Here is a 57390-nt window from a genome sequence, read left to right on the forward strand (position 1 = left end):
ATGTAGGGGACCAAGTCCTTGCGGCTCAGCCCCATCTGGTCCATGCGGAATTCGATCGCGTCGATGGGGTCCGGCGGGTCGATGGGGAAGTGCTTGGTCTCGAAGTCCTCGATCAGCAGGGCGAGCACGTCGATCTCGACGGATTCGGGGCTGTCGGCGGGTGGGTTCTGCTCCATGAGGTCGCTGAGGCGCGCGAGGGCTTGCTGGTGCTCGGCCTCGTCTTGGATGATTTTCAGTTGAGTCATCATCGCGTTCACCTCAAAAGCGCTGTCTGTCGTACTGGGCGTGGGTGCCGACCCACTCGATGAGGACGATGCCGTTCTGGTAGCGCACCTTGACGACCAAGCGGTAACGGTTCCCCCTGATGTTGAAAATCACGCGGTTATCGGCCAGGAAGCTGGCGCTGCGGTAGCGGTCCTTGATGTCCTGGGGGGTGGCCCAGGTTGCCTCCTTCGCTTCGTCGAACCAGGTCTCGAGCGCGCCCTTGGCTGCCGCATGCCTTGTCCAGAACGCCACGAGCTTGTCGCGTCCGAGGATCTTCATAACGGCCCCGATCTATCCCAAAATGGGAAAAGTTTCCGATATTTCCAAGGAGGGATGCGCGGCATTCGGGAGGTCCCTTGCCTGTCGGTCGGGGCGGCAGCCAGGAGCGCGTCGAAGAAGTCCGGCTGGTTCCTGCGCAGGTGGTCAGCGCGCTCCTTGCGTGTGCGCAGCGGGGTCTCGAAGGCGAGGTGACAGAGCAGGTCGAGGGGATCGGCGTCGGACCGACCAGTTGCCGCCGCCAACTCCTTAGAATGCGATGCCGCGTTCTTGCAGTTCCAGGATCACCTCCTCGCGCTGCAACGGGTCGGCCCAGGGAGTCTGACTCCATGGCCCGGATGGCTTCATCGCGCTCGTCGAGCGGCAGAAGCAGTGCCGCCAAGATCTGCTTGCGCCGGTTCGTTGGCAGGCTTGCGGACACCTGCGCCACCTCCAGCGCTTCCGGGTCGAGCTCGGCGAGCGTGAGACCATTCGCGATGGGCTAGGGAGGTGCAGGGAGGTGCTTGAGGAGTCGTGTCGGGCATCGGTTGTTGCTCCAGGGTCGGCGGGATGTTCGGGGCGTAGAAACAAAGTTCAGCGGCGAGCCGGGCTTCGGATGGTCTGCGGTTTGAGTGCTTCATGAGCGCTGTGAGTCAGAGGGGACGGCTAGACCTCGGCGGCTTCCGCGAGGATCACCGTTTCGATGTAGCCGCGGAACGCGCCGACGTCGGTGAAGCACCGAAAGCCCGCCTGGCTCGCCATCGCGATGGTGGCTGCCTCCTCGTTCAGGAGCACCGCCACCGGCTGGCTCAGTTCCTCCTGGAGTCCGTCCGGCCAGGCGAGATCCAGCACCGCCAGCTGGGCACCGGTCTGCGGATCCGCCAGGTCGTAGGCGAGGGTGCCGCGTGGCAGGTCGTGCGCGGCGACCCAGTCGTTGAGCACTTCGAGCTGCGCTTCTTCCTGCTCGCTGCTGATGCCGCCCACCACCTCAGTGGGTTGGGGCGCCGGTTGTGCGCCACCCTGCGGTGCGGGCACCGCCGCCCCGGCGAGCCAGCGCTCGTCCCCGTGCAGCAGCTCTGCCATGCGCCGGTTCAGCTCGGTGGCCAGCAGCGCCTTGCGGGCTTCCAGGAAGTCAGGGAAGCGCTCGATGCGCCACAGGTCCGGGTCCTGCGGAATCCACTGGGAGGCCAGTGCTCCCGGGTGGTTCTGTTCCACCTCCGGAAAATACTGCGCCGGTGGCGTTGCGCTGATGTCCAGGTTGGTGTGCTTGGTCAGGAAGCAGAAATTGGCCAGCGCGTTGACCTGCGGGCGGCTGTAGCCATGGTCGTAGAGCTGCTTCTTCGGGAAGATGTGATGAACCTCCAGCCGGCTCATCCTGCCGAGCAGGTGGGCCTTCAGCGGCAGCCCCGTGCCCCAGTCCTTGGCCTCGCCCATGCGCGTGAGCAGGTACAGCACCGGGTAGAAGCGCGCGCCCAGGCTCCAGCCGGTGAAGTGCCCGGGCTCCGCGGCCAGCGCGCCATGCCACAGCCGCAACTGCTCCAGCAGCTTGTCCAGCGCCCCGTCGCCGGCTTCCAGCGCCTCCAGATCCTTGTCGATGTAGGTCTCGGTGGAGCCCGAGAAGCGCCCCCACATGGCCGCCTGCACATACCAGAAGAGCAGCTTGTCTCGCTCCTGCTCGCTCATCGGGCCATGGGAGTGGGCGGCGCGCTGATCCAGCCAGCGCGCCATCACCGGCACCGCGAAGCGCCCGAAGAACACCTGGTCGTGGTCCAGCCCGAGCCGCCCTGCGATCAGGTTCAGGCAGGTGTCGATGTGCCTGGTGGCCCGCTTCAGGGCGTCCTTTACATCGTCGGCCGTCTTCTCGTGCAGGTATTGGAACCTGGCTTCGCCGGTGAGCACCGTGTTCAGGGAGCGCAGGAGCCAGTCCAGGTTGAAGTGATAGCCGTCCTGCTCCCAGCGCTTCAGCTCCGCCTTCATGGCATCGCGCCCGTCCGGCCAGTCGGCGCAGATCTTCGCGAGCGCCAGGTCGCCCTTGGAGAGCTTGGTGCCGCCGCTGTTGACCCGGTTGAAGATGTCCACCACGACATCGAGCGTCTTGTCGGCGCCGGTGACCTCTTCGACGTGCAGGTGGAGATCTTCATGTGCGTCGGTTCCTCTTCCTTTTTGTTCCGGCGTTGGCCCGCTGTTCAGCAGGCAGCGGGTGTGGTCCGCCGCCGGAGTGTCAACATACGAAAGGTTGTGCAGGCTGCGCGGGAAGCATCGCTCGATATCGGCACGAGGTGCAGCGCGTGTACTGGGGTGCGCCAAGGCGGCGACCGATGCCTGCCGCCCGCGATTGTTCAGGCGCCGTCGTCCGCGCTCTCCAGCCGATCGACCACATCGAGCCCCGCGACGCGCCGAAACCCGTTGAGATTGTTGGTCACGAGGGTCGCGCCCGCCGCGAGGGCGTGGGCGGCAATGCGGAGGTCCATGGCCTCGCGCAGGCGTTGGCGCGTCTTCGCGGGCAGCGCGAGCAGCGCCTTGCGGGCGCGGAGCAGGGCCTCGCGCCGGGCGAGCAGCAGGCTGCGGAAGTGCTGCAGGTCCACGGCGGGTGCCGTCAGCGCAGGAAGGGACCGTCGTGGCCGATCTTGCCGGGGCCGTTCAGCACCCAGATGCCGGCGGAGTTGGCCTTGACCTGGAAGGACAGGTGGCCGTCGCAGTGGATCTCGCCGCCGGTGACGGCGTCGCGGTAGACACCCGGGCGGACATCGCCGATGTCGATGGCCTGGTCCGAGCCGATGGCCAATCCGACGACGGCGCAGCTGCCCTGGCTGGCCAGATCGCGCACGAAGTGCATGCCGCTGCCCCATTCGCCCACGTGGGACATGGCGGCTTTTTGCAGGGCCGGCACGTTGCGGCGGATCAGGTTCAGCCGCTGGATGTGCCGGTAGAGCGGATGGGACTGGGTCGCGCCGATGCGCTCGTCCGTCAGGTGGTCGCCGAAGTAGGCGCGGCCGGTGCTCTCCAGGGTGTCCTTCTCGCCCTCCACATCCTGCGGGGCGCCCTTCATGAACTCGATCTCCTCGCCGAAGTACAGGCAGGGGATGCCGCGGGCGGTCCAGATGAGGTTGTAGGCGGCGGCGGCCATCCAGGTCTCGCCCTTGAAGCGGTATTTGAAGTCGTTGTCGGGGCCGACGTCGTGGTTCTGCAGAAAGGTCACCAGCTGGGTCACGTCACCGTAGATCCAGTCCATGGAGAGAATCTGCCCCGTGCCCTCGAAGGTGCCGCGGGAGAGCGTGTCGCGGAAGGTGCTGAAGAGCCCGAAGTCGAGCTGCGGGAAGCCGGAGTCGCCGCCCGAGTGCGGGTCCTGCGGGTCTGAGCCCAGGCGGGTGTACCACCAGGGCCGAATCTGGCTCGGGCCGTTGTCGCCGCCGCCGAGGTCGCCCCAGCCGTAGCCCTTCACCAGGTTCTCGCCGAAGACGAAGAGCCCCGGCTTGTGCGCCTTCCAGGCGTTGACGTACTCCAGCAGATTGTCGCGCTCGACGTGCTTGACGGTGTCGATGCGCAGGGCGTCCACGCCCATGTCCAGATACCGGTTGATGCTGGCGATGATGTAGTCCTTGACGTTGTCGCGCTCGGTGGCGAGGTCGATGCAGTCGCCGGCGAGGTGGCGCTGCTGCAGCGGGTGCGGGCTCTCCCAGTCGCCGCCGCAGATGAAGCCGTCCTGGTGGTACCAGTCCGGGTCCAGACCCTGGGCGTCGATGCCGAAGAAGCGCCCGGGGTCGTAGCCGGGCTTGGGCACGCTCTCGCCGGTCTTGGGGTCGGTGAGCGGCTCGGTGCCGTTCGGGTCGCGCGCGTGCCGCGCCTGCCACCAGTCCGGCGCCGCGGGGTTGTCGATGTCGTCGCGGTGCGGCCAGGCATAGTTGCCGAGGTTGCCCTGGTAGGGGCCGTGGTCCACCCGGCCCTGCTCGCTGCCCTGGGGCACGTAGTACTTGGTGGGCAGGTGGTCGATGTGCACCTTGCCCCGGATGCCGTATTGGCAGGAGTGATTCACCACCACGTCCTGGATGATCTTGATGCCCTTCTCATGCGCCGCGTCGATCAGGTCCTGGTAGCTGGCGTCCGGGGATTCGAGCCGCGGGTCGATGCGGGTCCAGTCGTAGGGATGGTAGCCGTGGTAGTCGAGGCCGGAGCGGTTCTCCACCGGCGGCGTGATCCAGATGGCGGTGAAGCCTAAGTCCCGGATGTAATCCAGGCGCTGGATCAGCCCTTTGAAGTCGCCGCGCCAGTGCGGGTCCACGGCATTGCCCTGCTCGTCGAAGCGGATGCGGTCGCGGCAGAAGAAGTTGTTGGACGGGTCGCCGTCATTGAAGCGGGCGGTGAGCAGGAAGTAGATGGTCTCTTCGCGGAAGTCCGTGCGCTCGGCGAGCGGGCGGGGCTCGGCATTGACGATGGCGGGCGCCGCCGGCGGAGACGGCGGCTCGTCGGCCGCCGCGGGGCGCTGTCCGTCCGGCGCGCCCGCAGCCGGCGGCGTGTCCCGCCAATGGGTGTCGAAGCTGAACCAGCCGTCGCGCTCCCGCGCCAGGTCGGCGCTCTGGTGGCCCGCCCCGTCGTTGAGCACCAGCCGCACCCGCGTGGTGTCCTCGAAGGTGAAGACATGCCAGCCGGGATGCGCCGGGTCGGGCGTCATGGGCAGGCCCGGCCAGTCGCTGCCGTCGCCCGCGGGCTGGCGGTCCCACCAGTGGATGAGCACCGGCTCGGCCCAGTCGGCGGGCTTGCGGAAGTGGACGGTGATGTCGGGCATCGGGGACTCCGGCGGGGGCTGCTGTACGTGCCTGCCATTGTGCAGCAGCGGGCCGGTGGTGCCGATGCGTGGAGCCCCATCTGGATCAAGCGGAGTGCGATTGACACCCTTTTGCCTGCGGCCCAAGTGCTGGCCCAAGTGCTGGCCCAAGTGCTCGGCTGGACGGCGCGTCAGTCGGAATCGAGCAACTGTAGATCGATGGACCGCGGCGACATCTATGTCGTGTCGCTCGATCCAACGGCGGGGCACGAACAGCAGGGCACGCGCCCAGTCTTGATCGTCTCTCCGCTGGCCTTCAACCGATTGACGAGGATGCCGGGTCAGATCCCCGACGCCGCCCAGTTGCGGAACGCCAGCAGCCAGGACGAGAGCCCGGGGTTGGTCGGCCCACGGGCGCGCAGCAGCTCGGCGAGGTCGATGAGCAGGGCGCGGAATTCCTGCATGGCCGCCGTGCGCTCCGCCGGCTCCAGCGCGGTGGGCTCCACCAGGCTCTCCGCCGCCAGGGAGCCGGCGCCGGCCCACCAGGCGTTGCCGTCGAGCGTGCGCCAGGCGGTGGCGGGGTCGGTGTCGAAGCCGGCGCGCAGTGCGTCCACCTCGTCTGCCCGCGGATGCTCGATGCGGCGCAGCAGCGCCGCCAGCCGGGCGAGCAGGGCGCGCGCCTGCGCACGGTCAGCGGCGTCGTCCCGCCCGGGTCTGTTGGTGCTCGCACGCCGCCGCCTGGCCATGTCTGCCCCGGGCCTCAGCCGGCCGCCGTGAAGGCGCTGCGGACGGCGGCTTCGACAGCCGCCTGCTGGCGCTCGATGTCCGCCACCAGTGCGAGCTGGCGGCGGGCCTTGGTGAGGTTCTCGCCGCGGCGGCGGACGCGGAACCAACGGTCGCCCTGGAGATGATCCGTCAGGAAGCGGATGCCGAGCTCCAGCGGGATGAGACGGATGGCGGGAGCGATGAGGTCGATCTCCGCAGGCGTCAGCAGGTCTTTGGCCGCGTCGGCATAGCCGGCGAGCAGCGCCTCGCCGAGCCCCAGATCGAAGTGCACCGTGTCGGCGCCCGCCTCCCCGGCGCGGTTGCAGCAGGAGCGCAGGCAGTCGCCGATGTCGTGGTGCAGCAGGCCCGGCTGCACCGTGTCCAGGTCGATGAGGCAGAGCGCGCGCTCGCCCGCGGCGTCGAACAGCATATTGTCCAGCTTCGGGTCGCCGTGGATCAGGCGCAGCCGGGTGCGGCCGGCGGCGAGGGCCGCGTCGAGGACGTCCACCAGCGACCGGCGGGCGTCGATGAAGGCCAGTGCGTCGGCGGAGTCGGCGGCGCGCTGTGGCTCCGTCGCGGCGGCATCCAGGGTGGCCAGATAGGTCGGCGTGTGATGGAAGCCGGGCAGGGTCACCGCCAGCGCCGCCGGGTCCAGCGAGGCGCCGAGCCGATGGAAGCGTCCCAACAGGCGACCGGCCTCCGCGGCCTGGCGGGCGGTGTCGAGCCGCTTCAGGGTGCGGCTCGGCTCGATGCACTCCATCAGGCGCCAGACCGCGCCGTCGGCGTCGCGCACATAGGACAGGTGGTCCGCGGTGCGCGCCAGCGCCGGCAGCCGCACCGCGAGCTCGGGCCGTTCTTGCGCCGCCGCCGCCAGCGCCGTTAGGTTGTCCATGATCCGCTCCGGCGCCGGGAACACCTGCCCGTTGATGCGCTGGAGCACGAAGGCGCCCGCCGCTGACTGCACCCGCCAGCTGTGATTGATGAGCCCGTCGCCGAGGGGGGCCACGGTGAGCGGCGCCTGGGCGTTGCCGAGAAAGCGCCGGGCGATGTCCAGCAGCAGGCGCTCGGGCAGGTGCGTTGGGGCAGTGGCTCGGGAATCGGGCATGGCGCGGTTCTACCAGCGGTGATGCGCAGGGGCAACCGCGTGGGGTGTGCAGCCGCCATGGCGCCGCGGGCGCCGGCCCGCAGCGGCGCTGCGGACGCGGGCATCAGAACGGTTGTCGGTACGCCCTCGGCCGGCGCCAATAATTGACAAAAACAGTCAATTGACAAGAATCAATCGTTCGCATCGATTAAAGGTGTCGCGGCAAACGATTAGATCCGTCGTTCATGGATTTCTAATATATGCACCGCGCAACGGGCAAACGCCCCGCAACACAGGGTAAGTCCTTCACTCAACGAGGTATATGACGATGGAAACAATGACCCAGACCGCCCCGACGATGCCCCGCCTCAACGAGCCCGCACCCGCCTTCGAGGCGCCGACCACCCACGGCGTGAAGCGGCTCGAGGACTACCGCGGCAAGTGGCTGGTGCTGTTCTCGCATCCGGCGGACTTCACGCCGGTGTGCACCACGGAGTTCATCGCCTTCGCCAAGCGCCAGGCGGACTTCCAGGCCATCAACTGCGAGCTGCTCGGTCTCTCCATCGACAGCAACTATTCGCACATCGCCTGGGAGCGCAACATCCAGGAGAAATTCGGCGTCGAGATCGGCTTCCCCATCATTGCCGACCTGTCGATGCAGGTGGCCCGGGCCTACGGCATGATCCAGCCGGGCGCCAGCGACACCTCCGCGGTGCGCGCAACCTTCATCATCGACCCCGAAGGGATTCTGCGGGCCATGGTCTACTATCCGATGACCAACGGCCGCTCCATCGATGAGTTCGTGCGGCTCGTCAAGGCCCTGCAGACCTCTGACGAGCACAAGGTCGCGACGCCGGAGGGATGGCAGCCGGGCGACAAGGTCATCGTGCCGCCGCCGCCCACCGCCGAGGCCGCCGCCGCTCGCATGGCAGAAGGGTACGAGTGCAGCGACTGGTACTTCTGCAAGAAGGCGCTGTGAGGCGAGCGCCAGTCCTGTGGGCCGGCCCCAGTGGCCGGCTCCAGTGGCCGGCCACTGGGGCCTGCCGGTGCCGCACTGCCGGGGCCGGCGGTCCACCTCAGCGTCGGAGGGCGACGCCGGCCGGTGCCGCACGGGCTACGGCCGCACGTCGCTGCGTGGAGGATCGCCCCGGCCGAATCCGCAATGCGCCCACAGGCCAGCGCTGGACAGGCGCAGCGCTTGCCCCAATACTCCCGCCGCCAACAGGTGAATTCACCCAACCCAGCCACACGGGAGATCGTCCCCATGCAGAAAGTCATTTCGCTCGCCGCCCTCACGCTGGCCCTGGCCGTCGCCGGCAACGCCGCGGCCGCAGAGCTCACGCCCGAGGAGCAGATCCTCACCCGGCAGGCGGGCTACAGCTTCATGTCCTGGAACATGGGCAAAATCAAGGCGAACCTGGAGGGCGACTTCAGCCAGCAGCAGGTGGCCGCTGCCGCCGACGCCATCGCCGGCATCGCCAACTCCGGCATGGGCGCACTGTACGGCCCGGGCACTGCCAAGGACATCGGCGATGTGAAGACCCGCGTCAAGCCCGAGCTGTTCACCGAGCAGGAGGAAGTCGGCAAGGTCGCACGCAACTTCATCCAGGCCGCCAACAGCATGGCCGAGGCCGCCGCGATGGCGGAGGGCAAGGGCGACGTGAAGGATGCCTTCACGAAGCTCGGCGAAAGCTGCAAAGCCTGCCACGACAAGTTCCGCAAGGACTGATCGGCGGCCCGCAGACAAGCCGGCACGCCGGCTGACGACGCCCGCTCCGTGCGCTGCGCGGGCGGGCGTTTTCTTTTGGGGATTTGTACGCCTGCGGGGCTTCGTGTGTCAGCCCGACCCAACGCCGGCACTGACCGCGCAGGTCTGCCGCGGGCAATGCCGCGACGCCGCGTGGCCCTTGCAGCGTTGCAGGTGGGATGAGCGACAGCGTAATCCGACCATCAACCGGCCCCGCGGTTGCATCGTTGCTGGTCGCGCGGTTGCGTGAGCCCGGGCCGGTCTGGTTGCGCGGACACCGGACAACGGCGTCCAGGCTGTGCGTCTCATCCCCGTCCGCAGCATGGGTTACCAGGCCGGCGCCGGGGGCGGCGGTGGTGGTGGCGGCAACAGGCCGCCGTCGGCCACCCAGACGACGCCCACCGCCACGACCAGCGCCAGCAGCAGCGCCCAGAGCTTGCCGCCCCGGGCGGACTTCAGGGCCGGATCATCCGTGTCCTTCCAGCCGAGCACCATCGGCTTCACCAGGTTCTTGCCCCGCAGCGCGTAGACGGCGATGGCCGCCACGTGCAGTGCCACCAGCCCCAGGATGATCCACAGTCCCTGCCGGTGCAGCCCGGAGAGCCAGGTGCTGGTGCTGCTGCTCACCAGGTCCGCAAGGGGCCCCTCGAAGGCGATGTCATCGTTGCTGAAGAGCCCGCTCCCCGCCTGCCAGGTGAGCACGAGGAGCAGGGCGAAAACCGACAGCGCCCCCAGCGGATTGTGCCCCTCGCCGTGCCAGCGCCCGCGCAGATAGGCCAGCACCCGCCCCGGCGTCGGTGCGAACTGCGCAAAGCGCGCGTACGTGGAGCCGAGAAAGCCCCACACCAGCCGGAAGGCCAGGAGCCAGATCACCGCCAGACCCAGGCGCCCGTGCCACTCGATCCAGCTCCCGCCGACCCAGCCGGTCCAGAGCGCGGCGGCGACGGTGACGAACAACAGCCAATGAAACAAACGGGTCGGCAGATCCCAGACCTTGATGCGCATCCTCGAACGACTCCAGGTGGTTGCGGCGCCGCGGGGGGGCGCCCGGTGCGGGCATTTTGGCCGCTGACGGGGCGATTCGGAAGCGATGGCTTGATGGCCGCGCGCACTGACGGACCGGTTTGTCGATCTTGAGCTTCCATAGTCCAAGACGCGTCCAACTGCGGTGATCACGTTCAACTTCTCCTGCACTGCTGCGGCACGTATACCAGGCTATAATGCAACGCATTGCAACGCGGGAGGTGCGCCAGAATGGGTATGACCAGTGTCCGGATGCCGGACGATCTGATGGAGCGGCTCGACGCCACGGCCGCACGTCTGCGCCGATCCAAGGGCTGGGTTATCAACGACGCTGTGCGCGAGTACCTGGAGCGCGAGGAGCTCCAACAGCATCGCGACCAGGAAACGCGGGAGGCCTTGGCCGAGCTGGAAGCGGGCAGCCTCGTCGACGGTGACGATGTCCTTGCGTGGCTCGACAGCTGGGGCTCCGACAACGAGCTTGAGCCGCCGCGTTGAAGCAACTGCGGTTGACGCGAAGCGCCATGCGCCACCTGCGCCGCTTGCGCGATTTCATCGCCGAACATGACCCTGCTGCTGCGGCCAGGGTCGGCACGCGGCTCGCGAGGACCATTCGGCTGCTGCGGGAACAGCCCGCGCTGGGAATAGCCGTCGACGGTGTTGCCGGTGTGCGGGAGCTCGCCACGGGCAATTACGTCGTTCGTTACACGCTGCGCGACGAGGCCGTCGTCGTGTTGCGGATCTGGCACGGCCGCGAGTCCCGCTGAGCCTGCCCCGCGCAGCGCCTGAGCCCGCCCCAGCGCGGCGCCTGAGTCAGCCCCAGCGCAGCGCCTGAGTCAGCCCTTGATGCAGATCACCGGCTCCAGCCGCGCCACCCGCCGCGCGAGCCCGGCCCGCTCCGCCACCAGCACCACCTCGCTCACGTCCTTGTAGGCGCCGGGCGCTTCTTCGGCGAGGCCGCGGGCGGAGGGGCTGCGCACGACGATGCCGCGGCCGGCGAGCTCGGCCTGCACCGCGCGGCCGTGCCAGCGCTTGGTGGCGGCACGGCGGCTGAGCGCGCGGCCGGCGCCGTGGCAGGCGGAGGCGAAGGCGTGCTCCGGGCCTGCGGTCTCGGCGCCGGTGCCGGTCTGCGCCGGTCCGCCCGCGAGGATGTAAGACGCCGTGCCCATGGTGCCGCCGATGAGCACCGGCTGGCCGACATCGCGCAGGTCCGGCGGCAGGTCCGGGTGCCCGGGGCCGAAGGCGCGGGTGGCACCCTTGCGGTGCACGTGCAGCCGGCGCCTGCGGCCGTCGATGACGTGCTCCTCCAGCTTGCAGGTGTTGTGCGACACGTCGTAGAGCAGCGCCAGGTCGGTGCCGAAGAGCTCCGTGAACACCTGCCGCGCCAGGTGGGTGATGATCTGCCGGTTGGCCAGCGCGCAGTTGATGCCGGCACGCATGGCGCCGAGGTAGTCCTGGCCGAGGCTGGACCGGATGGGCGCGCAGGCGAGCTCCCGATCCGGCAGGGTGATGCCGTGCTGTGCCGCTCCCATGGCCATGCGCTTCAGGTAATCGGTGCCGATCTGGTGCCCGAGGCCCCGGGAGCCGCAGTGGATGCTGACCATGACCTCGCCCCGGCGCAGCCCGAAGGCATCGGCGGCGGCGGGGTCGTAGACCTCCGCGACCACCTGCACCTCGAGGTAATGGTTGCCGGAGCCGAGCGTGCCCATCTCGTGCTGCTGGCGCTGCTTGGCGTGCTCCGAGACCTGCTCCGGGTCGGCGCCGGCCATGCGGCCCTGCTCCTCGATACGCTCCAGGTCCTCCTTGCGGCCATAGCCCAGCTGCACCGCCCAGGCGGCGCCGCCTTCGAGCATGGCGTCCATGCCGCGGTGGTCGAGGCGGATGGCGCCGGTGCTGCCGACACCCACGGGGATGCTGGAGTAAAGCGCATTGGCCAGCTCCTGCTGCACGTCCATGACGGCGGCCCGGTCGAGCCCGGTGTGCAGGGTGCGCACGCCGCAGGAAATGTCGAAGCCGACGCCACCGCCGGAGACCACGCCGCCCTCGTCGGCATCGAAGGCCGCCACCCCGCCGATGGGGAAGCCATAGCCCCAATGGGCATCCGGCATGGCATACGAAGCCCCGACGATGCCGGGCAGGGTGGCGACGTTGGCCGCCTGCTCCAGCACCTTGTCGTCCATGTCGCGGAGCAGCGCCTCGCTGGCATAGAGGACCACCGGCACCCGCATCGGGCCGTGCGGCTCGATGCGCCATTCGGTGTCGCTGACCTTGTTCAGACCCTTGCTTGAACCCTTGCTTGCAGTGTTGGCGAGGCCGGCCATGGCGGAGACCTCCGGGGCAGTGTTGTGTTGAACCTAGAAAGAGCAGTTGACCGCTTCAAAGCACATGCAAATGCCTGAGCCTCGCGGACTTCGGAAGTACTTCTCGCGCCACCATCCGGGTGAACGCCGCTACGGCCGCCATGGCACGCCCCGCGCGGCGCCTGGCTGCGTTACAACTCCTCGGAATAGAACAACTATTCCTCGTCGTTGTGCCTTGCCAGGCACCCCGCGGGACGCACCCTGACGACCGTCCAACCGCTCCTTCTAGGTTGAAGGCTCAGACGTCGACAACGCAGCGCGCCGTCCAGAGCCCGTGCTCGTTGCGGCTGACCGACAGGGCCGTGTAGGTGGCGCCCTTCACCTCCACCGCCGGCTGGTGGCGCTCGCGGTCCACCGGCTCGCCGCGGATGGTCGCGTGCAGCCGGCCGTCGTCGATCTGCACGTCGAAGCCCGAGAACAACATGCGCTCGGTGGCCATGCGGTAGATCAGCGCGTTCAGCCAGTCGGCCAGCAGCAGCTCCAGGTCCGGCGCCTCGCAGTCGACCTCGAGCGCAGCCCCCTGCGCCACCTCGGCCGGGTCGCAGACGATGGCCGTCAGCGCCAGCGCCGCCTGTGCAAAGGCCTCCTCCGGGCTGCGGCCGACGCCTTCAACGCCGATGTCGGCGCGGTGCTCGAAGTGGCGCCAGCCGGGGGCGGAGTGCGTGGGCTCGGGCAGGTCGGATGGGCTCATGGGTGCTGATCCCCGTTGCGCCGCGGGCGCCGGACACCTGTGCCGCCACGGTGAGGCGCCCTCGGCAGCGGCGCCCCTTGCTGCAACTATAGACTGGGTCGGTGCCGTTGCTGTCGGGGGGCAGCTCGTGGCTGCCATCCTGCAGATCGCAGGACGACCTCGTCCTCGGTGCCCTGAGGAAACCAGAAACGGATTCTCCACACGCAGCGCGGTAGACCTCGGCGTCGACGGCAACAGTGATGTTTCTCATGGCTTGGCTCCCGGGTCGGATCACAGTTTCACAATTTCACAGTCCAGCAGGGCAACCATGCTCATGACGCCAAGCTCAGCACCCCAGGCTCAGGATCCCGGGCTCAGGATCCCGGGCTCAGGACCCCAGGCTCAGAAACGGCCAGAGCACCAGGTACAGCACCGCGGCGGCGCCGGCGAGGTAGAACAGGGACTGGAGCGGACGGCGGGCGATGCGCTGCAGCGTGGTCTCGGCGCGGCCGGCGCGGCGCTGTGCCTCGTACTCGGCGGCGAGCCGGGCGCTGCGCTCCTGCTGGTAGGCGTCGATGACGGCTCGGGCGGCGGCCTTGCGGCTGTCGTCCAGCAGCCACAGGCCGGCGACGCCGAAGCCCAGGAAGCCGCCGCTGGTCTCGTGGTACTCGAAGCCGTGCTCGTCCAGCAGGCTGCGCACGTCCGCGGCCTCGTCGTCCGGGACGCCGTTGAGGCGGAAGATCAGCACCGACATCGCCGCACCTCCTGTCGGATTCAGGCCAGAAAGATCCGCTCCAGGGCGCCCCTGGAGAGGTTGCCGCGCTCATCCTCGGCTTCGATGTAACAGCGGACATCACCGGCGCCCGCCGGCAGCTCGGCGGTGACATAGTCCGCCGTCAGCTTGGCGCCGGTCTGGCTGGGGTAGGGGCCGTGGCGCTGCATGGGCAGGCGCCGCTCGCCGCTGGCGGTGCGCAGCACCAGGTCCACGCGCTTCAGGCCGGCGCAGTCGCAGACAAAGGCGTGCAGGGTGGCCTCCCGCGGTGCATCCAGCAGGCAGCCCTGGCCCCAGCGCTTGCCGCCCGGGTTCTCCGGCGTGACCCAGGGCGGGAAGATGGTGGGTCCGGTCTTGTCCTTGCCGGCGGCGAGCAGGGCGTCCACGCTGGGCTTGAGAAGATCGGCGCCCAGGTTGGCGGCGTTGGTCACCTGCTGGTCCCACTCCTGCTGCCCGGTCCAGTACCAGTAGCAGCTGGTCTCTGCGGTGAGCAGCAGGCGGATGGCCTCGGCGAGCCCGGCATGGTCAGGCTCCGCGTCCTCCAGCGTGTGCACCAGGTTCTGGAAGGCCGTCAGCACGGCCCAGGAGTTGAGGTCCGGCGAGTAGGGCTGGTCATAGCGGCTGAACCACTTCATGAACTGCGGGTCGCCGTTGTCGGCGCCGGCCCAGGAGCCGGGCTCGATGTGCGCCACCTGCGCCGGGTCCGGCGGGAAGCGCTGAAGATAGTCCTCGGCGGTGGTCAGCTCGAAGCGCTGGTCCTGCTTCAGCCACTCCACCAGCCGGCCGGTGTTGTGATGGTAATAGCTGTCGGCGCCGCCGCCGTGGTTGTCGCCGTCGGAGTGGAGCAGGAAGAACGGCGGGTGCTCGGGGTCGAAGCCGTCGGTGTCCAGGATGCGCTGGTAGAGCTGCCCCAGCACGTCCGGGTATTGCAGCGCGCCGAAGCCGCCGCGGGCGTCCTCGTTGCCGATGTAGCGCTCGGCGGGGATGGCGATGAGCTTGTGCAGGGTGCCGTCCGGGTCCTCGTAGCCGACATACTCGGGCTTCAGCAGCGACGGCGAGATCTTGGACGCCGCCCAGATGTTGTGCAGCTGGAGCCAGTCGTCCACCGGCGGGTTGGTCTGCTCGGCGGGGTTCGGCGGCAGCATGCCCTCCTGGATGCCGCCGTAGGGATAGTCGCGGCAGGCGCGGAAGCGGTGGATGGAGTCGTAGATGACCGCGTCCACACCGGCGGCGTTCAGCGCCGGGATCATGCGCACGTGAAAGGCCGTCTCCGGCGGGAACAGCACCCGGGACGCCGGAGCGCCGAAGGCGCGCTCGATGGCGTCGCGGTGCCAGTCGATCTGCCGCACGATGTCCCGGGGTGGAATCAGCGGCATCAGCGGGTGGAAGAAGCCGAGTCCGGCGAAACTGATGCGCGGGTTGCCGAGCGCCGTGGTGGCACCTGCCATGCGCCGCAGGGGCTCGTTCCAGCCGCTGAAGCGCCCGCCGCAGAGGCCCTCGTCGGCGCAGCGGTCGAGCTGCTCGATGAGGGAGCCGCTCCAGCTGGTGGACAGGCCCGCGTGCGGCAGCCCGCCGGCCAGGTACTGCTGCACCGCGGCGGGGACGAAGTCCGTGTAGTTGCCGCCGCGGGAGCCGAAGATCTCGTCCTTCTCGCCGTCCCAGGCGTTGCGGTCGGTGGTGTTGTAGTAGGGCTGGTGCATGTGCTTGTGGATGCCGAAGTACAGCTTGACTTTCTGTCCACCGCCCGAGACCGCGGGTTGCAGGGTCGCGGCGGATTGGGCGCGCGCGCCGCTGCCTGGGCTGCCGGCGTCCCGGTCGGCACCGGTCTGTGCGCCCACCAGTCTGATCTCCCGGAAGGCCTTGATCCAGTCGCCGCCGCCGGCGTTGGCGATGTCGGCCCGCCGGCAGCCCTCCACCTGGATGTCCATATGCTCGCCGGTCACGCTGCCGGCCGGTATCTCCGCCACATAGGCCCAGTCGCCGGCGTCGGTCTGCGTGGCCTGGATGGCGGCGCCGTTCAGCAGCGTCTCCCGGCCGGCGGCGCGCAGGATCACCTGCGGGAAGGGGATCTCGCCGTCGGCGGTGAAGCGGACGGTGAAGGGTGGATGGCCGCCGTTGCGGTCGATGGGGAGCTCTGCGGGGCAGTCGATGTGGCGGAGTGCTGTGAAGATGGGCATGGGGCAGGTGCGTGGTTGGAGGATGAGACTCGGCGGCGGACCGGTGCCGGTGCGCGGGGGAGCGCAGAAGCGCCGGTCTGGACAAGCGCCGGTGACAGCTTACGCAAACACGGATGCAGGCGCCTTGAGCCAGCGCGGGTCCGGCTGCACCACTGTGAAAGTCACGTGGCCGTCCCCGGTACGCCGACTTCAGTCGGCAGCCTGGGAAAGACGGACTTTAGTCCGTCGGCGGCAGGCGATCGCCTCCGGCTTCACTGTGCCCGTCCTCGCTGCACCAATCCTCGAAACACAGGCCCCGTCGGCTGCGGGTCGGCTGCGCGGCACAGCGGTGGTGCGCTAGCATGCAGCGCTTCCGGGCGGAGCCCAGTCCGCCGCCACATCGCAGCCCCACCATGACCGCGTTCGAGGACAGGGTCTTTGTGTTCACCGGCGCCACGCTGACACAGGCGCTGGAGGACTGGGTCGCCGAGCAGCTGGCCGCCTATCCGCACCAGGAGGAGCGCATCCGCATCGCGGCGCTGGCGATGCGGGACTTCTTCGAGTCAGAGCACATTGCGCGGCACAAGATGACCCTCGGCAGGGATTCCGGGGGCGAGGCATGACCGGCGGCTGGCTCAACACCGTCGAGCGGGTCGGCAACCGGCTGCCGGACCCATCCACGCTGTTCGCGCTGGGCACGGTCGTGGTGATGCTGCTCTCGCAGATCGCGGTCTGGCTCGGCTGGTCGGTGTCCCGCACCCTGGAGCGCGACGGTAAGCTGGTCACCGAGCCCATCACGCCCGTCAGCCTGCTGGACGCAGACGGTCTGTGGTGGCTCATCTCCAACCTGGTGAAGAATTTCGTCGAGTTCCCGCCGTTGGGGCTGGTGCTGGTGGGGCTGCTCGGCATCGGCGTCGCCGAGCGCTCGGGGCTGCTGCCGGTGCTGCTGCGCCGGCTGCTGGCGGCGGCGCCCGGGCGGCTGCTGGTGCCCATGACCGTCTTCGTCGGCATCCTGTCGTCGCTGGCGCTGGATGCGGGCTATGTGGTGCTGCCGCCGCTCGCCGGCGCGCTGTTCCTGGCCGCCGGGCGCTCGCCGCTGGCGGGCATCGCCGCGGTCACCGCCGGCGTCACCTGCGGCTTCTCGGCAAACCTGTTCCTGACCGGCCTCGACCCGCTGCTGGCGGGGCTCTCCACCGCCGCCGCGCATCTGCTGGACCCGGACTACGAGGTGGCCATCAGCGCCAACTGGTGGTTCATGATCGTCTCGACGCTGCTGCTGACCGCGGCCGGGGCCTTCGTCACCCGGCGCTTCGTGGAGCCGCGGCTGCCGCGGCCGACGGCGGCGGAGATGGCGGCGGAGACGCCGCCCGCGGCCGCTGGGAGCATGGCTGTGTCAGAGGCTCGGGCCGGGGTCGCGCCCGAGGTCTCTGCTGCGGCCGACGCCGTCCAGGACGAGGGCCGGGGCCTGCGCTTTGCCGGCTGGACCTTCGCCGCGCTGCTGGCGCTGCTGCTCGCCGCGGTGCTGATTCCGGGCGCCCCGCTGGCAGGCGAGGGCGCGCGCTTCCCGCGCTGGATGGAGGCCCTGGTGCCCATCCTGCTTATCGTGTTCCTGGGCACCGGGCTCGCCTACGGCATCGGCGCCGGCAGCATCCGGCGCGACCGCGATGCCGTGGACATGATGGGCGAGACCATGCGCACCATGGGGCCGTATCTGGTGCTGGCCTTCTTCGCGGCGCAGTTCATCGCCTGCTTCGGCCACTCCCGGCTTGGTGAGATGCTGGCCGTGGTGGGCGGCGGCTGGCTCGCGCAGCTGGCGCTGGACCCGGCGGCGTTGATGCTCGCGTTCATCGCGGTGGTCATGGCCGGCAACCTGCTCATCGGCTCGGCGAGCGCCAAGTACGCCTTCTTCGCGCCGGTGTTCGTGCCCATGTTCATGCAGGCCGGCATCGCACCGGAGCTGACCCAGGCGGCCTACCGCGTCGGCGACTCCGTCACCAACGGCATCACGCCCTTCAATCCGTATCTGGTCATCATCCTCGCCTTCATCCGCCGTTACCGGCCGGATGCCGGGCTCGGCACCCTGGTGGCGCTGATGCTGCCCTACACCCTGGTTTTTGCGCCCATCTGGGCGGCGCTGCTGGGGCTGTGGGTCGTCGCCGGCTGGCCCCTCGGACCGGGCGGGGGGCTGGTTTATCCGCCGGGCGGCTGAGACAGGCTCGCACCACCGTAAGGTGGATGAGCGCAGCGCCTCCACCGCCTGGCGGACGACGCCCGCGTGGGCCTTGAGCAAGATTGCCTCCAGGCGCGGGCGCGCTCCGCGTCGTCTGGGCTTCCAACCCTGATGGTGTCAGGCCGGGATGGCCTGACTACGCAATCAGCGGCCAAGATGCTGGGAGCGATGATCAAGGCCCCACGCGGTCACCCGCAACGCCTTTGGCCGTGTTACGTTGGGCGGCTACCTCAGGCTCCACGACCAGGATCACCCATGCAACAGCTCACCCCCGAAGGTCAGCGCCTCGTCGCCGACCTCGCCCAGCGCCACGGCTTCAGTCCGGACGCGGTCACCCACATGCTCTTCGCCGTGCTGCACGGCAACGGCAGCATGGCCCAGTTCAACCACCCCGAATTCGCCGGCTCCGGCCAGTGGATGCAGGGCGGCATGATGATGCTGGGCGACATGTTCAACCACAGCTTGAAGGGCCGGGTGGACGCGCTGTGCAACGAGCTCTCCAACATCCTGGCCAACCAGCCGGGCCTGCTGCAATCCGGCAGCTTCCAGAGCCAGTCCCAGTCCGGTGGCGGCCAGCAGCAGCAGAACGCCGGCGGGATGCTGGGGGAGTCCAGCCTGTTCGTGCCGGACCCGTCCCAGCACTGGTGGCCCCGGGAGCTGGGCCAGCCCAACGCCACCGGCAGCCAGAACAACGTGCAGTACGCCTACTTCGCCGGCCCCCGGCGGCTGGCCGTCAAGACCGGCGGCCAGGTCTGGGTCTACGACACCCTGGATCATCAGATCGGCGGCTTTTCCCAGCAACAGGGCGTCGGCGGGTCGATCCTGTTCACCAGCCAGTACGGCACTGTGGTGCTGAGCTCCCTGCCGGTGGTGTCCATCGACGGGGTGCCCCAGCAACCCTCACAGCAGCAAGCCCCGCAGCCGGCGGCGTCCATGGCCCCACCGCCGGCCCCGCAGCCGGCACCCGGCCAGGCGCCGGGCGCGACACCGCCTGCCGGTGCGTCGCCATCCAGCGAGGCGGACATCTTCAACGCCATTGAGCGGCTCGGGAAGCTGCGCGCCGACGGGCTGCTGACCGAAGAGGAGTTCGCCGCCAAGAAGGCCGAGCTGCTGGGCCGCCTCTGAGCGCCTGCCCACCCCGAGCAGCAAGCCCCGTCGGCGCCGACCGGGACCGCCGGCTTGCAGCCGGCCCCGCGGCCTGTGCGGTCGTGATGCCAGCGCCGAGGCGGGCCGAGCGCCCCTTCAGCGGCCAGCCCAGCCGAGCGAAAGCCCCAGCCCTGCTCCTCGATGCGCGGACGTCGGACTTGATAGGATCGCGCGGAGCGTCGTCGCGCATGGCGGGGTCTTTCCTCCGAATGTGGAAGCTCAGCCTCCGCGCCGGACTCGGCGGCTACCTGGCTCCAACTCTACCTGGCTATCTGGCTCCGACGCTCCAGCGTCGGAGCCGAGGGCGGACGCTCCAGCGTCCTGTCTAAGGCTGGTGTCCTGCCTCGCGGCCACGGGCGACAGAGCCGCCAAGCCGGCGCACCCAGGCTCCGCCCGGGCGCGAGAAGAAAGCAAAAGCAGGCTCATCTGTCAGGGGCTTGCACGCGACGCCGGTGGGCACGCCGGCGCTCTGCCCAGCCTACACCCGTCGGCCGTGATCCAATGCCCCGGCGCTCGACGTCAGATCGACGAGAGATGTCTGTGCTACGCTCACGTAGTGCGCTTTGGTAGTGCGTGTGAGTCCTAACCTGGGAGGTCATCATGGGGCGTCCGGTCTCGGTTCGACTCGAACAGGACATCCAAACAACGCTGGAAGACGCGGCCCGCGAGCGGGGCATTGGTCTATCCACCTACCTGCGTGAACTGGCGGCGCAGGAGGCACACCGCGTGCGCCGCGAGCGCATTCGTGCCCAAAGCCGGGCGGTGGCCGCGTACATCGCTGAAAGCCCCGAGGCGGAGGCCTTCTACGAAGATTGGGGCACGCCCGCGAGCGACGGCGAGCGGCCATGAGCGTCGCCGCCGGCCAGATCGTGCTGGTGGACTGGCGCGATGCCTTGCCGAAAGAGCCCAACAAGCGTCGCCCCGCCGTCGTCGTCGAGGACAGGGGCCTATTCGATGACGCCTATCCCAATCTGATTTTGGTGCCCCTCGCGGATGACCCCGGCCTGGCCATCAGCGAGCTATCGGTCCGCATCGAGCCCACGCCGGAGAATGGCTGCGCCAAGCCCTGGCATGCGCTTGCCCATCACGTCACCACCGCGTCCAAGCGCCGGATCTCGCCGACGGCTTCGCGGATCGCGGATGCGCAGCTGACCGAGCTCCGCCGAATGGTCGCCCTGGCCATCGGTGTGGAATTGCCACTGGCCGCCGGCCGGCGATAGCAAGGCAGCGGAACCCCGGCGGAAGCGCGGAGTCCTGCCTGCGACTGCTGCCGAGGCGGAGATGAAGATAGACATATTCTATTTGCCTTTTCAATGGGAGGGTGGGTCGGTGACCACGGCATGGATCGAATTGTCGGGGATCAGATCCAGCCAGGTGCGTGCGTCGGCTTGGACACAGACGGCGCGGTCCGACAGGCCCTGTGTGTTGAAGCCCGCGGCGGCATCCACCGCGGCTTGCCAGAGGGCAATCTCCCGCTCGCGTAACTCCGTGAGCCACGCCGGCGTCCTCAGGTGCTCGCTCGTCGCGCAGCGGGCTGTTTCGGCAACGGTGTCTGCGGTTTTGTCGGCGGGCGCGGTGGCGTCCGGATCAGCCATGAGCGGCAGAGAGATTTGGCCTTTCATGATGGTGCCGATGTCCGTGCGGAGATGTGTCTGGTGGTCCGGCGCATGTGGAAGTCGGGGCTCAAGTTTGGCTGTGCGGGGGTTGTTGGCCCCGCGGGCTTCCGCCTTGCTCATAACGCCGACCACTTGGGCCGCTGATTACGTCGTCAGGCCATTCCGGCCTGACACCATCAGGGCCGGAAGCCCTGTCTACGCAGGGCTTGCGCGCGCATGGGCACAGTCATGGTCAGGGCCCGAGCTTCAGGGTGCACCAAGATAACCCACGCGGGGCGGTCGGCGGCCGTCGTCTTCCTCCGCCAGGATCTTCTCCCGCGAGGTCCAGCCGAGGTCGTCGAACACGGCGAACAGCGCCGGCACCACGAACAGCACCAGCAGGGTGGAGGCGAGCAGGCCGAAGACGATGCTGGTGGCGAGCGGGATCAGCACCTGGGCCTGGAGGCTGCGCTCGGCGAGCAGCGGCAGCAGGCCGGCGATGGTGGTCACGGAGGTGAGCAGCACGGCGCGGAAGCGCTCGCGGCTGGCGCGGCGGGCGGCCTCCGGCACGGACATGCCCTGGCGCACGCGGATCTTCAGGAACTCCACCAGCAGGATGGAATCGTTGACGACGATGCCGGACAGCGACACGAAGCCCATGATGCTCGGCATGGACAGCTCCAGGCCCATGAGCAGGTGGCCCGTTACCACGCCGACGAGCGCGAGCGGAATGGCCGCCATGACGGCGAAGGGCTCCAGCCAGGATCTGAACAGAAAGGCCAGCAGCAGGAAGACGCCGAGCAGCCCCAGGCCGAAGCCGCGCAGCATGGAGCCGCCCGTCGCCGCCGACTCCCGCGCCTGGCCCTCGAAGCCGAAGTCCACGTCCGGGAAGCGCTGTTGCAGGTCCGGGATGAAGCGCGCGCGGGTGTCGGCGACGATTTGCGCAGCGTTGGTGGTCGCCGCGTCCACCTGGCCGTAGACGGTGATGGTGCGCCGCCCGTCGATGCGCTGGATGCGCGCATAGCCGCGGGACTCGGTCAGGTCGGCGACGGCGCTCACCGGCACCTGGGCACCGGCGGGGAGCTGAATCCGGAAGTCCAGCAGATCGCGCAGGCTGGTGCGGTCCGGGTCGGCGAGGCCCACCTCCACCTCGTAGGACTCCCGCCCCACCTGGATCTCCCGCGCCTGCGCACCCTGAAACGCATCGCGCACCTGCCGTGCCACCATGGCCGCGGTCACGCCCAGCGAGGTGGCGCCATCCTTGAGCCGCAGCGCCACCTCGGGCTTGCCGGGGCGCAGGTCATCGGTCATGTCCTGCACGCCCGCATAGCTGGCGAGCCAGTCCTGAAGCGCCACCGCCGCGGCCTTGAGCCGGTCCAGGTCGTCGCCCGACAGGCGAATCTCCAGGTCGCGCCCGGCGGGGCCGATGGTGGGCTCGGTGAAGGTGACACTGATGACGTCCGCCACCGGGCCGGTGAGGACCCGCCAGCGGTTGAGGTAGTCCTGCATGCTGCCGGTGCGGCGCTCCGCGGTCAGCAGGTCGGCGCTGACGGTGGCGACATGGGGGCCGGATTCGAAGGCGTCGGCGTTGGTGTTGTAGTGCACGCTCACCTGCTGCACCAGGGGCTCCGGCTCGCCGCCCGGACCCGCCGGCTGCTCGGGTGTGAATTCGGCGTTGACCTCCGCAAGGGCTGCGGTGATGCGCTCGACGACGGCCTCGGTGCGAGAGAGCGGCGTGCCCTGGGGCAGCAGGATGCGCGCCTCCATGACGTCGCCCTCGATGTCCGGAAAGGCCCGGAACTTGACCAGGCCGGCGGCCATCAGCGCCAGCGTGACAATGAGCAGCGCCACGACAGCGCCGAGGAAGAGGTAGCGACTCGCCATGGCGCCGTCCACGGCCCGGCCCACCACGCGCTCGCGAAACCAGTCGATGCCCTGTTCGAAGCGCACCCGCCAGCGCGGCGGTGCATCGCGCTCGTGGCCCGTGAGCGCATGGCCCAGGTGCCGCGGCAGGATCAGGAAGGCCTCCACCAGGCTCACCGCCAACACCAGGATCAGCACCACGGGCAGCACTTTGAGCACCTTGCCGATGTCGCCGGACAGAAAGGCGAGCGGCCCGAACACGGCCACGGTGGTGAGAAACGACGCGATGACGCCGGGCGCCACCTGGGCGGTGCCGTCCACGGCGGCGGTCATGGCGTCCTGGCCCTGGGCCAGCTTGGTGGCGATGTTCTCGGCGATGACGATGGCGTCGTCCATGAGCAGGCCGAGCGCAATCAACAGCGCAACCATGCTGATCATGTTCACGGACAACCCCAGCACACCCATGAAGAAGAGCGCACCGAGAAAGGCCACCGGCAGCCCCATGGCCACCCAGAACGCAAAGCGCAGCCGGAAGAACAAGGCCATGGCCAGGAACACCAGCACCAGGCCCTGAAGCCCGTTGGTGGCGAGCATGGTCAGTCGGTCCTCGACGATGGAGCTGACGTTCTGCGTCAGCTGGAAGCGCACACCGGGCGGCGCCATGGCGCGCTGCGCATCCAGGAAGGCCTGCACCGCCGCCATCACGTCCAGGGTATCCTGCTGCTTGGTCTTGGTGACCCGGAGCACGGCGGCGCGGCGGCCGTCGAATTCGATGCGTACTTCCGGGTCCTCGAAGCGGTCGGTGACCGTTGCCAGCTCGCCGAGGCGCACCTCGCCGCCGGCGGCGGCGCCCACCACCACCAGGTCCTCCAGCGCCTGCACGCTCTGGCGCTCGTCGTCGAAGCGGATCAGCACCTCCCGGTCGCGGCTCTCGATGCTGCCCGCCGGCAGGTCCAGCCCCTGGTCGGCCACCGCGCGCATGACCGCGTCGACGCTCAGCCCATAGGCCAGCAGCGTCTCCCGGCGCAGGGCGATGTGGAACTGGCTGTCCGCGAAGCCCTGCACCGTCACCTGCGACACCTCGGGCCGCGCCCGCAGCCGGTCCTTCACCTGCTCGGCATAGGCCTTGAGGTCGCGGTCCGCCATCGGGCCGGTGATGGCGATGGACACCACCGGGTCCATGCGCCCGAGCTGGGTGATGACGATGGTCTCGATGTCCTCGGGGAAGCTGTCGATGCCGTCCACTTCGGTCTTGACGTCATCGAGAAAGCGCGCGAAGTCCGCCCCCTCGGTCATCTCGGCGACTGCGGTGGCCATGCCTTCGCGGGCCTCGCAGCGCACCTCGTGCAGGTCCGCGATGCCGGTGACGGCATCCTCCAGCGGCCGGCAGATGGCGTTCTCGATGTCCTCCGCGGCGGCGCCGGGGTAGGGCACCTGCACCTGCACCTCGGACGCCGCGAAGTCCGGGAAGGTCTCACGCTTCAGCTGCGGCAGGCTCACCAGCCCCAGCGCCAGGAACAGCACCATCAGCATATTGGCGGCGGTGGGATGGTGGGCAAAGTAGCGGATCATGCGTGCAGCGCGGCTCGGGGCCGGGGGTCGATGGGGAGATGTCGGCGCAGCGCCCGCGCGGGCCGGGCGTGGGCACCGCTGCGGCTGCCATCATGGCGCAGGCGGCGTGGGCTTGTCAGGGGTGGTCGTGTGTGTCTGCCGCGGCGCTCTCAGGGATGGCGCGTGGCCTGCGTCCGCGACGGGCGGCAGGGCATCATGGGACGTGGTTGGAGGTCGGAACAATGGCACAGCGCAGCCGCTTCAGCTTCATAGGAATGCCTGTCTTGTCAAGGCTGTCAATGTCCGTTAATCCACCAGGGTTTCCGGTGATCGGATACAAGCCTTGAGGTGCGTCAATTCCAAGTGTTCCGCACGGATTAAACTGCAGGCTGAGATCGAGTCGGGGACGCTGACGCCATGTCTTGCCGCGGGTCCGGGCAGGCGCTCGCAAACACCCTGGCGGCCTGGGGGGTGGATGCTGTCGCAGCCGTCCAGGGTGCTACCCCCATGGAGGATATCCACGATGGGCTGGCGTGTGCTGCTGCTGTCGGTGCTCAGTGTCCTGGCCATCCCGGGCACGGCGGCGCCACTGCGCTTTGCGCCGCTGCCGCTGGAGGACCACCGCGTCGTCCACGAGCAGTTCCGCGGGCTCGCGGACTATCTGGCCGCTGCCGCGGGCGCGGGGCTCAGCTGGGTGGCCCACGACGACTACGCCGACATCCTGCGCGGCTTCCGCGACGGCAGCCTGGATCTGGCCTACCTGGGGCCGGTGCCCTACGCCGTCCTGGCGCGCAGCCATACGCAGGCCGAGCCGCTCGGCTGCTTCCGCGAGGCCGATGGCGCCGCGGCCTACACCTGCGCGCTGGTGGCCCGCACCGGCGCCCGGCTGCGGCCCGGGGCGGTGCGGGGACTGCGCATCGGCCTGCCCCAGCCCTATTCCACCTGTGGGCCGTTCGCCGCATCCGAAATGCTCACCGCCGCGGGCCGCAGCCTGCGGGGCGACGGCAACCGCTTCGCCTTTGCGGGCAGCCATGCGCAGGCGGCGCTGGGTGTCGTCCGCGGCGACTTCGACGTGGCGAGTGTCAAGACGGATATCGCCCGCCGCTACCGCCACCTCGACCTCGACATCATTGCCGAGAGCGAGCCCTACCCGGGCTTTGCGCTGGTGGCCAATGGCGCGACCCTCGCCGCGCCGGTGCTGGCGCGGCTGCGTCGGGCGGTGCGGGGGCTCGACCCGGAGCGGCAGCCGGAGCTGCCGGCGATCACCGCGGGCTGGGGCGAGCAGATCCGCCACGGTGTCGTGCCGCCGGCGCGCTGCGACTACAGCTGTGTGGACGCGGCGCTGGAGCGGCTGCCGCTGACGCTGCCAGGCTTGGGGCTGCCGCCGTGAGGCGGGCGACGCTGCTCACGCTGGCCGCCTTCGCTGCGGCGGAGGTGCTGCTGGGTTGGGGGCTGTGGCGCATGTACCGCCACGAGGCGGACCACCTGCTGGATCTGCACCGCGCCGAGCTGGAGCGCCGCTATGCGGACGGCGTCGAGGTCTTCCGCAGTCTGGTGACGGCACTGCATCGCCAGTCGGTGGAGCGCCCGCCGGTGCGGGCGCTGCTGTTGCGGCTCGCCGATCTGGACGGGCTGCCGCCGGAGCAGCTGGTGGACGAGCGCCGGCGCGTGCGCGGCGAGCTCTACCGGTTGCTGTACCCCACTTACCTGCTGCTGCGCGACAGCGACATCCCCGAGCTGTCGCTGGTGACGCCGGACGGGCGGGCCTTTCTGCGCTTCAATCGCCCGGATCTGGTGGGGGATGAGATTGCCGCCGAACGCCCTCTGCTCGCGCGGGCGCTGCGGCATCAAACGCCGGCGCTGGGCTTCGAGCACGGCCGCCCCTTTCCGGCCTATCGCGGTGCACTGCCGGTGCATGCGGATGGCCGACTGGTGATGATCGCCGATTATGGCCTGTCGTTCCAGGCCCTGGCGCATGGGCTGCGCCAGGCCGACAGGACCGGCGCCGATGTGACCCGGCTCGTCCTGCGGCGCGATCTCTTGGCACAGGTGGCCCATCCCAGTGCGCTGGCCCTGTTCGATCCGGTGGCGCTGGCGCCGGGCCTGGTCGTCGCGCGGCCGACGGCCCGTGTGCAGGCCGGGGCGCCGGAGCCCGCGCCGGAGCCGGCGCTGCCCACGGCGGCCATCGATGAGCGCCTCGGCGGCATGGCGGCGGTGCGGCGGGCCGTCGTGGAGGGTCGGTCCCTGGCGCTCCAGACCTGTGCCGGTGTCGGCGCCTGCGCCAAGGCGGTGCTGCTGGCGGTAACCGACAGCGCCGGGCGCGCGGCCGGCTGGCTCGTCGCCTACCGACCGGCGCCTGCGCTGGACGCCCTGCGCGGGCAGTACCTGGCGGCCTTCGCTGTCGGCAGTCTGCTGCTGGTGGCCGCAGCCGGTGCGCTGCGGCGCTGGCTCGCCTCGCGGCAGCGCCTGCGCACCATCACCGAGCATATGGGCGAGGGACTCTATGTGCTGGACCCGCGCGGGCGCATCGTCCATATCAATGCCGCCGCCTGCGCATTGCTCGGGTTCCAGCGCCAGGAGCTGCTGGGCTGCAATGCCCACACCTGCTTCCACGTCGACAGCGGCGGCGAGCAGCTGCCCGAGGATCTCTGTCCGGTGCGCACCGAGCCCGCCCGGGGCCGGGTCTATCGCAGTGATGCCGAGACCTTTCAGCGGCGTGACGGCTCTCGGGTGGAGGTCTCGTTGGTGGCCTCGCCCCTGCGCGAGGAAGACGCCCTGGCCGGGAGCATCGTGCTGTTCCGTGACATCAGCGCGGAGCGCGAGGCACAGGAGCGACTGCGCCGGGTGAACGTCGCCTTCCGCAACCTGGCGGAGGCCGTGGTGGTCACGGATGCCGATGCCGACATCCAGGCGGTGAACCAGGCCTTCACCGAGATCACGGGCTACGAGGAGGCGGAAGTGCTGGGGCGTAACCCGCGCCTGCTCCAGTCCGGCCGGCACGATGTGCGCTTCTATGCGGCCCTGTGGCGGGAGCTGCTGGGCACCGGGCGCTGGGAGGGCGAGATCTGGAACCGGCGCAAGAACGGTGAGATCTACCCGGAATGGCTCAGGATCAACGCCGTGCTCGGCCCGGGCGGCTCCGTGCTGGGCTATGTCAGCGTCTTTTCGGACATCACCGAGCAGCGCGCCAGCGCGGAGCGGCTGCGCCGGCTCGCCTACCATGACCAGCTGACCGGCCTCTACAATCGCGGGGCCTTCATGGAGACGCTGCGCCACGCGCTGCACCGGGCCCGCGGCGCGGGGGATGCCCTGGCGCTCTTGTACCTGGACCTGGACCGCTTCAAGCGCATCAACGATACCCTGGGCCATGTCAGCGGTGACGCACTGCTGCAGGAGATCGGGCGGCGCGTCGGCGGCATACTGCGCCCGCAGGACGAGGCGGCGCGGCTGGGCGGTGACGAGTATGTGCTGCTGCTGGAAGCCATCGACGCGCGCACCACGCCGGCACGCATTGCCCATCAGCTGCTGGCGGCGGTGCGCCGGCCCTTGCTGCTGGAGGGTCGGCACCTGCACGTCACCGCGAGCATCGGCATCGCCATGTTCCCGGACGACGGCGACGACGCCGCCACCCTGCTCAAGCACGCGGACGCGGCCATGTATCTGGCCAAGCAGCAGGGGCGCGACGGCTACCGCTACTTCACCAAGGCCATGGCGGACGAGGCGCGCCGACGCTTCGACCTGGAGGCGGCGCTGCGCGAGGCCTTGGCCGGCGACCGGCTGCGCGTGCACCATCAGCCGAAGGTCTCCCTCAGCGACGGCCGAGTGGTGGGCCTGGAGGCGCTGCTGCGCTGGGCGCACCCGCAGGAGGGCCTGCTCGCGCCCGGTGCCTTCCTGGACGTGGCCCGCGACGCCGGCCTGATGCAGCCGCTCACCGAGTGGGTGCTGCACGAGGTGGCCCGGCAGTGCCGCGCCTGGCGCGTGGCGGGGCTCCAGCTCGGCCGGGTGTCGGTGAACCTGGACCTCGGCGTCTGCCGGCCGCTGGCGCTGGAGGGGCTGCTGCTGCAGACGGTGGGCGAGGCGGGCATCGCCGCGGAGGATCTGGAGCTGGAGATCCTGGAGACGGGTATGGGCGACGACCTCGAGACCTCGGCCCTGTGGCGCCGGCTGGTGGCGGCGGGCTTCGAGCTGTCCATCGACGACTTCGGTACGGGCGAGTCGTCACTGGCGCGGCTCAAGCAGCTGCCGGTGGCGACGCTCAAGATCGATCGCAGCTTCGTCGCCGACATCGAGCAGGATGACAGTGATCGCGCCATGATCCGCACCATCGTCGCCATGACCAAGACGCTCGGCAAGCGCGCGCTGGCGGAGGGTGTCGAGACCGAGGCGCAGCTGCGCTTCCTGCTGCGCACCGGCTGTGATGCGGCGCAGGGCTACTACTTCAGCCGCCCATTGCCCGCAGCCGAGATCACGGCGCTGCTGCGCGAGCAGCCCTACACGGCGCAGCTGAAGCGCCTGCTGAGCCACACCGCCCCGGGGGCGCGGGTGCAGCGGCTGCCGGCGGCGTCCTGAGACCGGCCGGTCTCAACCCTTCAGCTTCTCCCTCAGCAGGGCGTTGACCTGCTGCGGGTTCGCCTTGCCCTGGCTCTGCTTCATCACCTGTCCGACGAAGAATCCGAGCACCTTCTCCTTGCCGGCGCGGTACTGCTCCACCTGCTGTGGGTTGGCCTGGATGATGGCGTCGATCATCGCCTCGATGGCGCCGGTGTCGGTGATCTGCTTGAGGCCCTTCGCTGCGATGACGGCATCGGCGTCGCCCTCGCCGGCCCACATGGCCTCGAACACCTGCTTGGCGAGCTTGCCGGAGATGGTGTTGTCCTGGATGCGGCGGATGAGCCCTGCGAGGTCCGCCGCGGTCACCGGGCTCTCGGCGATGTCGAGATCGGCCTTGTTGAGCGCTGCCGCCAGCGCGCCGGTGATCCAGTTGGCGGCCTGCTTGGCGTCGCCGCAGCTGCCGGCGACCTCCTCGAAATAGCCCGCTGTGGCGAGGCTTGAGGTCAGCAGGGCGGCGTCGTAGTCGTTGAGCCCGCAGGTCTCCATGAAGCGGTGCCGCATGGCATCCGGCAGCTCCGGCAGATCGGCGGTGGCCTGGTGGATGAAGGCGTCGTCCAGCTCCACCGGCAGCAGGTCCGGGTCCGGGAAGTAGCGGTAGTCGTTGGCCTCCTCCTTGGTGCGCATGGAGCGGGTCTCGTCCTTGGCGGCGTCGTACAGCCGGGTCTCCTGGATGACCCTGCCGCCGTCCTCCAGGATGTCCGTCTGGCGCTCGATCTCGAGCTCCAGCGCCTTCTGCAGGAAGCGGAAGGAGTTGATGTTCTTGAGCTCCGCGCGAGTGCCGAGGGTCTCCTCCCCCAGCGGGCGCAGGGAGATGTTGGCATCCACGCGGAAGGAGCCCTCCTGCATGTTGCCGTCGCTGATGCCGATCCAGCGCACCAGCTGGTGGATCTTGCGCGCGTAGGCTACGGCCTCTGCCGGTGAGCGCATGTCGGGCTCCGAGACGATCTCCAGCAGCGGCGTGCCGGCGCGGTTGAGGTCGATGCCCGTCATCCCGTGGAAATCCTCGTGCAGGGACTTGCCGGCGTCCTCCTCCAGGTGGGCGCGGGTGATGCCGATGATCTTCACGCTGCCGTTGTCCAGCACGATCTCGATGCTGCCGCGGCCGACGATGGGCAGCTCGTACTGGCTGATCTGGTAGCCCTTCGGCAGGTCGGGATAGAAGTAATTCTTGCGCGCGAACACCGAGCGCGGGGCGATGTCGGCCCCGATGGCGCGGCCGAACCGCACCGCCCGCTCCACCGCGCCCCGGTTCAGCACCGGCAGCACGCCGGGGAAGCCCAGGTCCACGGCGCAGGCCTGGGTGTTGGGCGCGGCGCCGAAGGCGGTGGCGGCGCCGGAGAAGATCTTGGATTCAGTCGCGAGCTGGGTGTGAATCTCCAGCCCGATCACGGGTTCCCACTGCATGGTGCTTTGTCGTCTGCGGTTGTGCCGGGGCCGGCGGCGGCTGCGCCGGCGAGCCCAGTATCCCGCAATCCACCGCACGGCGTCACCGGGCGGCTCCACGCCGGCACCCCACCAGCCCGGAATTCGTGCGCCACGAAGCCCGCGATGACCTGCGTCTTGTCAGCACACGTCGTGATTACGATGTACACCCTTCGTCGACTCAGCTTTTCCCTGATCGCACTAGGTGACTTTCCAGCTAGCCTTATTCGTGTTCGGGTAACCACCGCTCGAATCCGAAACATGCTTGTCATGAACCTTTGTAATCAATAGGAAAAGCTATGACGCTTCTTCGATTTTCGTCCGGCAGCCAGGCGCTGCGCGGGGTCGCCGCGGCCACACTTTGCGTTGCGCTGTTGTCCACGCTGCCGGGCATTGCCCTCGGGGCCGCGTCCTTCAACGCCTTGGGCTTCGCCTCGCTTACGGTCATCCCGGGGGCCGGGGTCATCCCCCTCGGCGGCAGCATCGATGACGACACGGCCGACTCGATCACGATCGGCAATGCGAGTGCGCAGGTCATCGCGGACACGGTGCTGGCATTTGACGATTTCACGCTGCAGGACGCCGGCGTCTCGGGTGAGGCGCTGCCGTCCGCCACGGGAGTCTCATCCGCCTTCGCGGCGGTGAGCAGCTCCACGTCACTCACCTTCCGGAACACGGGTCCGGAAATCGCAAACCTCGACTACCTGTTCGACTACAGCGCCGACGTCTTCGCGCTGCTGGATGATCCCACCTTCGACGCCGTCGGTGCTTCGGCGCAGGTGCTGTTCGGCACCATCGACTTCGGCACCGGCCTGCAGACCACCCTGGTGGATGAGCTCCTGGAGCTCGTGACCGCCGGCACCGACGGCGCCTTCGACAGCCTGCAGGGCAACACCACGGTGGCACCCGGCGCCGCGGTCGGCTTCTTCGTGGACGTGGCGGTGGACGGATTCGCCCTCTCCACGGAGCTCGACGAGCCCACCGGGGCACCCGTGCCGGCGACCCTCGCCCTGCTCGGCGGCGGGCTGCTGGGGCTCACCCTGGTGCGCCGCGGTCGCCGGCGCGCTGCGCCCGGACCGGTCTGACCCCGACGCGGGTGCACGGAGACGCCCGCAAGCGAAAAAACCATACAGCAGCAGGAGCAACAACTCGGAGTCCCGCGCCCAAAACGGACCGACCACGCCGACCGAGCACCGACGGGAGCAGCCGGTGAGCGGGGAAAAGCCTGGCGGTCATTCACCCTGACGGAGCAGCCAAGATGAACCCGGCAAGATTGCGCCCCACCACAACCGCCGCCGCCATTGCCATGACCATCGCCGGCGGCCTCGCGGTCGCCCCGCCCGCGGCGGCCTACCAGTCGAACCTGCATGTCTTTTCTGTCGATGACGTCTTGGGCGGCTTCGACGGCTCCACCTATGGCGACGGCGGCGTCGTCGTCGACAAGTCCATCATCTGCGGCCTGCCGGACAGCGCGGAGACCGAGTGTCCCGCCGGCGCCGCACAACCCTTCACCGACCGCAGCGGCGTGACCCTGTACCCGGTGGACAGCGAATACGGCTTCTACGTCGTCAATTTCGTCGGCGCCGAGGCAAAGGTGCGCGACGGCGACTACGGCGAGGGCTGGGTCGGCAATCTGCCCGACGGCTCCGGACTGGCGCTCTCCAACGCCGTCACCGACCGCTACAAGGTGCCGCCCCCGCTCGGCACCTGGTGTCAGGGCCTGGGCGGCAACTCGGTGAAGTGCTCGACGGAGCATTACACCGTGATGGAGCACGTCACCACCTGCCACGAGGTGGTGCCGTACTTCTATGCCGACCCCATCAGCGGTGATCAGGGCACCCTGTCCGCAGGCACCCTGTCCGTTGACTGCGGCACCACCGCGCTCGACGACGAGCTGCTGATCCTGGCCAACAGCACGCCGACGGAGCGGCTGGTGGACGCGACGCCCGGTGCGCAGATGGCGCCGAACGACAACACCTCGGTGGTCAACGACATCGCCGTCAGCAGCGACTATTCGCTGACCCTGAAGGATGACGGCAAGCCCCTGTACCGCTGGGGTGCGCTGATCAAGCGCCCGAACGACCTGCGGGTCTATGCACGCCTGACGCTGCCGGAGGAGTGGAAGACCCCGGACCCCGTCACCGGTGAGCTGCCGGACTACGAGGTCACCAAGGCCTGGCTCGTCATCAACCACACCATCACCAATAACCCCAACGACCAGGTGCGCCCGGAGGACCTGGAGAACGAGGCCGCCATCGGCGTGCTGCCGGACCATGTCATTGAGAACCTGGGCACGGAGGACGAGATCTGGCGCTCCACCAAGCTCTGCTACGAGGGCGACGGTGACCTGATCGATACGGAGGATGGCACCAGCGACCCGACGGTGCTGGGCGTCGGCACCTTCCTCAAGAATGGGCCCTTCGCGCTGGACCCCGATGCCATGCCCGGGACCGATCCGGTGGACCCTCCCTATGCCTTCTCCGAAGACCTTACCGAGGGCCTCACCAACGCCTGGTTCACCACCATCGACCGTGAGCCCTTCGAGTGGTCCTACGCGGTCATCACCGATGACCTGGACGAGCAGACGCGCACCGTCGATTACCGCGGCTGCCCGGGCCCCATCGAGGACCCGGCCTATGCGGCGCTCTGCACCAATGTGCCGGCCGACGCCCCGCTGTTCTCCGGCCCGCGCTGGCGCCTGAAGCCGAACAAGTTCGGGCAGAACCTGCCCGGGCTGGAGATCCCCACCACCGCGGGTTTGGAAGAGGCGTGCACGCCGCCGCCGTTCTCGCGTGGGCTGATCAAGTACGAGGTGGGCGCGCCCACGGTCACCGTGCTCAACATGCTCGACTGGGACGAGGCGGAAGGCGGCCCGTCGCCGCTCGCCTCCAGCAGGGGCTGGGTGGACGCCGACGCGAACGACTTCATCGAGATCGTCGATGAGATCAACGACAACGGCGACATCCGCAAGATCACCACCCTCGGCGCGCCGATGAGCGAGGACTTCGACCTGCTCATTTATGTCAAGGGCGATCGCAAGCCGACCTTCCTCTACAACGCCCAGCTGGTGCTGGAGTACGAGGGCGAGGTGCCCGCGCCAGCGGACGAGGCGGACATGGCCATGACGCAGCTGACCGTGCCGCTCAAGGTCTCCGGTCAGCAGCCGGATGCGCGGGTGAAGGACATCACCGTGGAGGCCTGCAACAACGGCCCCGCCGAGGCCGCCGGCGTCGTCTCCCTCACCGGTGTGTCTCTGGTGCCGGGTGTTGCGACGGTGGGCTACGCGCACGTCTTCAGCGGCCTGGCCTCCGGCGCCTGCACCAGCGAGGTCTTCTCCTGGACCGCGCCGGACATCGGCACCTCCATCACCTGGACTGCGGAGGTCACGGTAAGCGGTGACCTGGTGGACCCGGTGGCGGACAACAACAGCGCCGATGGGACCACCCTGGTCTACCCGTACCGCAAGTGATCCTGCGCCGCTGACGCCGCAGGCACCGGCCGGGTGGGAGTGCCCGGCCGCCGGGCCGGGGGCCGTCGGCCTCCGGCCACTTCATAGGGAGGTGCAGTCATTGAGGAGGCAGAGGAGGCAACGCAGGACGGATCCGGGCGGCCTTGGCAATGGACGCCGGGCCGGGGGCAGGGAGGCCCCGCACAGCGCAGATGCCATGGTAGGGCCGGCCGCGGGCCGGCTCACCGCTGCACCCGCCGCCGGCGACGTGCCCCGGGTGCGTCGCCGCGGCCCGTCTGGACCCTGTTGCCGGCGGCTAGGCCGCCGGGGGTTGGAGCCGAAGTCATGTTGTGCTCAGGCATTCGCTTCGTTGGCGCCGCCGCGGCGACGGTGGTGCTGCTTGCTGCGCCGCTCCCGGCCGACGACCGCGGCAGCGGCGCGAGTCCACCCCTCGGCCACGGGCCGGGCGCGGGCCATGACCTGCGCCGCAATCTGGATCTGCCGGGGCTCGGCTATCCCTGGCGGCGCCCGGCTGTACCGCCGCTGCGTGGTCTGCCGCCCCACCGGGGCAGCGCCGCCGGGCGGCGGCGGGATCCGGTCACGGGTCTGCTGGTGCCCCGCCGCGGCTATGGCGTGGGCCGCCCCGGCTGGCGCGGCCGTGGACCTTACGCGTAACCGGGCCACCGCCAATACGGTCAGCCGCCCGGGGTGCCGCGGAGGCGGTAGCCCCGCGTCTCCCCCGGCCACAGGAGCCCCTGCGCACCCGTGTTCCCAGCCAGCGACAGTCCACAGCCCATGATGCCCATGCAACAGGAGCACCCCCGAGCCGCCGGCACCCGGTCTTCGTCACCGCGGCTGCGGCTGATGCTGCCGCCGACACCGGCCTGCCTCGCGGTGCCGGCGCTGTACTGGTGGCTCGCGGCCGCGTTGACGCTGGCCGCCGCACTGCAGGTGCCGGCCGTGCGCGCCGGGGCACCCGGCGCGGTTGCCCCGGCCGCCCGGGTTGCGCCCGAGCTGGCACAGACCCTGCGCCAGGCGGTGCGCAATGGCGACCCGGCGCAGGTCAAGGCGCGCCTCGCCGCTGGGGACGATGTCAATGTGCGGGACGCGCGCGGCAGAACCGTGCTGATGAGCGCCATCGGGGCCGGCGAAGCAGCCCTGGTGGCGCCGTTGCTGGCGGCGGGCGCCGATCTCCACCTGCGCGATGTCACGGGCAAGACCGCCCTGCATTGGGCGGCCCTGCGCGGCAACGCGACCGCCGCGGACGCCCTGCTGGCGGCCGGGGCCGACGCCGACGCCGCCGACAACAGCGGCGCGACGCCGCTGCTGGTTGCGAGCGGGCGCGGTGACCTCGGACTCGTGCGGCTGCTGACGGCGCAGGGCGCGGACCCCGACCGCGCCGGCGGCACCGGCTACACGCCGCTGATCGTCGCGGCAGCCACCGGCGAGCGGCCCTTGGTGGAGCTGCTGCTCGCCGCCGGCGCCGATCCCGGAGCCGCGGCCCGGGACGGCGAGACCGCGGTGCTGGCGGCGGCGCGCAACGGTCATGGCGCGCTCGCCGCACTGCTGCTGACCCGCGGGGCGCCGGCGGACGGCGCGGACCTGAAGGGCTGGCAAGCGCTCTTCCACGCCGTCGAGCACGACGACGCTGGGCTGGTGGCGGCCCTGCTGGCCGCCGGGGCCGACGCCAACGCCCGCGACCGACGCGACATCACGCCGCTGATGATGGCCGCAGGCGGTGGCCACTTGGCGATCCTGGATCTGCTGCTCGGGGCGGGCGCCGACGTCGGCGCCGTGGACGGCCGTCGCGGCTTCACGGCACTGATGGGCGCCGCCTGGACCAACCAGGCCGAGGCCGTGGCGCGGCTGCTCGCGCACGGCGCCCGGCTGGACCAGCGCGACCGCGACGGCAACACGGCGCTCTTCTGGTGCGCCAGCCGCGGCCATGCCGGGCTCGTGCCCATGCTGGTGGCCGCCGGCGCCACGGTGGATGCCGCCAATGCCCAGGGTGTGACGCCGCTCATCATTGCCGCAGCGGCGGGTCACCGCGAGGTGGTGCAGGCGCTGCTCGCCGCAGGCGCCGACCCGGCCCTGACGGATCAGCACGGCAAGTCTGCGGCCGCCTGGGCGCGCGAGCGCGCGCACCCGCAGGTGGTGGCGCTGCTCGGCGGTGATGCGCCCGCGGCAGCGACGCCCCCCGACCAATCCGCGGCATCGGAGCGACTCCCGTGAGCCCGGTGCCCCAATGAGGGCCCCGGCGGGGTCGGCAGGCGGCCTCATGGGCCGCTGCCCGCCCGCCGCGGCCACCAGACAAGCGCTGACGCCGGCACATGTGCCGGCGCCTGCGCTTGTAACCAAGCGGCCCTGCCCGGGGCGAGGCAGCATCAAACTCGGAAAGCAGCGCGCACCCTGACACGCGCATGCGTCCAGAGCGGCGCCCAAGAGGTGTGATCTGTCCCGGAGCAGCAGCGGGAGGCGTTGCGACGGAGCAGTGAGATCCACCGGCCCGGCGGCCGGTGGATCAGGCCGGCTAGGGTGTCCCGACGCAGTTCGCCGGTGCGTTCTCGACCGCGACGACCTCACTGACCAGGTCGCCTACCTGCGCCTTGACGGTGCAGGGCACGCGCTTGACGTGCAGCCGCCGCTCGGCCTCGAACTCGCCGTCGTCGCGATCGGCGCGGACCGAGAAGAGCTGGTCACCGGTCACCCCGTTGAGGATCGCGACGCGGTCGCGCGGCGCGGCCGAGCCCTCGACCTCCAGCTCACCGCGACGGGCCTTGCCGCGTTCCCCTTCGACGTCCCATTCGGCCTCCTCGATGACGGGGACCTCATCACCACCCTGCGGCGGACCCGGGTTGATGCGCGGGTCGTCCGCATCCCAGATCACCTCGTCCTTCTGGTAGCCGAGCACGGCGTAGTTCGGCGCGGGGCTGGTGACGGGCTCCAGTACCGGCATCCACTCGGGCACCTCGCAGTCCTCTTCGCCTTCCTCTTCGTCCTCGCATTCCTCGGCCTCCCAGGTCAGGTCGTCGTCGTCGAGGCCGGTGCCTTCCAGGGCCGCCTCTGAGTCGGCGGGCAGGAAGCAGACCACCGGGTTGTCCGCGTCGGCGTCCTCGTCGTCCTCGCACATGCTCGGCTCGAACCAGTTCAGCACCATCTCCTGGTCGCTCTCGCGGACATAATCCTCATCGCCGGCGATGTCGATGTCGGCCGTGCCGGCGACGATGTCCTCGTTATCGGTGCTCAGACCGAGGTGGATGAGCTTGTGGATGTTGTAGTACTTCCACTTGTAGACCGGCAGCGCGGCCATGCCCAGGGGCGTCTCCACGTACTGCTCTTTGGTCACCGGCACCTGCGTATCCAGAACGCCGCCCTCGACGTGGCATTGTGCGCAGCCACCGCCCTGAGCGCCGCCGAAGCGTCCACCGCTGCCCAATGCGTTCTGCTGCGGGTTCGGCACGATGCCGTGACCGCCCAGCGTGACGCCGTTGGAGAAGGCCGGGTAATTGCCCACCAACTGACCAATGATCTGCCGGATCTGGTCTTCGGGTACGCCCTGCCCCTGCAACTCCATGTTGAGCCCCATGCTCAGGAACAGCTTCATGAACTTGCCGTCGGGCAGCTTCATCGTCGCGACGTTCGACACATCGTCGAAGAAGGGGTACCAGTTGTACGTGGACGGCAGGAACATGGGCTGGTTGAAGCCCGTGAACTCCATCAGGCCGGCGTTGACGGCGCCCCCTGGAGGACCGTTCGGAAACATCGGTTCCTCATCGAACATCTTGAACAGGTAGGGCGCGAACTCGTCGATGACGCCATTGCCGTCCTGATCCGCATCGGATCCGGCCAGCGCCGAGCTCACGAGATAGTGCTCGTAGCCGTAGGCGGTCTTGCTGAAGTTCATCAGGTTCGGGAAGACCTGCATCATGGCCATGGTCTGCACGTCCGGCCGGTCCATGTCCATGAGGTTCCAGAGGATCGTCGTGCGGACCTCCTCGGGCGTCTGCCCCTGGACGATGCGGATGGTGGGATTGCCATCCTCGTCATTGACGTAGACGTCACCGAGCAGCCCCAGCGCCGAGAAGACCTCCGCGTTGCCGTACTTGCCGTCGTCGCTGCAGACGAAGGGCTCCATGCCGGGCAGCTGCAGGTTCGTGCAGTCCTCGGCCGTCGCAAAGAAGCGGTACATCGAATAGGCGTTATACGGGAAGTCCGCCTCGTTGGTCAGGTATTCGCCTTTGAAGAAGCGCCCGTCCATGACCATGCCGTTCGCCATCGGCTTGAACGGGGTGATTTTGGCGTTCTCGGCCCCGCGGATGGCCAATGACTGTGCCAGGAAGGAGGTCGAGCCGTTGAACCACATCAGCACCGGGTTGAGCCGGAAGGCCTCGAAGTCGGCATCGATGTCCTGCGGGTTGTCCTCTTCGGCAACCATGTGATCGAGCGTGATCAGCTTGGTGTCCTGTCCCTCGGTATTGCGGCCGAAGGAGACGTGGCCGCCGTGACCGTACACCGAGTAGGTGATGCCGCCGCTGCGGGTGATGTGGCAGGTCTCGCAGGCGATCTTGTCCAGGTGCGTCTGCGCGTGCACGCCGTTGGCCTCGCGCTGGGGCAACTGGTCCGGGTTGTGGCACTGCACACAGGTCAGGTGGGTCGGGTCTTCCGGATCGGGTGCTACACCCGGGGGCGGCGGAGGATAGTCCGCCGCGGCCAGATCGCCGCCGACCAAGTGTCCGCGCACGAACTTGTGCACGTCGTCCAGCCCGTCGTTGTCGTAGTCGCCATCCAGCGTCACATGACACGCGGTGCAGGTATTGTGCTCCGGGCAATTGGGGTTGTCAGCGCTCAGGCGTGGGTCCGGGAAGCAGACGTTGGCGTGGGCGTCGTAGCCGACCCGGAACAGGGTGCCGCGCTTGTAGCCGGTGCGGGCGTGCTCGTGGCAGCGCAGGCAAGCGTGCTCGTCGGTTTTGCCGACGGACAGCACCGCCTCGACCGAGCGGTCCTGGGCGACGGTGGGCCAGGGCGTCTCCGGAACGCCGTCACCGTCGAGGTCCTGCATCAGTTCCATGTCGGGCACGCCGTCACCGGTCACGTCGATCAGCTTGTCGGGTAGCCCATCGTGATCGTAGTCGGTGTTGTCACGGGAGAGCTTGCCGTAGCCCTCCGGCGTGGGCGACTCGTCGCCGGGCGCGCCGTAGCCGGCGACCTCGAGCGTGCCGCCGAGCGTCCAGTCGATGTCCTCGCGCACGGCCAGGTAGTGGTCGGCATGGCAGATCAGACAGTCCAGACCGCCGTCGACGAGATTGGTCGCGTTGGTGGCGGCCAGCTCCTGGGGCATTCCCATCTGCATGAACATGCTGGTGAACGCATCACCCATGGGCGGAATGAAGCGCCCGACGTGGCACTTGCCGCACTCGCCGAGGTTGACGTTGCTGTTGTAGTTGATCAGCGCCGTAGTCCCGGGCAGGCCGCAGGCGCGGTCCAGCGCGCCGTGGGCGCCGCCGCCCGGGAACAGGATGCGCGCATTGCCGCCCTGGACGCTGAAGTGAACGGAGCTTTTGAGCTGCGCAACGGCGTCTTCGTGACAAACGCCGCAGAGCTTCGTGGACAGGCTGACCTCCACGTCGTATTCGGGCACGCGGGCCACCTCGGCACCGTCGAGGGTGAGGATGTATTCGCCGCTGCCCTCGTCGAACGCGATGTATTGCGCGTGGCTTCCGGGCTGCTCGCCACCGCCGGGCGGACCTCCCTGACCACCGCCGGGGCCCGGCCCGGGGCCGCCTCCGCCGCCCTGCTGTGCCAGTGCCAGTGGCACGGCCATGAGCAGGATTGCCGCCGCGCCCAGCAGGCCTTTACGAGGAAATAAGTCACGCTTCATGACGTTCTCCATCCGTTATCGAGGTGTCCGACACTAAGTGCGAGGGACCAACTGAATCCCGGCCCCGCCGCTGATGGACCTTTTCCACGTGGCGGGTCAGGTTAAAGATAGACCTTTTTCCGGCGCTGTTGGCAGACGTCAGCAGCCGGTTCGACCTTCGCCGTCACGCATACTGCCAGATGAACAACCACCATCAGGTAGTCGTCGAGACCCCGAAGCGAATCTGACGAAGGGGATACGCCAGCTCAGCAGTGTTTAAGCCGAAGCCACAGGAAAAAGCAGATCTGAGCCCTCCCTGATGGCGCCCCCCGCATCTGCGGCTGCAACTGACGCTATGGCCTCGAAGATGCGGCGTGACGATGAAGAGCGAGATCAGAGTTTTCCCTATGGCGCCGTTGATTCCCTTGCGTGCATATGGCTCCAAGGATCACGGCAACCATAGTCATGGCGAGACGCTGTGATACTGACCCGAGTCAACAAGCAGGGCGACCCGAAGTCCATGCTCCAACCAAGCGAAATGTTCAGTGAAGGCCTTATAAAAAAGAGAATCCTTTGGCTTATTGAAATGCAGGTTATTCACTGCCAAATCAATAAGGGTATCGCGGTAAGCTTTAATACTATACAGCCGAGCTCGATTCCGGGCAGCAAGCCGCCACCAAGCAGCAGCAACTGGCCTTTGCCCAAGCCGAACCTCTGGCCAAGAAGAAAGTGACGCGCTGCAAGCGCAGCGTGGGCGAGATGGAGCAGGTCGTGCCGTCGGCGGCACTCCTGGAGAAACCGCGCCCTTACGACTACCCAAGCCGGGCCAGGTGCTGGGGCGCCCGCCCATGCGGTAGCCGCATACAGCCTTTAAATCAACCGCGTGGCATCTCATGCGCTCGCGTTCTGAGCCCCTGTTGGCGGCATACCGGGCGCCGTTGCCCATGTTGCGGACGCGGCCATGCCGGAGCAGCAGACCTGCTTCCGCATCTCCGCCGCAGTCCGCTCGCTGTCGCTGCGTGAGGTCTTCGCGCTGAGCGACGCGGCGGCGTTTGAACTGTTCCGCAGGGTCCGTTTGGGGGCCGCGTGGTATCCCGGCGTGTCCCGCCTGTGGCCGTCAGCGAGCAGGTGGTTGCCGCGTGCTGCGACCGCGCAGGAAGCGCAGCAGGCCGCCCGCCAGGGACAGCGGGCGCCGCAGCGTCTTTCGGGCCGTGAGCGCCGCGGTGACTTGGCCCATGAAGATGGCCAGCGGAAAGTTCCAAGGGCTGATGCAGGCGAAGACGCCGCGGCCATGCAGCGACAGGGTGTTGTACCACCTGGTCTGGTCCACCGGCGCCGAGGCATCAGCCAGCCGTTGCACGAACAAGCTGTTTGCGCCGTTCTCCAGCGTCCGGCGCAAGAGGTAGGGCAGCGGAGTCGCTTGGCTGCCGACCGGGTCGTAGGCGCGGCAGCGGACGCCGGCGTCAGCCAGCATCCGGCCGTGCAGCGACGCGCCTATGCGGCGCAGGCGCTGGAGCTCGCAGGGCCGGCCATCGCCATGACGAGCACGGCGGCGATGCTGTGGGCGCTGTGGGACGCGAGCTGGGGATCAATGTGGTCGGCGTGCGCGAACAGACCCTGGGCACAGGCGAGCGGCAGATACCCGGCTGGTGAGCGAGTGCTCCACCGTTAAGATCAATAGACTGGCACCGTTTTGGCGGAACAGGTGCATCCATCCCCGGCGCTGCGCGGGGTGGGCGAGGGGGGAGGCGCAACTTGGCCCGAGCCGACCCCATTGCGTCATCGCTGCGTGTCAGGCGTTCACTTAAAGTGTAAGATCGCGCGGTGAAATACGGCAACCAATCAGACACAGCGATGCCCGACGACTATGACAGCCCCTGGAAAGACATCCTGGACGGCTGGTTCCCGGACTTCGTGCGCTTCTTCTTCCCACACGCGGCGCTGGACATCGACTGGAGCCGCGGCTGTGAGCCGCTGGACAAGGAGCTGGCGCAGGTGGCGCAGGATGCCGAGCTCGGCCGCCGCTGTGCAGACAAGCTGATGAAAGTCTTCCTCGACAATGGCAGCGAGGAATGGCTGCTGGTCCACGTCGAGATCCAGGGGCAGCGCGATGGCGGCTTTCCGCGGCGGATGTTCACCTACGCTTATCGGCTCTACGATCGCTATGCCCGCGACATCGCGAGCTTCGCCGTGCTGGCGGACACAACACCGCACTGGCGTCCGAGGAGCTTCGAGGTCGGCCGCTGGGGCAGCCGGCTCGGCCTGCTGTTCCCGAGCGTCAAGCTGCTCGACTATGCTTCCGCGCAAGCCGAGCTGGAGGAAGAGGACAATCCGTTCGCCACCGTCGTGCTGGCGCACCTGGCAGCCCAGGCCACGCGCAAGGATGTGCAGGCGCGTTACACGCGCAAGCTCAAGCTGACGCGTCGGTTGTATGAGCGGGGGATGTCGAAGCAGCAGATCATCGACCTGTATCGCTTCATCGACTGGATCATGCGCTTGCCGGATGACTTGGAGCTCAGTTATACGAACGCGATTTTCGCCATCGAGGAGAGCCTGAGAATGCCCTATGTGAGTTTTGCTGAACGCCTCGGCGAGGCCCGCGGCGAGGCCCGCGGCGAGGCACTTGGCAGGGTTCGCGGCGCAGCGCTGCTTCTGCGCGATCAGCTGGAACAGCGTTTCGGCTACCTGCCTGAGGCGCTCGTCGCCAGCTTGGAGCAGGCCGACTCAGAGCAGCTCATGGACTGGGGCCGTCGCGTGCTGGGCGCGCAGACCCTCGACGACGTCTTCGGGGAACGCGACGGCTGAGCAACGGCGGTGGCTTCGCTGCCTCGCTGAGCCCGGCTCGGTCGCTGGACTGGGCTGTCCGGCGCGCCGGGAGGTCCAGGCCATGGCCAGCCTGCCGGCGCAGCCGTCGGCCCAGGCCTCAGCAGCCCGGTCTACTCCACCACCGCGACAGCCTGCGCTGAAACACCCGCGGCGGCACGCCCTCGTAGTGCGAGACGTCGTTGAAGACCTTGAGCCGCGCCCGGGTGACGCTCGCGAAGTCCAGGATGGTGAGCGCCGCCGGGCTCTGGTCGAGGCGGTCCCGATAGCCGCGTGCATCGAAGCCGAGCAGGCTGCTCACCAGCAGACGGTTGGTGCCCTTGTGCGACACCACCAGCACCGAGCGGCGCTCGTGCTCCTGCACGATGCGGCGCATCACCGGCAATGCTCTGGCCAGCACCTGGATACCGGATTCGCCGCCCGCCGGCGCGATGGTCAACGGGTCTTCCTGCCAGGCCTCGTACTCGGCGGGATTCTCGGTCTCGATCTCATCGCGGGTGCGGCCCTCCCAGTGGCCGTAATCGATCTCCCGCAGGTCCGGCTCCGTCAGCGGCTCCAGCCCATGCGGCGCGGCAATGATGCGCGCCGTCTCCAGCGTACGGCCCATGGGGCTCGCGTAGACGGCATCCAGGGTGTCGCAGCGCAGGCGCTGCGCCAGCGCCGTCACCTGGCGGCGGCCCTCTTCGGACAGAGGCACATCGGTGGCGCCGGCAAAGCGGTCCTCGGCGGTGAGCTCCGTGGCGCCGTGGCGAACAAGATAAATGCGGGTGGGCATGATGGTCTCGGCTCGGAAAGTCTGGCGGTGTGTCCGGAAATGCTGGCGGCGGAGGGTAACCGCAAGCGGCGGTGGGACGCAGCCCGACGCGCGCCCTGCGCCGCGTCGACCCCGCCGGGCGTCGGGCTTGGCGCCGGTGCAGCACGGCGCAAGGCGCGGGGGCGCCGCCGCGTACGCCGATCTCAGTCGGCCCCGGGGGCAGGCCCATTTCGGTGCGCCGAAGACATATGATCCCCCGGCCTCAGGACCTCCACAGCATTGCAGCAGCTTCCTGCCGGCCAAGTGCCGGGCACGCCGTCCAGGATGCAGCCGAGATCCAGCTCGATCTCGTCGGCAGCGGCTGGCGCACAGGGGCAGGTCGCGATCAGTCTGACGGGCTCGCCGAGGCCTGTGCGTCGCCGGCGGGGATCATGCTCCGGCCGGGTGTACCGGGCAGCCGCGGCAGGGTGATCTCCGGGAGCTCGCCGGTCAGCGCCTTCAGGAAGGCCACCAGGTCCGCCGCCTGTGCGTTGCTCAGGTCCTTGCCGAGCTGGGTCTTGGCCATGACGCGTACGGCCTCGTCCAGCGTCACCGGGCACGGGAGCGGGCCGTCAGCAGCACAAGATTGGATGGCCGCATGATGATCGCCGTCTGGGCAGGTGTGGGCCGGCGTAGACCAGGCATCAGCGACGCGCGGTCGCGCCCGTCGCCGCTGGCTCCAACTGACCAACCTGCGCCGCTTGCGCCGCCAGGTGCTGGCGCAGGCCCTTGATGGTCGGGTTACGCTGTCCCTAATCCGACCGACTGCCTCCCTGCGCCGCCAGCAGCCGCGCCAGCACCTGCACCAGGTGCAGGGGCCGGTGCCGGGTGTGGGCGCGGATCTGCTGTCGGCAGGAGAAGCCGTTGGCGATGACGGTGGTGGTGTCCGATTGTGCCGCGAGTTGCGGCAGCAGCTCCTGCGCCGCCATGCGGCGGGCGAGGTCGGCGTGCTCGCGCTCCAGACCGAAGGTGCCGGCCATGCCGCAGCAGCCGGTGTCCAGGAGCCGGAAGTCGAGCTCGGGCACGAGCTTCAGCACCTTGCGCAGGGGCTTCATGCCGCCGACGGCCTTCTGGTGGCAGTGGCCATGTACCAGCACCCGGCCCGGATCGGCGACGCTCCCGGCGCTCCCGCCTGAGCCGGGATGGGAGCCGGGATGGGAGCCGGGACCCGAGCCGGCAGCGCCGGCCGTCTCGGCGCTGCCGCCATCGCCCGCCGGCCGCAGGGGCAGGTCGAGGCGCTTGGCCATGATCTCCTTGGCGAGCAGCTCCTCCAGCAGCAGGGCGCGGCCGGCGACCTCCTCCGCCGCGGCGCCGAGCCCGAGGGTCAGGGCCTCGTCCCGCAGGCCGAGCAGGCAGGAGGGCTCCAGGCCGATGATCCAGCGCCCGGCCTGCGCATGCGGGAGCAGGGCGGCGACGGTGCGCCCGGCTTCTGTCTTTGCCTGGGCGACCAGGCCCTGGGCGAGGTCCGTGCGTCCGCAGCACAGGGGGCGGTCGGGCGCTGCATCGCCGGCCGCGGGCGTGGCGTGCAGCACGCGGTAGCCGGCGGCCCCGAGCACGCGCGCCGCGTCGCGGGCGATGTCCGGCTCGAAGTGGCGGCAGAAGCAGTCGGTGAGCAGCACCAGCTCCGGGCGGCCGGCATCGCCGGCGTCCGGCGACTGCGATGCGGTCGACGCCTCGCGAAACGGCTCTGCGGCCGGCTCCGGCAGCGGCACCTCGGCGGCGACGCCGAGCAGGCGCTCGCCGAGCCTCGCCAGCCAGTGGTGCCGGTTGCGCGCCCTGATGAGGTGCCGGGCGGCGGCGCGGTGGCGGTGCAGCCAGCGCGGCAGTCCGGCGAAGAGGCGCGCGCGCAGCCCGACACCGTCGCGCCGGGCGCGCTGGGCCAGGTATTCGGTCCTGATGAGCGCCATGTCGACATTGCTCTCGCACTCGCGCTTGCAGCCCTTGCAGCCGATGCAGAGGTCCATGGCGCGGGCCAGCTCGGGCTCGGCCAGCGCGGCGTCCAGCAGGCCGGTGTCGCCGTCGGTGTTGAGGGCGGCCTTGAGCAGACGCACGCGCCCGCCGGTGGAGAGCGCCGGGTCGCCGGTGACCCGGTAGCTCGGGCACATGACGCCCTTGCCGGTCTGCGCCTCGCACCGGCGGCTGTTGATGCAGACGGCGACGGCCTTGGCGAAGTCGCCGCCGTGCTTGGGAATGTCGGCATAGGCGTCGCCCATGCCGGCGTCCTCATAGGCGGACCAGTCCAGGTAAGTCTTCATGCCATCAGCGTCCGCAGCCCAGCGATGTCCCGGGTGGTCAGCAAAATGCACGCCAGGCCTGGCCACAGCCAGGCGTGCGGGGCCTGACCGGGTGGGTGCTGATCCCGCTCCGCGGCATCAAGGCGGCCGATGTGCGGCCTGTCCGCCCTCGGCTTGCTATGGGGCGGGCCGCGGCTCGATACCAGGCAAAGGCCGATGGGCGACTCGGGGCGCAGGTGCAACAGTGCCCGTCCGAGGGGGTGGCTCGGCGTTGCCGCCGCTCCCGCCCAAGCCATCGCAACCGGGAGTCGGCTCATGCAGACGACGTTGTTCTCATGCCCGCATGCCACCATCGGCGCAGGGGCTGGTGCCGCATCACCTGGCTCGGCCCTGGGGCGGCCACACGGAGATGGGCTGCGTCGGGCGTTGTACGGCATCCGTCGCTGCGGGCTGCGCGCGGGCCTCTTGTGGGCGGCGCTGCTGCTCGCAGGCTGCGCCGGGCTGCCGGAGATTGGTCTGTTCATGCAGCCGGCGCAGCGCACCGACCGCTTTGTGCTGCCGGACCCGGACACCGATGTCGTGGGACAAGTCCAGTACGTGGTGGCCCGCGACGAAGACACCTTGCCGGACTTCGCCCGCCGCTACGGGCTGGGTTACGACGAAATCGTCGCGGCCAATCCGGATGTGGACCCCTGGCTGCCGGGGGCAGGCACCCGTGTGGTGCTGCCGACCCGCTTCGTGCTGCCGGATGCCCCGCGCGAGGGCATCGTGCTGAACCTGCCGGCGCTGCGGCTCTTCTACTATCCGCCGGTGGAGGAGGGCGAGCCGCGCGTGGTGGTCACGCATCCCGTCGGCATCGGCCGCGAGGGCTGGCGCACGCCCGTCGGGCGCATGCGCATCATCCAGAAGACGGAGAACCCCGCCTGGCGGCCGCCGGCCTCCATCCGCCGCGAGCACGCCAAGCGCGGCGACCCGCTGCCGGCGGTGGTGCCGGCGGGGCCGGACAACCCGCTCGGCAGCCATGCCATGCGCCTGAGCCGCCCGAGCTACCTGCTGCACGGCACCAACAAGCCCTATGGCGTCGGCATGCGCGTGAGCCACGGCTGCGTGCGGCTGTATCCGGAGGATATCTCACGCCTGTTCGCGGAGGTGCCCGTGGGTACCGACGTGCACATCGTCAATCAACCCTATCTTGCCGGCTGGCAGGACGGTGTGCTGCACCTGGAGGCCCATGCGCCGCTCGCCGAGGACGCCAAGCGCTGGCAGGGGAGCCTCGCCCCCATGGAGAAGGTCCTGCGATCCGCCAGTACGGATGCGCCGGATGCCGTCGACTGGGAGCAGGCGCAGACGGTGGCGCGCGCCGCCCGCGGGCTGCCCGTGCCCGTCGGCGCCGGGAGCCCGGACCCGGATCAGGTCATCGCCGCTGCGCGTCGGGCGCCGCGGGTGCCGCCCTGGGCGGAGCCGCTGCCGCAGCCCGATTGAGCCGGAGACTGATCGTCGCCTGGGCTCGGCCGGGTCCCACCGGACGCGGCAGACGCAGCTCGGCAGGATGCGGCGACGACGGGCGTCGGGCAGTGTATGGTCAGGGCATCGCTCATAAAGCGCCGGCCCTGCCATCACGGAGCCTTGCATGATCATCGGCATCCCCACCGAGACCAAACCCCAGGAGCGGCGGGTCGCCGCGGTGCCCGCCATGGTGCATGACCTGGTGGAGCAAGGGCATCGGGTACTGGTGCAGGCGGGCGCCGGGCAGGGTGCCGGTATCACGGATGCGCAGTTCGCCGCCGCCGGTGCGGAGTTGGTTGCGGATGCCGCGGCGGTGTGGCGTGACGCGGCGCTCATCGTCAAGGTCAAGGAGCCGCTGCCGGAGGAATATCCGCTGCTCCGCCCGGGCCAGGTGCTCTTCACCTATTTCCACCTCGCCGCGAGCCGGACGCTCACCGACGCACTGCTCGCCAGCGGCGCCCATTGCTTCGCCTACGAGACGTTGACGGTGGACGGCCGACTGCCGCTGCTCGCCCCCATGAGCGAGGTCGCCGGGCGCATGGCGGTGCAGGCGGGTGCCTTTTACCTGGAGGCCCACAACGGCGGCCGCGGCCTGCTGCTGGGCGGCGTGGCCGGCGTGCTGCCGGCCAAGGTGCTCATCATCGGCGGCGGCAGCGTCGGCACCGAGGCCGCGAAGATGGCCGCCGGGCTCGGCGCGAACGTGATCGTCATGGACATCGACCTGGACCGCCTGCGGCATCTGGCGGACATCCTCCCCGCCAACGTCACGACGCTGGCCAGCAGCCGTCACGCGCTGCGCGAGCTGCTGTCGGGGGCGGACCTGGTCATCGGCGCCGTGCTGGTGAGCGGCGCCCGGGCGCCGGTGCTGCTCCGCCGCGCCGATCTGGCCCTGATGCAGGACGACGGACCGGTGCTGGTGGACGTGGCCATCGACCAGGGCGGCTGCTTCGAGACCAGCCGGCCCACCACCCACGCGGAGCCGACTTACGTGGTCGATGGCGTCGTGCACTACTGTGTGGCCAACATCCCCGGGGCCGTGCCGCGCACCGCGACCTTCGCCCTCACCAATGCCACCAAGCCCTATGTGGAGCTGCTCGCTGGGCTGCTGGACGAGGGCGGGCCAGCCGCCGCCGCGGCGCATCCCGTTCTGGGCACCGCGGCCAACGTGCTGGCGGGTGAGCTGACGCAGCCGGCGGTGGCGGCGGCCTTCGGGCTGCCTTGGCGGGCACCGGCGGAGGTCTTGCCTTAGGGAGAGCGGCGGGTGCATGCAACCGTGCGTCCGCGCAGCCGGGCGCGCTCAGGACCGCACGAGAGCCGGTGCTGCTGTGGGAGCGGCGTCCCCGCCGCGACGAGCCCTCGGTCGCGGCGGAGCGGGACAGGTCTCACGCACCTGGCCGAGGGCGTCCATAAGGGCTGCATATACTCGTTCTGATGCAATCGAGCGGGTCGTCTTGTTTTCGCGGCTTCGCGCCTTCGCGTGAGCCAACTGGAGGTCCACCATGAGCACATCAGCCAGCATGCGCGGCGTCCTCCTGACCGGCCACGGTGGACTCGACAAGCTCGAGGTCCGCGACGACATCCCGGTGCCGGCGCCCAGGCGGGGGGACGTGCTGATCCGCGTCGGCGCCGCCGCTGTCAACAACACCGACATCAACACCCGCATCGGCTGGTACTCCAGGCGCCACGCGCCGGGCGAGGAGGGCGTTGCCGACGATGCCAGCTGGGGCGGCAAGCCGCTCGATCTGCCCCGCATCCAGGGCATCGACGTCTGCGGCGAGATCGTTGCGGTGGGCGTCGGCGTGGCGGCGGCGCGCATCGGTGAGCGGGTCCTGGTGGAGCCCTGCCTGCGGGAGGCCGGCGGGCAGCCGCTGGACCCGCCCTGGTACCTGGGCTCCGAGTGCGACGGCGGCTTCGCGGAATACGTCGTCGTTGCAGCGCGGCATGCGCATCGCATCGACAGCCCCCTCACCGATGTGGAGCTGGCCTCTTTTCCCTGTTCCTACTCGACGGCCGAAAACCTGCTGCACCGCGCCGGGCTCGCCGCCGGCGAGCGGGTGCTGATCACCGGCGCCTCCGGCGGCGTCGGCTCGGCGGCCATCCAGCTCGCCCGGCTGCGCGGAGCGGAGGTGATCGCGGTCACCAGGCCGGCCAAGGCCGAGGCGCTGCGGGCGCTGGGCGCGGCGCACACGCTGTCACGCGACGACGCGCCGGCGGCGGCGCTCGGCGCCGGCAGCGTCGATGTCGTCGTGGATCTGGTGGGGGGCGACGGCTTCCCGGGGCTGCTGGAGGTGCTGCGGCCCGGCGGTCGCTATGCGACTTCCGGCGCCATCGCCGGTGCGCTGGTGACCCTGGACCTGCGCACGCTCTACCTCAAGGACCTGACCATGCTCGGCTGTACGGCGCTGGATGCGGCGGTCTTCCCGGCGCTGGTGGGCTACATCGCGCAGGGGCGATTGCGGCCCCTGGTGGCCGGGACCTTCCCGCTCGCGGAGATCGCCGCGGCGCAGACGGCGTTCCTCACGAAGCAGCACGTGGGCAAGCTGGTGCTCAGGGTCGCGGCGGTGACCTGACTATCTGGCCACCGGCCGGGCCGGGTCCCGAATCCATTCACTCCAGGAGCCGGCGTAGAGCCGTGAGCCGGCGAGGCCCGCCAGCTCCATGGCGAACAGGTTGTGGCAGGCGTTGACGCCGGAGCCGCAGCTGTGGCCGACCCGCGCCGGTGGGGTGTCGCCGAGCGCCGCCGTGAAGCGCTCGCGCAGGGCCTCAGGCGGCAGGAAGCGGCCGTCTGCGTCCAGGTTGCCGGTGAAGGGCAGGTTGATGGCGTCCGGGATGTGTCCCGCCACCGGGTCGATGGGCTCCTGCTCGCCGCGGAAGCGCTCGGGCGCACGGGCGTCGATGACCTGCACCCTGCCGTTCGGGAGCGCCGCCGCCAGGGCGTCCGTGCTGATCCAGCGATTGTCGTCCGGCTCTGGGGTGAAGACAGCCGGGGTCGGCGCCGGCACCTCGGTGGTGAGCGTGCCGCCCGCCGCCTGCCAGGCCCGCAGCCCACCGTCCAGCAGCCCGACACGGGTGTGCCCGAGCCAGCGCAAGAGCCACCACAGCCGCACGGCGAAGGCGCCACCCATGTCGTCGTAGACCACGACCTCGGACGCATCGCCCACGCCGCAGCGCCGGAGCCAGTGCGCCAGCCCGGCGGCGTCCGGCAGGGGATGACGACCGCTGGTGGGCGTGATGGGGCCGGACAACTGGGCATCCAGGTGCGCATACAGTGCCCCCGGCAGGTGACCGGCGGCGTAGGCCCGCGCGCCGGCCTCCGGGTCCGCCAAGGAGAAACGGCAGTCGAACAGCACCAGACATCGCTCCCCCAGGCGCTGCCGGAGCACTTCTGCCGGGACGAGCATCGGTTGCGGCGTGCTGTTCATGCTGGGCTGAGATCGCGGGCGTTGGCGGCCTCGGGGCCGGATGTGGGCCGTCGGGTCGACGGGGTTGTCCATTGTCCGCTGTGCGGTGAGTGGTGCAAGTCCCTTTGCCTGTGGCGCCGGCTCGATGGGCCGGCTGCGGTGGGTCGGGCGCGGCCTTGCCGGCTCGGCCCGGCCGCGGGACACCGTTGCGTCGTAGAGAAAAGACGACAGCAGAAGCCTTTTCGCCGCTGAGTACGCAGCGAAGATGCGTGGTATAGGTTACACTGTCTTTGATTCGCAACAACTGAGCTGGAATCGGCCGCAGAGCGTCAATTCCTCCAAAGCTGTTGATTGGGATCAGGAGCGTCGTAAAGGATCAACGCGAAGCCCGCGGGTTACCCGCACAGTGCCGGAGGTGCGGCAGGTTGTATGCGATGGTACAGATGCAACGCTGTGGTCAAGGCTTGTGCGCATGCACCCGCAGCTCGGTGTCGGCGGCAAGGTTGGTCGGTGGCAATGCCCGCGGCGGCAGCGCAGCGGGGGCGGCGCGCGCCGCGGGTATGCCACCGCACAGGGGCTTGGGTCGTGCGTGCTCCGGCGCCGAATCGATCGGCCGGCGCCGGGGGACGTGCGGCCCATCTTGATTGGCTGACCTGTGCGGTGACGGGCGCCGCGGCTGTGGTCGCCTGATCGAGCGCGCCTGCCGTCAAAGAAAATCACCGAGCTTCATGCCATGCCCGCTGTCGCGGTATGCCGCCTGCGCCAGGAACAGCTCTGCGGCGGAGAGAGCGTCGCTGAGCGCGTTGTGGGCACCATGGCGGGGCAGATTGTAGCGCTCGCACAGCGCGTGCAGGCGCAGGTCGGACCCCTTGAACGGAATCTGCCGGCGCTCCAGCAGGCGGCGGGCGACGGATTGGGTGTCCACGGCGCGGATCAGCAGCCCCACACCCCAGAGTTGCTTGCAGGCGGCGCTCAGAAAGCCGAGCTCGATGCGTGCATGGTGCGCAATCAGCACCCGGCCGGAGAGCTCCCACAGCAGCTCCGGCAGCACGTGCGCCAGGTCCAGCCCGGTGGCGGCCTCGTCGTCGGTGATCTGGTGGATCACGGCGCTCTCGGCCGGGATCGCGCCCTCCACCCGCAGCAGCCGATGACGGGCCGTGCCGAGCCGGATGCGCTGCCCCGCCACGACCACCCAGCCGATGCTCAGGATCTGATCCTTACGGGCGTCGAGTCCGGTGGTCTCCAGGTCCACAGCGACGTACTCCACGCTGCGATAGTCGCGGCTCGGCTGCGGCAGGGGCCAGGCGAAATAGTCCCGCAGCGGGCAGTCGGGAAGCCGCCGGAAGCGCGCGAGCCGGCGCTGCTCCAGCAGGAAGCCGCTCATGCGCGTGCGGGCCGATGTGCAGGTCGCTCAGCCTGTGCGCCGGACACCGTGGCAGGCGCACGGCCGGCGTGCGGCATTCCAGGCGGCATCCCGGCCGGCATCGCGGGTGACCCTCAGGCGAAGCGCCCCGCCTGGTAGCGCTGACCGAGGGACTCCTGCATGGTGCTGATGAGGGCGAAGGCGTCCTTCAGATGGCCGCGCTCCAGCGGCGACAGGTCGTCGGGTGAGAGGAAGTTGTTCGCTTTCTCGCCGCGCTTCAGCTGGGCTGCCTGGTGGCGCATGCGCAGGGTACCGATGAACTCGTAGGCGTCCACCAGGTTGTCGGCGCCGTCGGCACTGAGGGCGCGGGCGGCGCCGGCGGCGCGCAGGCGCTCCGGCGTGTTGATCTCGTCCAGGCCGGCGGACAGGGCGTAGACCCGCGCCAGATCCACGATGGGCACGATGCCGCGGTGCTTGACGTCGAAGGTGTGGTCGTGCTCGCCGCCGCGGATCAGTACGAACTTGCGGAAGAAGCCCAGCGGCGGCCGATGCTTGAGCGCATTGGCGGCCATATAGGCGATGTAGATGGTCTCCTTCTTCGACATCGTGTGAATGCGCTCGGCGAGCTCGCCGAACAGTCCCTCGGGGTCATGGATGGGCCGCAGGTCGAAGAAGACGCTGGAGAGCATCAGCGCCATGGGCTCCGGGCGCTTGATCCAGGTATTGAAGTACTTGGTCCAGATCTTGAGCGGCTGGCGCCATTTGTCATTGCTGGCCATGACGTTGCCGGGACAGTAGACGTAGCCGCAGGCGTTCAGACCGTCATTGACCCGGCGCGCCAGCTGCTTGAAATAGTCGTCGTCGTCGGGCTTCAGATGGTCGGCAATGAGCAGCGCATTGTCCTGGTCGGAGTGCGAGGACTGCTCGCGCCGGGCCTGGGAGCCGCCGGCCATCCAGCTGTAGGGCACCGGAGGTGCGCCGAGCTCGGCTTCCGCCAGCTCCAGCAGCCGCAGGGTAATGGCATCGGTGATCGCGGTGATGGCCTGGCCGATCTGGCTGGCCGTGGCCCCGGAGTGCACCAGCTGGATCTGGAGCTCCGGGAGTCGTTTGCTGATGGTTGCGAGGGTCTCCACCGACTCCGCCTTGCGGATGTCGCCCACCAGGTACACGGCATTGGCGCTCTGCACCCGCACCAGGTCCGACGTGGAGACGACGCCGCGCACGCCCGTCTCGTCAAGCACCGGCAGGTGGTGCACATTGAGCCGCGACATGGTGATCAGCGCCTCGAAGCCCAGGGTGTCGGCGCGCACCGTGTGCAGGCGCTCGGTCATAATCCGGCGCACCGGCTCCTCCGGCGACAGGCCGGCGGCGAGGCAGCGGTTGCGCAGGTCCCGGTCGGTGATCATGCCGACCAGCCGGCCCTCGTCCACCAGGACCAGGGACGACACCCTGGCCTCGCTCATGATGCGCGCGGCGTCGCGGATGCTGATGTCCGGGCCGCCCTGCGTCACCGGCCGGCTCAGCAGATCCCCCACCTGGACGGTCATCAGCGCCGTGCCGGCGGTGTCGTCCTTCATGGTGTCCAGCGCGCGGCGCATGCGGTCGGACATGGAGGCGTCGAAGTGCGCCGCGAAGGCCGAGTGCGCTTCCCGCAGCCGGTCCAGCTCGGCGCAGGGGAGCAGGTAGGCGAGGGTGTCCTCGGCGGTCTTGCCGGACAGGTCCGCCATGCCGGCGCCGCACGGCGACGGGCACAGATCCCCTTCGGCGAGCTTGCTGATCAGATTGCCCTCGGCGTCGCGCATCTCGACGGCGCCGCGGCGCAGGATATAGAGACAGGGCGTGTCGTCATCGTCGGGCGGAAAGGGGCTGCCCCGGCGCAGATAGCGCACCGCGAGCCGTTGCGGCAGGGCGTCCAGGGCATCGGCGGGAAGTCGGTCGAAGGGGGCGTGGCTCGCCAGGAATTCGCGGATCTCGATGAGCTCGACGTCCATTGCTGCCTCGTTTTGGTGGGCCGGCACAGACCGCCGCCGGGACCCGCGCACCATAACCCAATCGCAGCCCTGCGGCATCCGGTGGAGCTGCGTTGGGTCAAGTGCCCCCGCACGCACGGGCAGGCAGCTTCCAGGGCGCAAGCCGAGCCTTGATCCTAGGTCCCCGGCAGCACTGCATCCGCTGGTCGCAATGACCCGCCGCCTGTCTCAATACGCCCGCCGTCGTCGTCGAAACGTGGCCATGATCACTATACTTGCAGGCGTCAACACGACCGCGTGAATGCGATTGCCGGGAATTGCGGCAGCCTGTCCAGCGATCTTCGTTCATTATCCGATGGAGTGGTCGAGCCATTAGCGATTGTCATTGACGCGCAGCCATGGCTCGGCGATGGCAAGCACCGCTGCATCCCATGGGGAGCGGCTTGCATGACAAGGAGCCCGGGTTGGGCCTTGAGCCCCGGGCTGGGTCATCAGCTCGGGGCGAGTCATGTGCCTGCGGTAAGCGGGTAAAGGTTTGCGGCCGCGGCACTGGCTTGCCCAGGCATGGAGTACCAGGTCGTTCGACACGGCGCCGATGCAGCGGCGTATCCACTAAAGACGGAGGGGAGGCATGACCATCTCATTGTCCGACGTGCTGATCCATATCGATGAAACCCTGAGTGCGCAGCGGCGCCAGGCGGTGGAGGAGGACCTGCGCGCCATCGACGGCGTTGTCAGCGTGAAGATGCCGGACGACCGGCCGCATCTGACGCTGGTGGAGTATGTGAGCGATAAAGTGGATGCCCAGCGCCTGCTGGCGGCTGTGCTGGGCCAGGGAGTGCATGCGGAGCTGGTCGGACTCTGAGCAGCCGGCCGTGCGCTGAGCCGTCGGCGGTCGGCAGGCTGCTCGCCGTCCGCCGCCGCGCCCTGTGCAGCGGCAGCATCCGGCAGGACAGTTGGATGCGGCGCCGCCTGCGTGACGGCGGGCACGCAGGCCCTGCCGCCGTCATCCGCACGTCACACAAGCCCGTTAGCCTCCGGGCGAGACACGGCCCGGAGGTGCCCCTAATGAATCACCAGCGGCGGCCCCTGTGGCCGTTGTTTCTCATATTTCTGCGCCTTGGGCTCACGAGCTTCGGCGGTCCCGTTGCACACCTCGGCTATTTCCACAGCGAGCTGGTCACGCGCCGGCGCTGGCTTACGGCCTCGGCCTACGCGGATCTGGTGGCTTTGTGTCAGTTCCTGCCGGGGCCCGCCAGCAGCCAGGTGGTCATGGGCCTCGGGCTCGCCCGGGCCGGTGTGCCGGGCGCCCTGGTGGCCTCGCTGGGCTTCACGCTCCCGTCACTGGCGCTGATGATCGGCGCGGGCTACGGGGTGTTGGCCTTGGGCGCGGACCTCGGCGACGCGGCCTGGGTCCACGCCCTCAAGCTGGTGGCCACGGCCGTCGTGGCCCAGGCCGTCTGGGCCATGGCCGGCCGGCTGTGCCCGGACCGCGTGCGCGGCACCGTCGCGCTGGGCGCAGCGGCACTGCTGGTGATCTGGCCGGTGCCCATGGCCCAGCTGCTGGCCATCGCGGCCGGCGCTCTGGTGGGGCTCAGGTATTGCCGGCAGGACACGGCGCCTGGCGCCGCGGAGGTGCTGCCCCTCGGTCTCGGCCGGCCGGCCGCGGCGGGGCTGCTCCTGGCGTTTGCGCTGCTGCTGGTGCTGGTACAACTGCCCGCGGGGCTTGTCCCGCTGCCCGGCTGGGACCTGTTCGCCGCGATGTATCGCGCGGGGGCGCTGGTGTTCGGCGGCGGTCATGTGGTGCTGCCGCTGCTGGAGGCGGAGACGGTGCGCACGGGCTGGGTCGGTGCCGACGCCTTCCTTGCAGGCTATGGCGCGGCGCAGGCGTTGCCGGGCCCGCTGTTCGCCTTCGCGGCCTTCCTCGGCACCGTGCAGGGGCCGGTGCCGCATGGCTGGCTCGGCGGTCTGCTGGCCATCGCTGCCATCTTCCTGCCGTCGTTTCTGCTGGTGTTCGGTGTGCTGCCGTTCTGGCTGAGCCTGCGCCGGTCAGCCGCAGCGCAGGCGGCGCTGGCGGGGGTCAATGCCGCCGTGGTGGGGCTGTTGCTGGCGGCGCTCTATGACCCTGTCTTCACGGGCGCCGTGCGCGATGGGCGCGACATGGCGGCGGTGCTCGCCGCCTTCGCGCTGCTGCAGTGGTGGCGGGTGCCGGCCTGGGCACTGGTGCTGACGGCGGGCGGCGGGGCGGCGCTGCTCGCTGCGCTGTAATGGGCGCCGGAACGGGCCGGAGCGTCAGGATTGCGCGAGACCGGGCGCGGCCCCGGGCCCTATGCAATCAGGGCATGGTCAGTGCGGCGGGCTCGGCGTCCGGTACGAAGCTGAGTACCTTGCCGTTGATGCAGTAGCGCTTGCCGGTGGGCGGCGGACCGTCGTTGAACACATGGCCCAGGTGGATGCCGGAGCTGGCGCTGCGCACCTCGGTGCGGCGCATGCCGTGGGAATTGTCCGGGTGCAGGGTAATGGCGCCGTCCACGGGCTGGAAGAAGCTGGGCCAGCCGGTGCCGCTCTTGAACTTGGCGTTGGTGCGGAAGAGCGGTGCACCGGTGATGGGGTCCACGAACACGCCCGGGCGGGTCTCGTCCAGGTGCGAGCCGGTGAAGGGCCGCTCCGTGCCCTGCTCGAAGGCGATGCGCCGCTGCTCCGGCGACAGGATGCGCTGCCCCAGCCAGGCCCAGAACCGCGCCGCATCGCCCTTGTAGCCGGTGTAGCGCGAGACCTCCCGGCCGTCCTCGAACAGCACCGTGGTGGGCGTGGCGAACAGCGCCTTGTCGAGATCCCAGCCCGCCGGCGACTTGGTGGCGTAGGTGGTGGCCACGGGCACGCTGGATGACCAGTCATCCAGCACCTCAGCGCGGAAGCGCTCGCAGAACGGGCAGTCCTCGGCCTCGAAGACGATGAGCTGGCGGGCCCGGCTCAGCTCTGCGGCGTTCAGGGGCTTGGGCAGCGTGCGGGCGGGCTCGCCGGGGTAGGCGACGTTGGTGCCGCCCAGGCCGCAGTAGCCGTTCGGGTTCTTGACCAGGTAGTCCTGATGATAGCGCTCGGCGCGATTGTAATGCCGCAGTGGCGCGATCTCCGTGGTGATGGGGCCATAGCCCGCGGTGCGCAGCGCCTGCTGATAGGCAGCGCGGGTCTCGACGGCGATCGCGCGCTGCTCGGGGCGCGTGAAATAGATGGCGCTGCGGTAGTTGGTGCCCACGTCGTTGCCCTGGCGGTCGCCCTGGGTGGGGTCGTGGTTCTCCCAGAAGGCGATCAGTACCTCGCGCAGTGAGACCTGGTCCGGGTCGAAGGTGACCCGGACCACCTCGGCATGGTTGCGCTGGTCGCTGCGCCCGCGCTGGATGGCACGCTCCAGGCGCAGCACGTCCTGGTAGCCCGCTTTGGCCGCGTCGCCGCCGGCATAGCCGGACTCCACGTCCAGGACGCCGGGGACGGCCGCCATGCGCTTCTCGGCGCCCCAGAAGCAGCCCATGCCGAGCACGATGGACTCGGTGTCGGCCTTGGCCTGCACGGGCGCGGCGACGGCGAGGAGCAGGAAGGTGAGGATTGGGAGCGTGACTCTGTGCATTTCGGAACCTGTCGGTGGGGTGGTTGGCGCCTACCCCCTGAGACCGGCCGGGACGCGGATTCGTTTCCGTCCTCGGGCGAGCGCATCACACCGGCCC

At 69.5% G+C, this 57390-nt stretch carries 46 protein-coding genes and 3 pseudogenes (1 of these 49 only partly in view); 22 read left to right on the forward strand and 27 right to left on the reverse strand.

All coding sequences use genetic code 11. The features are described from left to right. From QZ607_RS05095 to QZ607_RS05115, 6 genes and pseudogenes are all read right to left on the reverse strand, one after another. A partial coding sequence (locus tag QZ607_RS05095; RefSeq protein ID WP_367268154.1) for a type II toxin-antitoxin system HigA family antitoxin occupies window positions 1–245 on the reverse strand: 245 nt, incomplete at its 3' end. 13 nt (window positions 246–258) lie between these two features. After that, the gene (locus tag QZ607_RS05100) at window positions 259–543 is read right to left on the reverse strand and encodes a type II toxin-antitoxin system HigB family toxin (RefSeq protein ID WP_295880388.1); all 285 of its coding nucleotides are present in this window, start codon (window positions 541–543) and stop codon (window positions 259–261) included. A 110-nt stretch (window positions 544–653) separates the two neighbouring features. After that, window positions 654–855, reverse strand: a pseudogene (locus QZ607_RS25815) (type I restriction-modification enzyme R subunit C-terminal domain-containing protein); the annotation flags it as partial. A gap of 330 nt (window positions 856–1185) precedes the next feature. Then, window positions 1186–2826, reverse strand: coding sequence for a hypothetical protein (locus tag QZ607_RS05105; protein WP_295880390.1), 1641 nt, complete (start codon window positions 2824–2826; stop codon window positions 1186–1188). Window positions 2827–2858: 32 nt separating this feature from the next. After that, window positions 2859–3104, reverse strand: coding sequence for a hypothetical protein (locus QZ607_RS05110; RefSeq protein WP_295880391.1), 246 nt, complete (start codon window positions 3102–3104; stop codon window positions 2859–2861). An 11-nt stretch (window positions 3105–3115) separates the two neighbouring features. Beyond that, the gene (locus QZ607_RS05115) at window positions 3116–5302 is read right to left on the reverse strand and encodes an alpha-amylase family glycosyl hydrolase (RefSeq protein WP_295880394.1); all 2187 of its coding nucleotides are present in this window, start codon (window positions 5300–5302) and stop codon (window positions 3116–3118) included. A 198-nt stretch (window positions 5303–5500) separates the two neighbouring features. Here QZ607_RS05115 and QZ607_RS05120 point away from each other — a divergent pair. Further along, a pseudogene (locus tag QZ607_RS05120) lies at window positions 5501–5596 on the forward strand (type II toxin-antitoxin system PemK/MazF family toxin); the annotation flags it as partial. Between the two features lie 26 nt (window positions 5597–5622). Here the strand turns inward: QZ607_RS05120 and QZ607_RS05125 are convergent. Next, window positions 5623–6027, reverse strand: a complete 405-nt coding sequence (locus QZ607_RS05125; RefSeq protein ID WP_295880703.1) for a hypothetical protein — start codon at window positions 6025–6027, stop codon at window positions 5623–5625. Between the two features lie 14 nt (window positions 6028–6041). Continuing rightward, a complete protein-coding gene (locus tag QZ607_RS05130) occupies window positions 6042–7151 on the reverse strand; it encodes a phosphotransferase enzyme family protein (RefSeq protein ID WP_295880395.1) in 1110 nt (369 codons plus the stop codon). Window positions 7152–7452: 301 nt separating this feature from the next. On the opposite strand from QZ607_RS05130, the gene QZ607_RS05135 reads away from it, so the two are divergent. Together QZ607_RS05135 and QZ607_RS05140 are read left to right on the forward strand one after the other, a co-directional pair. Beyond that, window positions 7453–8109 (forward strand): peroxiredoxin, encoded by a 657-nt coding sequence (locus QZ607_RS05135; protein ID WP_295880398.1) that lies wholly within the window; start codon window positions 7453–7455, stop codon window positions 8107–8109. Window positions 8110–8394: 285 nt separating this feature from the next. Continuing rightward, the gene (locus QZ607_RS05140; RefSeq protein WP_295880400.1) at window positions 8395–8859 is read left to right on the forward strand and encodes a cytochrome c; all 465 of its coding nucleotides are present in this window, start codon (window positions 8395–8397) and stop codon (window positions 8857–8859) included. Window positions 8860–9204: 345 nt separating this feature from the next. Here the strand turns inward: QZ607_RS05140 and QZ607_RS05145 are convergent, their stop codons facing one another. Next, window positions 9205–9882, reverse strand: coding sequence for a cytochrome b/b6 domain-containing protein (locus QZ607_RS05145; RefSeq protein ID WP_295880401.1), 678 nt, complete (start codon window positions 9880–9882; stop codon window positions 9205–9207). Window positions 9883–10131: 249 nt separating this feature from the next. On the opposite strand from QZ607_RS05145, the gene QZ607_RS05150 reads away from it, so the two are divergent. Further along, window positions 10132–10395 (forward strand): CopG family ribbon-helix-helix protein, encoded by a 264-nt coding sequence (locus QZ607_RS05150; protein ID WP_295880404.1) that lies wholly within the window; start codon window positions 10132–10134, stop codon window positions 10393–10395. Window positions 10396–10406: 11 nt separating this feature from the next. Further along, a complete protein-coding gene (locus QZ607_RS05155; protein ID WP_295880690.1) occupies window positions 10407–10664 on the forward strand; it encodes a type II toxin-antitoxin system RelE/ParE family toxin in 258 nt (85 codons plus the stop codon). Between the two features lie 69 nt (window positions 10665–10733). Here the strand turns inward: QZ607_RS05155 and QZ607_RS05160 are convergent, their stop codons facing one another. The 4 genes from QZ607_RS05160 to QZ607_RS05175 all read right to left on the reverse strand — a co-directional run bounded on the left by QZ607_RS05160 (window position 10734) and on the right by QZ607_RS05175 (window position 15876). Next, complete coding sequence (locus tag QZ607_RS05160; RefSeq protein ID WP_295880405.1) at window positions 10734–12218, reverse strand: RtcB family protein; 1485 nt, start codon at window positions 12216–12218, stop codon at window positions 10734–10736. Window positions 12219–12495: 277 nt separating this feature from the next. Then, the gene (locus QZ607_RS05165) at window positions 12496–12948 is read right to left on the reverse strand and encodes an archease (protein WP_295880407.1); all 453 of its coding nucleotides are present in this window, start codon (window positions 12946–12948) and stop codon (window positions 12496–12498) included. A gap of 367 nt (window positions 12949–13315) precedes the next feature. Next, on the reverse strand, window positions 13316–13681 hold the full coding sequence (locus QZ607_RS05170) for a DUF6164 family protein (protein ID WP_295880408.1): 366 nt from the start codon (window positions 13679–13681) through the stop codon (window positions 13316–13318). Window positions 13682–13701: 20 nt separating this feature from the next. Beyond that, window positions 13702–15876 (reverse strand): glycosyl hydrolase family 57, encoded by a 2175-nt coding sequence (locus tag QZ607_RS05175; protein ID WP_295880411.1) that lies wholly within the window; start codon window positions 15874–15876, stop codon window positions 13702–13704. A 392-nt stretch (window positions 15877–16268) separates the two neighbouring features. On the opposite strand from QZ607_RS05175, the gene QZ607_RS05180 reads away from it, so the two are divergent. The 5 genes from QZ607_RS05180 (at window position 16269) to QZ607_RS05200 (ending at window position 20451) form a co-directional block, all read left to right on the forward strand. After that, window positions 16269–16478, forward strand: a complete 210-nt coding sequence (locus tag QZ607_RS05180; RefSeq protein ID WP_295880413.1) for a hypothetical protein — start codon at window positions 16269–16271, stop codon at window positions 16476–16478. Beyond that, window positions 16475–18064: an AbgT family transporter gene (locus QZ607_RS05185; protein ID WP_295880415.1), complete on the forward strand. Its 1590-nt coding sequence runs from the start codon at window positions 16475–16477 to the stop codon at window positions 18062–18064. Before QZ607_RS05180 ends, QZ607_RS05185 begins: the two co-directional genes overlap by 4 nt. Before the next feature lie 276 nt (window positions 18065–18340). After that, a complete protein-coding gene (locus tag QZ607_RS05190) occupies window positions 18341–19210 on the forward strand; it encodes an SHOCT domain-containing protein (protein ID WP_295880417.1) in 870 nt (289 codons plus the stop codon). 621 nt (window positions 19211–19831) lie between these two features. After that, window positions 19832–20080, forward strand: coding sequence for a hypothetical protein (locus QZ607_RS05195; RefSeq protein ID WP_295880419.1), 249 nt, complete (start codon window positions 19832–19834; stop codon window positions 20078–20080). Next, window positions 20077–20451 (forward strand): type II toxin-antitoxin system PemK/MazF family toxin, encoded by a 375-nt coding sequence (locus QZ607_RS05200; RefSeq protein ID WP_295880422.1) that lies wholly within the window; start codon window positions 20077–20079, stop codon window positions 20449–20451. Before QZ607_RS05195 ends, QZ607_RS05200 begins: the two co-directional genes overlap by 4 nt. A gap of 90 nt (window positions 20452–20541) precedes the next feature. On the opposite strand, the gene QZ607_RS05205 is transcribed toward QZ607_RS05200, so the two are convergent. Both QZ607_RS05205 and QZ607_RS05210 read right to left on the reverse strand, forming a co-directional pair. Continuing rightward, window positions 20542–20853, reverse strand: coding sequence for a hypothetical protein (locus QZ607_RS05205; protein WP_295880425.1), 312 nt, complete (start codon window positions 20851–20853; stop codon window positions 20542–20544). A 240-nt stretch (window positions 20854–21093) separates the two neighbouring features. Further along, complete coding sequence (locus QZ607_RS05210; RefSeq protein ID WP_295880428.1) at window positions 21094–24261, reverse strand: efflux RND transporter permease subunit; 3168 nt, start codon at window positions 24259–24261, stop codon at window positions 21094–21096. Window positions 24262–24763: 502 nt separating this feature from the next. Between QZ607_RS05210 and QZ607_RS05215 the strand changes: the two genes are divergently transcribed. Beyond that, entirely contained in the window at window positions 24764–25630 is an 867-nt protein-coding gene (locus tag QZ607_RS05215; RefSeq protein ID WP_295880431.1) for a PhnD/SsuA/transferrin family substrate-binding protein, read from the forward strand. Further along, entirely contained in the window at window positions 25627–28809 is a 3183-nt protein-coding gene (locus QZ607_RS05220) for an EAL domain-containing protein (RefSeq protein WP_295880434.1), read from the forward strand. Before QZ607_RS05215 ends, QZ607_RS05220 begins: the two co-directional genes overlap by 4 nt. 12 nt (window positions 28810–28821) lie before the next feature. Here QZ607_RS05220 and gatB read toward each other — a convergent pair whose 3' ends face one another. After that, entirely contained in the window at window positions 28822–30255 is a 1434-nt protein-coding gene (gatB, locus tag QZ607_RS05225) for an Asp-tRNA(Asn)/Glu-tRNA(Gln) amidotransferase subunit GatB (RefSeq protein WP_295880436.1), read from the reverse strand. A gap of 317 nt (window positions 30256–30572) precedes the next feature. Here gatB and QZ607_RS05230 point away from each other — a divergent pair, with 317 nt between their 5' ends. The 4 genes from QZ607_RS05230 (at window position 30573) to QZ607_RS05245 (ending at window position 35953) form a co-directional block, all read left to right on the forward strand. Further along, window positions 30573–31358 carry a hypothetical protein gene (locus tag QZ607_RS05230; protein ID WP_295880439.1) on the forward strand — a complete coding sequence of 262 codons (786 nt, stop codon included), beginning with the start codon at window positions 30573–30575 and terminating at the stop codon, window positions 31356–31358. A gap of 173 nt (window positions 31359–31531) precedes the next feature. After that, window positions 31532–33742, forward strand: coding sequence for a hypothetical protein (locus tag QZ607_RS05235; protein ID WP_295880440.1), 2211 nt, complete (start codon window positions 31532–31534; stop codon window positions 33740–33742). Window positions 33743–34066: 324 nt separating this feature from the next. Further along, window positions 34067–34396 carry a hypothetical protein gene (locus QZ607_RS05240; RefSeq protein ID WP_295880443.1) on the forward strand — a complete coding sequence of 110 codons (330 nt, stop codon included), beginning with the start codon at window positions 34067–34069 and terminating at the stop codon, window positions 34394–34396. A gap of 129 nt (window positions 34397–34525) precedes the next feature. Then, complete coding sequence (locus QZ607_RS05245; RefSeq protein WP_295880445.1) at window positions 34526–35953, forward strand: ankyrin repeat domain-containing protein; 1428 nt, start codon at window positions 34526–34528, stop codon at window positions 35951–35953. Between the two features lie 298 nt (window positions 35954–36251). Here QZ607_RS05245 and QZ607_RS05250 read toward each other — a convergent pair whose 3' ends face one another. From QZ607_RS05250 to QZ607_RS05260, 3 genes and pseudogenes are all read right to left on the reverse strand, one after another. Beyond that, window positions 36252–39599 carry a hypothetical protein gene (locus QZ607_RS05250; protein WP_295880446.1) on the reverse strand — a complete coding sequence of 1116 codons (3348 nt, stop codon included), beginning with the start codon at window positions 39597–39599 and terminating at the stop codon, window positions 36252–36254. A gap of 1096 nt (window positions 39600–40695) precedes the next feature. Then, window positions 40696–40938: an aldehyde dehydrogenase family protein gene (locus QZ607_RS05255; protein ID WP_295880692.1), complete on the reverse strand. Its 243-nt coding sequence runs from the start codon at window positions 40936–40938 to the stop codon at window positions 40696–40698. A gap of 3 nt (window positions 40939–40941) precedes the next feature. Further along, a pseudogene (locus QZ607_RS05260) lies at window positions 40942–41100 on the reverse strand (proline dehydrogenase family protein); the annotation flags it as partial. A 332-nt stretch (window positions 41101–41432) separates the two neighbouring features. Between QZ607_RS05260 and QZ607_RS05265 the strand changes: the two are divergent. After that, window positions 41433–42383: a cytosolic protein gene (locus QZ607_RS05265; protein WP_295880448.1), complete on the forward strand. Its 951-nt coding sequence runs from the start codon at window positions 41433–41435 to the stop codon at window positions 42381–42383. A gap of 118 nt (window positions 42384–42501) precedes the next feature. On the opposite strand, the gene QZ607_RS05270 is transcribed toward QZ607_RS05265, so the two are convergent. The 3 genes from QZ607_RS05270 to QZ607_RS05280 form a co-directional block, all read right to left on the reverse strand. Further along, entirely contained in the window at window positions 42502–43176 is a 675-nt protein-coding gene (locus tag QZ607_RS05270) for a histidine phosphatase family protein (protein WP_295880450.1), read from the reverse strand. Between the two features lie 364 nt (window positions 43177–43540). Then, complete coding sequence (locus QZ607_RS05275) at window positions 43541–43747, reverse strand: hypothetical protein (protein WP_295880453.1); 207 nt, start codon at window positions 43745–43747, stop codon at window positions 43541–43543. A 199-nt stretch (window positions 43748–43946) separates the two neighbouring features. Beyond that, entirely contained in the window at window positions 43947–45449 is a 1503-nt protein-coding gene (locus QZ607_RS05280) for a 4Fe-4S dicluster domain-containing protein (protein WP_295880455.1), read from the reverse strand. A gap of 294 nt (window positions 45450–45743) precedes the next feature. On the opposite strand from QZ607_RS05280, the gene QZ607_RS05285 reads away from it, so the two are divergent. From QZ607_RS05285 to QZ607_RS05295, 3 genes are all read left to right on the forward strand, one after another. Next, a complete protein-coding gene (locus tag QZ607_RS05285; protein WP_295880457.1) occupies window positions 45744–46910 on the forward strand; it encodes a L,D-transpeptidase family protein in 1167 nt (388 codons plus the stop codon). A gap of 148 nt (window positions 46911–47058) precedes the next feature. Further along, on the forward strand, window positions 47059–48183 hold the full coding sequence (ald, locus tag QZ607_RS05290; protein ID WP_295880460.1) for an alanine dehydrogenase: 1125 nt from the start codon (window positions 47059–47061) through the stop codon (window positions 48181–48183). A gap of 250 nt (window positions 48184–48433) precedes the next feature. Further along, the gene (locus QZ607_RS05295; RefSeq protein WP_295880462.1) at window positions 48434–49504 is read left to right on the forward strand and encodes an alcohol dehydrogenase family protein; all 1071 of its coding nucleotides are present in this window, start codon (window positions 48434–48436) and stop codon (window positions 49502–49504) included. Here the strand turns inward: QZ607_RS05295 and QZ607_RS05300 are convergent, their stop codons facing one another. The 3 genes from QZ607_RS05300 to QZ607_RS05310 form a co-directional block, all read right to left on the reverse strand. Continuing rightward, window positions 49505–50335, reverse strand: a complete 831-nt coding sequence (locus tag QZ607_RS05300; RefSeq protein WP_295880463.1) for a sulfurtransferase — start codon at window positions 50333–50335, stop codon at window positions 49505–49507. A gap of 706 nt (window positions 50336–51041) precedes the next feature. After that, window positions 51042–51719: an exonuclease domain-containing protein gene (locus tag QZ607_RS05305; protein ID WP_295880466.1), complete on the reverse strand. Its 678-nt coding sequence runs from the start codon at window positions 51717–51719 to the stop codon at window positions 51042–51044. 113 nt (window positions 51720–51832) lie between these two features. Then, window positions 51833–53689, reverse strand: coding sequence for a putative nucleotidyltransferase substrate binding domain-containing protein (locus tag QZ607_RS05310; RefSeq protein WP_295880469.1), 1857 nt, complete (start codon window positions 53687–53689; stop codon window positions 51833–51835). 610 nt (window positions 53690–54299) lie between these two features. Here QZ607_RS05310 and QZ607_RS05315 point away from each other — a divergent pair. Together QZ607_RS05315 and chrA are read left to right on the forward strand one after the other, a co-directional pair. Continuing rightward, the gene (locus QZ607_RS05315; protein WP_295880470.1) at window positions 54300–54533 is read left to right on the forward strand and encodes an ATP-binding protein; all 234 of its coding nucleotides are present in this window, start codon (window positions 54300–54302) and stop codon (window positions 54531–54533) included. A 203-nt stretch (window positions 54534–54736) separates the two neighbouring features. Beyond that, window positions 54737–55936 carry a chromate efflux transporter gene (chrA, locus tag QZ607_RS05320; protein WP_295880471.1) on the forward strand — a complete coding sequence of 400 codons (1200 nt, stop codon included), beginning with the start codon at window positions 54737–54739 and terminating at the stop codon, window positions 55934–55936. Between the two features lie 67 nt (window positions 55937–56003). Here the strand turns inward: chrA and msrA are convergent, their stop codons facing one another. Together msrA and QZ607_RS05330 are read right to left on the reverse strand one after the other, a co-directional pair. After that, complete coding sequence (gene msrA / locus QZ607_RS05325; protein ID WP_295880473.1) at window positions 56004–57293, reverse strand: peptide-methionine (S)-S-oxide reductase MsrA; 1290 nt, start codon at window positions 57291–57293, stop codon at window positions 56004–56006. 85 nt (window positions 57294–57378) lie between these two features. Further along, window positions 57379–57390: the 3' portion of a FeoC-like transcriptional regulator gene (locus tag QZ607_RS05330; protein ID WP_295880475.1), read on the reverse strand. Its footprint extends 279 nt past the window's final position; only the last 12 of its 291 coding nucleotides appear in the window; its start codon lies beyond the right edge, outside the window; it ends in the stop codon at window positions 57379–57381.

The organism is uncultured Thiohalocapsa sp. (assembly GCF_913063425.1).
Classification (GTDB): domain Bacteria; phylum Pseudomonadota; class Gammaproteobacteria; order Chromatiales; family Chromatiaceae; genus Thiohalocapsa.

Coding starts and splice junctions, on each gene's coding strand:
- QZ607_RS05100 (WP_295880388.1), bottom strand. CDS start 543: ATGAAGATCCTCGGACGCGACAAGCTCGTGGCGTTCTGGACAAGGCAT.
- QZ607_RS05115 (WP_295880394.1), bottom strand. CDS start 5,302: ATGCCCGACATCACCGTCCACTTCCGCAAGCCCGCCGACTGGGCCGAG.
- QZ607_RS05125 (WP_295880703.1), bottom strand. CDS start 6,027: ATGGCCAGGCGGCGGCGTGCGAGCACCAACAGACCCGGGCGGGACGAC.
- QZ607_RS05130 (WP_295880395.1), bottom strand. CDS start 7,151: ATGCCCGATTCCCGAGCCACTGCCCCAACGCACCTGCCCGAGCGCCTG.
- QZ607_RS05135 (WP_295880398.1), top strand. CDS start 7,453: ATGACGATGGAAACAATGACCCAGACCGCCCCGACGATGCCCCGCCTC.
- QZ607_RS05140 (WP_295880400.1), top strand. CDS start 8,395: ATGCAGAAAGTCATTTCGCTCGCCGCCCTCACGCTGGCCCTGGCCGTC.
- QZ607_RS05145 (WP_295880401.1), bottom strand. CDS start 9,882: ATGCGCATCAAGGTCTGGGATCTGCCGACCCGTTTGTTTCATTGGCTG.
- QZ607_RS05150 (WP_295880404.1), top strand. CDS start 10,132: ATGGGTATGACCAGTGTCCGGATGCCGGACGATCTGATGGAGCGGCTC.
- QZ607_RS05160 (WP_295880405.1), bottom strand. CDS start 12,218: ATGGCCGGCCTCGCCAACACTGCAAGCAAGGGTTCAAGCAAGGGTCTG.
- QZ607_RS05165 (WP_295880407.1), bottom strand. CDS start 12,948: ATGAGCCCATCCGACCTGCCCGAGCCCACGCACTCCGCCCCCGGCTGG.
- QZ607_RS05170 (WP_295880408.1), bottom strand. CDS start 13,681: ATGTCGGTGCTGATCTTCCGCCTCAACGGCGTCCCGGACGACGAGGCC.
- QZ607_RS05175 (WP_295880411.1), bottom strand. CDS start 15,876: ATGCCCATCTTCACAGCACTCCGCCACATCGACTGCCCCGCAGAGCTC.
- QZ607_RS05180 (WP_295880413.1), top strand. CDS start 16,269: ATGACCGCGTTCGAGGACAGGGTCTTTGTGTTCACCGGCGCCACGCTG.
- QZ607_RS05185 (WP_295880415.1), top strand. CDS start 16,475: ATGACCGGCGGCTGGCTCAACACCGTCGAGCGGGTCGGCAACCGGCTG.
- QZ607_RS05190 (WP_295880417.1), top strand. CDS start 18,341: ATGCAACAGCTCACCCCCGAAGGTCAGCGCCTCGTCGCCGACCTCGCC.
- QZ607_RS05195 (WP_295880419.1), top strand. CDS start 19,832: ATGGGGCGTCCGGTCTCGGTTCGACTCGAACAGGACATCCAAACAACG.
- QZ607_RS05200 (WP_295880422.1), top strand. CDS start 20,077: ATGAGCGTCGCCGCCGGCCAGATCGTGCTGGTGGACTGGCGCGATGCC.
- QZ607_RS05205 (WP_295880425.1), bottom strand. CDS start 20,853: ATGAAAGGCCAAATCTCTCTGCCGCTCATGGCTGATCCGGACGCCACC.
- QZ607_RS05210 (WP_295880428.1), bottom strand. CDS start 24,261: ATGATCCGCTACTTTGCCCACCATCCCACCGCCGCCAATATGCTGATG.
- QZ607_RS05215 (WP_295880431.1), top strand. CDS start 24,764: ATGGGCTGGCGTGTGCTGCTGCTGTCGGTGCTCAGTGTCCTGGCCATC.
- gatB (WP_295880436.1), bottom strand. CDS start 30,255: ATGCAGTGGGAACCCGTGATCGGGCTGGAGATTCACACCCAGCTCGCG.
- QZ607_RS05230 (WP_295880439.1), top strand. CDS start 30,573: ATGACGCTTCTTCGATTTTCGTCCGGCAGCCAGGCGCTGCGCGGGGTC.
- QZ607_RS05235 (WP_295880440.1), top strand. CDS start 31,532: ATGAACCCGGCAAGATTGCGCCCCACCACAACCGCCGCCGCCATTGCC.
- QZ607_RS05240 (WP_295880443.1), top strand. CDS start 34,067: ATGTTGTGCTCAGGCATTCGCTTCGTTGGCGCCGCCGCGGCGACGGTG.
- QZ607_RS05245 (WP_295880445.1), top strand. CDS start 34,526: ATGCAACAGGAGCACCCCCGAGCCGCCGGCACCCGGTCTTCGTCACCG.
- QZ607_RS05250 (WP_295880446.1), bottom strand. CDS start 39,599: ATGAAGCGTGACTTATTTCCTCGTAAAGGCCTGCTGGGCGCGGCGGCA.
- QZ607_RS05265 (WP_295880448.1), top strand. CDS start 41,433: ATGCCCGACGACTATGACAGCCCCTGGAAAGACATCCTGGACGGCTGG.
- QZ607_RS05270 (WP_295880450.1), bottom strand. CDS start 43,176: ATGCCCACCCGCATTTATCTTGTTCGCCACGGCGCCACGGAGCTCACC.
- QZ607_RS05280 (WP_295880455.1), bottom strand. CDS start 45,449: ATGAAGACTTACCTGGACTGGTCCGCCTATGAGGACGCCGGCATGGGC.
- QZ607_RS05285 (WP_295880457.1), top strand. CDS start 45,744: ATGCAGACGACGTTGTTCTCATGCCCGCATGCCACCATCGGCGCAGGG.
- ald (WP_295880460.1), top strand. CDS start 47,059: ATGATCATCGGCATCCCCACCGAGACCAAACCCCAGGAGCGGCGGGTC.
- QZ607_RS05295 (WP_295880462.1), top strand. CDS start 48,434: ATGAGCACATCAGCCAGCATGCGCGGCGTCCTCCTGACCGGCCACGGT.
- QZ607_RS05300 (WP_295880463.1), bottom strand. CDS start 50,335: ATGCTCGTCCCGGCAGAAGTGCTCCGGCAGCGCCTGGGGGAGCGATGT.
- QZ607_RS05305 (WP_295880466.1), bottom strand. CDS start 51,719: ATGAGCGGCTTCCTGCTGGAGCAGCGCCGGCTCGCGCGCTTCCGGCGG.
- QZ607_RS05310 (WP_295880469.1), bottom strand. CDS start 53,689: ATGGACGTCGAGCTCATCGAGATCCGCGAATTCCTGGCGAGCCACGCC.
- QZ607_RS05315 (WP_295880470.1), top strand. CDS start 54,300: ATGACCATCTCATTGTCCGACGTGCTGATCCATATCGATGAAACCCTG.
- chrA (WP_295880471.1), top strand. CDS start 54,737: ATGAATCACCAGCGGCGGCCCCTGTGGCCGTTGTTTCTCATATTTCTG.
- msrA (WP_295880473.1), bottom strand. CDS start 57,293: ATGCACAGAGTCACGCTCCCAATCCTCACCTTCCTGCTCCTCGCCGTC.